At 46.4% G+C, this 55,818-nt stretch carries 68 protein-coding genes and 1 riboswitch (2 of these 69 cut by a window edge); of the genes, 53 read left to right on the top strand and 15 right to left on the bottom strand.

Going from position 1 to position 55,818, the window contains the following annotated elements:
* On the top strand, nt 1-287 hold the 3' portion of the coding sequence (locus Y79_RS0118215; RefSeq protein ID WP_016938961.1) for an STAS domain-containing protein. Its footprint begins 544 nt before the window's first position; only the last 287 of its 831 coding nucleotides appear in the window; its start codon lies off the left edge, out of view; it ends in the stop codon at nt 285-287.
* Between the two features lie 37 nt (nt 288-324).
* Here the strand turns inward: Y79_RS0118215 and Y79_RS0118220 are convergent, their stop codons facing one another.
* Entirely contained in the window at nt 325-1,626 is a 1,302-nt protein-coding gene (locus Y79_RS0118220) for a hemolysin family protein (protein ID WP_016938962.1), read from the bottom strand.
* Nucleotides 1,627-1,773: 147 nt separating this feature from the next.
* Here Y79_RS0118220 and Y79_RS0118225 point away from each other — a divergent pair, with 147 nt between their 5' ends.
* From Y79_RS0118225 to Y79_RS0118265, 9 genes are all read left to right on the top strand, one after another.
* Nucleotides 1,774-2,724 (top strand): magnesium transporter CorA family protein, encoded by a 951-nt coding sequence (locus tag Y79_RS0118225; protein ID WP_016938963.1) that lies wholly within the window; start codon nt 1,774-1,776, stop codon nt 2,722-2,724.
* 192 nt (nt 2,725-2,916) lie between these two features.
* Nucleotides 2,917-3,987, top strand: a complete 1,071-nt coding sequence (gene comGA / locus Y79_RS0118230) for a competence type IV pilus ATPase ComGA (protein WP_016938964.1) — start codon at nt 2,917-2,919, stop codon at nt 3,985-3,987.
* Entirely contained in the window at nt 3,974-5,011 is a 1,038-nt protein-coding gene (comGB, locus tag Y79_RS0118235; protein ID WP_016938965.1) for a competence type IV pilus assembly protein ComGB, read from the top strand. Before comGA ends, comGB begins: the two co-directional genes overlap by 14 nt.
* Nucleotides 5,012-5,015: 4 nt before the next feature.
* Entirely contained in the window at nt 5,016-5,324 is a 309-nt protein-coding gene (gene comGC / locus Y79_RS0118240) for a competence type IV pilus major pilin ComGC (RefSeq protein ID WP_016938966.1), read from the top strand.
* Entirely contained in the window at nt 5,314-5,751 is a 438-nt protein-coding gene (gene comGD, locus Y79_RS0118245; protein ID WP_016938967.1) for a competence type IV pilus minor pilin ComGD, read from the top strand. Before comGC ends, comGD begins: the two co-directional genes overlap by 11 nt.
* Entirely contained in the window at nt 5,735-6,049 is a 315-nt protein-coding gene (gene comGE, locus Y79_RS0118250) for a competence type IV pilus minor pilin ComGE (protein ID WP_016938968.1), read from the top strand. The genes comGD and comGE overlap by 17 nt, the downstream gene beginning before the upstream one ends.
* Nucleotides 5,961-6,458 (top strand): competence type IV pilus minor pilin ComGF, encoded by a 498-nt coding sequence (gene comGF, locus Y79_RS0118255; RefSeq protein WP_235714298.1) that lies wholly within the window; start codon nt 5,961-5,963, stop codon nt 6,456-6,458. The genes comGE and comGF overlap by 89 nt, the downstream gene beginning before the upstream one ends.
* Nucleotides 6,459-6,836, top strand: coding sequence for a competence type IV pilus minor pilin ComGG (gene comGG, locus Y79_RS0118260; RefSeq protein ID WP_016938970.1), 378 nt, complete (start codon nt 6,459-6,461; stop codon nt 6,834-6,836).
* A gap of 56 nt (nt 6,837-6,892) precedes the next feature.
* Nucleotides 6,893-7,072 carry a YqzE family protein gene (locus tag Y79_RS0118265; RefSeq protein WP_016938971.1) on the top strand — a complete coding sequence of 60 codons (180 nt, stop codon included), beginning with the start codon at nt 6,893-6,895 and terminating at the stop codon, nt 7,070-7,072.
* Nucleotides 7,073-7,111: 39 nt separating this feature from the next.
* Here Y79_RS0118265 and Y79_RS0118270 read toward each other — a convergent pair whose 3' ends face one another.
* The gene (locus Y79_RS0118270) at nt 7,112-7,441 is read right to left on the bottom strand and encodes a DUF3889 domain-containing protein (protein WP_016938972.1); all 330 of its coding nucleotides are present in this window, start codon (nt 7,439-7,441) and stop codon (nt 7,112-7,114) included.
* 258 nt (nt 7,442-7,699) lie between these two features.
* On the opposite strand from Y79_RS0118270, the gene tapA reads away from it, so the two are divergent.
* The 3 genes from tapA (at nt 7,700) to tasA (ending at nt 9,776) form a co-directional block, all read left to right on the top strand.
* A complete protein-coding gene (gene tapA, locus Y79_RS0118280; protein WP_029575370.1) occupies nt 7,700-8,371 on the top strand; it encodes an amyloid fiber anchoring/assembly protein TapA in 672 nt (223 codons plus the stop codon).
* Nucleotides 8,343-8,927: a signal peptidase I SipW gene (sipW, locus tag Y79_RS0118285; RefSeq protein WP_016938975.1), complete on the top strand. Its 585-nt coding sequence runs from the start codon at nt 8,343-8,345 to the stop codon at nt 8,925-8,927. Before tapA ends, sipW begins: the two co-directional genes overlap by 29 nt.
* Nucleotides 8,928-8,990: 63 nt before the next feature.
* Nucleotides 8,991-9,776 carry a biofilm matrix protein TasA gene (gene tasA, locus Y79_RS0118290; protein WP_016938976.1) on the top strand — a complete coding sequence of 262 codons (786 nt, stop codon included), beginning with the start codon at nt 8,991-8,993 and terminating at the stop codon, nt 9,774-9,776.
* A gap of 47 nt (nt 9,777-9,823) precedes the next feature.
* Here tasA and sinR read toward each other — a convergent pair whose 3' ends face one another.
* From sinR to Y79_RS0118310, 4 genes are all read right to left on the bottom strand, one after another.
* On the bottom strand, nt 9,824-10,159 hold the full coding sequence (gene sinR, locus Y79_RS0118295) for a transcriptional regulator SinR (RefSeq protein ID WP_003226345.1): 336 nt from the start codon (nt 10,157-10,159) through the stop codon (nt 9,824-9,826).
* 33 nt (nt 10,160-10,192) lie between these two features.
* Nucleotides 10,193-10,366, bottom strand: coding sequence for an anti-repressor SinI (sinI, locus tag Y79_RS0118300; RefSeq protein ID WP_016938977.1), 174 nt, complete (start codon nt 10,364-10,366; stop codon nt 10,193-10,195).
* A gap of 176 nt (nt 10,367-10,542) precedes the next feature.
* Complete coding sequence (locus tag Y79_RS0118305; protein WP_016938978.1) at nt 10,543-11,337, bottom strand: YqhG family protein; 795 nt, start codon at nt 11,335-11,337, stop codon at nt 10,543-10,545.
* A gap of 21 nt (nt 11,338-11,358) precedes the next feature.
* Nucleotides 11,359-13,029, bottom strand: coding sequence for a DEAD/DEAH box helicase (locus tag Y79_RS0118310; protein ID WP_016938979.1), 1,671 nt, complete (start codon nt 13,027-13,029; stop codon nt 11,359-11,361).
* Between the two features lie 145 nt (nt 13,030-13,174).
* A riboswitch (glycine riboswitch) is annotated at nt 13,175-13,275 on the top strand.
* Nucleotides 13,276-13,453: 178 nt separating this feature from the next.
* Here Y79_RS0118310 and gcvT point away from each other — a divergent pair.
* From gcvT to gcvPB, 3 genes are read left to right on the top strand one after another with little or no spacing between them, the layout of a single operon-like run.
* Entirely contained in the window at nt 13,454-14,554 is a 1,101-nt protein-coding gene (gene gcvT / locus Y79_RS0118315) for a glycine cleavage system aminomethyltransferase GcvT (protein WP_016938980.1), read from the top strand.
* A gap of 14 nt (nt 14,555-14,568) precedes the next feature.
* Nucleotides 14,569-15,915 carry an aminomethyl-transferring glycine dehydrogenase subunit GcvPA gene (gene gcvPA, locus Y79_RS0118320; RefSeq protein ID WP_016938981.1) on the top strand — a complete coding sequence of 449 codons (1,347 nt, stop codon included), beginning with the start codon at nt 14,569-14,571 and terminating at the stop codon, nt 15,913-15,915.
* Nucleotides 15,908-17,380, top strand: coding sequence for an aminomethyl-transferring glycine dehydrogenase subunit GcvPB (gcvPB, locus tag Y79_RS0118325; RefSeq protein WP_016938982.1), 1,473 nt, complete (start codon nt 15,908-15,910; stop codon nt 17,378-17,380). Before gcvPA ends, gcvPB begins: the two co-directional genes overlap by 8 nt.
* A 38-nt stretch (nt 17,381-17,418) precedes the next feature.
* Here the strand turns inward: gcvPB and Y79_RS0118330 are convergent, their stop codons facing one another.
* Nucleotides 17,419-17,802, bottom strand: a complete 384-nt coding sequence (locus Y79_RS0118330; protein WP_013352854.1) for a rhodanese-like domain-containing protein — start codon at nt 17,800-17,802, stop codon at nt 17,419-17,421.
* A gap of 193 nt (nt 17,803-17,995) precedes the next feature.
* Here Y79_RS0118330 and Y79_RS0118335 point away from each other — a divergent pair, with 193 nt between their 5' ends.
* The 3 genes from Y79_RS0118335 to Y79_RS0118345 all read left to right on the top strand — a co-directional run bounded on the left by Y79_RS0118335 (nt 17,996) and on the right by Y79_RS0118345 (nt 20,349).
* The gene (locus Y79_RS0118335) at nt 17,996-18,832 is read left to right on the top strand and encodes a lipoate--protein ligase family protein (RefSeq protein ID WP_016938983.1); all 837 of its coding nucleotides are present in this window, start codon (nt 17,996-17,998) and stop codon (nt 18,830-18,832) included.
* A gap of 99 nt (nt 18,833-18,931) precedes the next feature.
* Entirely contained in the window at nt 18,932-19,360 is a 429-nt protein-coding gene (gene mntR, locus Y79_RS0118340) for a transcriptional regulator MntR (RefSeq protein WP_016938984.1), read from the top strand.
* 113 nt (nt 19,361-19,473) lie between these two features.
* Nucleotides 19,474-20,349, top strand: coding sequence for a patatin-like phospholipase family protein (locus Y79_RS0118345; RefSeq protein WP_016938985.1), 876 nt, complete (start codon nt 19,474-19,476; stop codon nt 20,347-20,349).
* On the opposite strand, the gene Y79_RS0118350 is transcribed toward Y79_RS0118345, so the two are convergent.
* A complete protein-coding gene (locus Y79_RS0118350) occupies nt 20,346-20,741 on the bottom strand; it encodes an SA1362 family protein (protein ID WP_016938986.1) in 396 nt (131 codons plus the stop codon). The genes Y79_RS0118345 and Y79_RS0118350 overlap by 4 nt on opposite strands.
* A gap of 36 nt (nt 20,742-20,777) precedes the next feature.
* Nucleotides 20,778-21,734 carry a DUF1385 domain-containing protein gene (locus Y79_RS0118355; RefSeq protein WP_016938987.1) on the bottom strand — a complete coding sequence of 319 codons (957 nt, stop codon included), beginning with the start codon at nt 21,732-21,734 and terminating at the stop codon, nt 20,778-20,780.
* A gap of 221 nt (nt 21,735-21,955) precedes the next feature.
* Here Y79_RS0118355 and Y79_RS0118360 point away from each other — a divergent pair, with 221 nt between their 5' ends.
* The 26 genes from Y79_RS0118360 (at nt 21,956) to spo0A (ending at nt 44,315) form a co-directional block, all read left to right on the top strand.
* Nucleotides 21,956-22,486 (top strand): YqhR family membrane protein, encoded by a 531-nt coding sequence (locus Y79_RS0118360; protein WP_016938988.1) that lies wholly within the window; start codon nt 21,956-21,958, stop codon nt 22,484-22,486.
* Nucleotides 22,487-22,617: 131 nt separating this feature from the next.
* The gene (locus Y79_RS0118365) at nt 22,618-23,679 is read left to right on the top strand and encodes a M24 family metallopeptidase (protein ID WP_016938989.1); all 1,062 of its coding nucleotides are present in this window, start codon (nt 22,618-22,620) and stop codon (nt 23,677-23,679) included.
* Nucleotides 23,680-23,703: 24 nt separating this feature from the next.
* Nucleotides 23,704-24,261: an elongation factor P gene (efp, locus tag Y79_RS0118370; protein WP_003153123.1), complete on the top strand. Its 558-nt coding sequence runs from the start codon at nt 23,704-23,706 to the stop codon at nt 24,259-24,261.
* A 148-nt stretch (nt 24,262-24,409) separates the two neighbouring features.
* Nucleotides 24,410-24,691: a YqhV family protein gene (locus Y79_RS0118375; protein ID WP_016938990.1), complete on the top strand. Its 282-nt coding sequence runs from the start codon at nt 24,410-24,412 to the stop codon at nt 24,689-24,691.
* Nucleotides 24,692-24,767: 76 nt separating this feature from the next.
* Nucleotides 24,768-25,691: a stage III sporulation protein AA gene (spoIIIAA, locus tag Y79_RS0118380; protein WP_016938991.1), complete on the top strand. Its 924-nt coding sequence runs from the start codon at nt 24,768-24,770 to the stop codon at nt 25,689-25,691.
* Nucleotides 25,685-26,200: a stage III sporulation protein SpoIIIAB gene (gene spoIIIAB / locus Y79_RS0118385; RefSeq protein ID WP_016938992.1), complete on the top strand. Its 516-nt coding sequence runs from the start codon at nt 25,685-25,687 to the stop codon at nt 26,198-26,200. The genes spoIIIAA and spoIIIAB overlap by 7 nt, the downstream gene beginning before the upstream one ends.
* Before the next feature lie 22 nt (nt 26,201-26,222).
* Nucleotides 26,223-26,429 carry a stage III sporulation protein AC gene (gene spoIIIAC / locus Y79_RS0118390; protein WP_003153142.1) on the top strand — a complete coding sequence of 69 codons (207 nt, stop codon included), beginning with the start codon at nt 26,223-26,225 and terminating at the stop codon, nt 26,427-26,429.
* Nucleotides 26,430-26,441: 12 nt separating this feature from the next.
* A complete protein-coding gene (gene spoIIIAD / locus Y79_RS0118395) occupies nt 26,442-26,831 on the top strand; it encodes a stage III sporulation protein AD (RefSeq protein ID WP_076982559.1) in 390 nt (129 codons plus the stop codon).
* 26 nt (nt 26,832-26,857) lie between these two features.
* Nucleotides 26,858-28,069, top strand: coding sequence for a stage III sporulation protein AE (gene spoIIIAE, locus Y79_RS0118400; RefSeq protein WP_016938993.1), 1,212 nt, complete (start codon nt 26,858-26,860; stop codon nt 28,067-28,069).
* A 16-nt stretch (nt 28,070-28,085) separates the two neighbouring features.
* Nucleotides 28,086-28,706 carry a stage III sporulation protein AF gene (gene spoIIIAF / locus Y79_RS0118405; RefSeq protein ID WP_016938994.1) on the top strand — a complete coding sequence of 207 codons (621 nt, stop codon included), beginning with the start codon at nt 28,086-28,088 and terminating at the stop codon, nt 28,704-28,706.
* Complete coding sequence (gene spoIIIAG / locus Y79_RS0118410) at nt 28,699-29,391, top strand: stage III sporulation protein AG (RefSeq protein ID WP_016938995.1); 693 nt, start codon at nt 28,699-28,701, stop codon at nt 29,389-29,391. Before spoIIIAF ends, spoIIIAG begins: the two co-directional genes overlap by 8 nt.
* 3 nt (nt 29,392-29,394) lie before the next feature.
* Entirely contained in the window at nt 29,395-30,045 is a 651-nt protein-coding gene (locus tag Y79_RS0118415; RefSeq protein WP_016938996.1) for a SpoIIIAH-like family protein, read from the top strand.
* Between the two features lie 152 nt (nt 30,046-30,197).
* Nucleotides 30,198-30,677, top strand: a complete 480-nt coding sequence (gene accB, locus Y79_RS0118420; protein ID WP_016938997.1) for an acetyl-CoA carboxylase biotin carboxyl carrier protein — start codon at nt 30,198-30,200, stop codon at nt 30,675-30,677.
* A gap of 14 nt (nt 30,678-30,691) precedes the next feature.
* On the top strand, nt 30,692-32,044 hold the full coding sequence (gene accC, locus Y79_RS0118425; RefSeq protein WP_016938998.1) for an acetyl-CoA carboxylase biotin carboxylase subunit: 1,353 nt from the start codon (nt 30,692-30,694) through the stop codon (nt 32,042-32,044).
* A gap of 21 nt (nt 32,045-32,065) precedes the next feature.
* The gene (locus Y79_RS0118430; RefSeq protein WP_016938999.1) at nt 32,066-32,473 is read left to right on the top strand and encodes an Asp23/Gls24 family envelope stress response protein; all 408 of its coding nucleotides are present in this window, start codon (nt 32,066-32,068) and stop codon (nt 32,471-32,473) included.
* 264 nt (nt 32,474-32,737) lie between these two features.
* Complete coding sequence (gene nusB / locus Y79_RS0118440) at nt 32,738-33,130, top strand: transcription antitermination factor NusB (protein ID WP_016939001.1); 393 nt, start codon at nt 32,738-32,740, stop codon at nt 33,128-33,130.
* An 11-nt stretch (nt 33,131-33,141) separates the two neighbouring features.
* Nucleotides 33,142-33,993 carry a bifunctional methylenetetrahydrofolate dehydrogenase/methenyltetrahydrofolate cyclohydrolase FolD gene (gene folD, locus Y79_RS0118445; protein WP_016939002.1) on the top strand — a complete coding sequence of 284 codons (852 nt, stop codon included), beginning with the start codon at nt 33,142-33,144 and terminating at the stop codon, nt 33,991-33,993.
* Nucleotides 33,994-34,119: 126 nt separating this feature from the next.
* The gene (xseA, locus tag Y79_RS0118450; protein ID WP_016939003.1) at nt 34,120-35,463 is read left to right on the top strand and encodes an exodeoxyribonuclease VII large subunit; all 1,344 of its coding nucleotides are present in this window, start codon (nt 34,120-34,122) and stop codon (nt 35,461-35,463) included.
* Nucleotides 35,463-35,717 (top strand): exodeoxyribonuclease VII small subunit, encoded by a 255-nt coding sequence (locus Y79_RS0118455; protein WP_007408352.1) that lies wholly within the window; start codon nt 35,463-35,465, stop codon nt 35,715-35,717. Before xseA ends, Y79_RS0118455 begins: the two co-directional genes overlap by 1 nt.
* Entirely contained in the window at nt 35,707-36,597 is an 891-nt protein-coding gene (locus Y79_RS0118460; RefSeq protein WP_016939004.1) for a polyprenyl synthetase family protein, read from the top strand. The genes Y79_RS0118455 and Y79_RS0118460 overlap by 11 nt, the downstream gene beginning before the upstream one ends.
* A 142-nt stretch (nt 36,598-36,739) precedes the next feature.
* Nucleotides 36,740-38,641 (top strand): 1-deoxy-D-xylulose-5-phosphate synthase, encoded by a 1,902-nt coding sequence (gene dxs, locus Y79_RS0118465; RefSeq protein WP_016939005.1) that lies wholly within the window; start codon nt 36,740-36,742, stop codon nt 38,639-38,641.
* Nucleotides 38,638-39,483, top strand: a complete 846-nt coding sequence (locus Y79_RS0118470) for a TlyA family RNA methyltransferase (RefSeq protein ID WP_016939006.1) — start codon at nt 38,638-38,640, stop codon at nt 39,481-39,483. The genes dxs and Y79_RS0118470 overlap by 4 nt, the downstream gene beginning before the upstream one ends.
* A 96-nt stretch (nt 39,484-39,579) precedes the next feature.
* Nucleotides 39,580-40,029, top strand: coding sequence for a transcriptional regulator AhrC/ArgR (ahrC, locus tag Y79_RS0118475; RefSeq protein WP_003153173.1), 450 nt, complete (start codon nt 39,580-39,582; stop codon nt 40,027-40,029).
* Nucleotides 40,030-40,060: 31 nt separating this feature from the next.
* Nucleotides 40,061-41,791, top strand: coding sequence for a DNA repair protein RecN (gene recN, locus Y79_RS0118480; RefSeq protein ID WP_016939007.1), 1,731 nt, complete (start codon nt 40,061-40,063; stop codon nt 41,789-41,791).
* Nucleotides 41,792-41,954: 163 nt separating this feature from the next.
* The gene (spoIVB, locus tag Y79_RS0118485; RefSeq protein ID WP_016939008.1) at nt 41,955-43,235 is read left to right on the top strand and encodes a SpoIVB peptidase; all 1,281 of its coding nucleotides are present in this window, start codon (nt 41,955-41,957) and stop codon (nt 43,233-43,235) included.
* Between the two features lie 279 nt (nt 43,236-43,514).
* Nucleotides 43,515-44,315: a sporulation transcription factor Spo0A gene (gene spo0A, locus Y79_RS0118490; protein ID WP_003153177.1), complete on the top strand. Its 801-nt coding sequence runs from the start codon at nt 43,515-43,517 to the stop codon at nt 44,313-44,315.
* 141 nt (nt 44,316-44,456) lie between these two features.
* Here spo0A and alr read toward each other — a convergent pair whose 3' ends face one another.
* From alr to Y79_RS0118525, 6 genes are all read right to left on the bottom strand, one after another.
* Nucleotides 44,457-45,638 carry an alanine racemase gene (gene alr, locus Y79_RS0118495; protein WP_016939009.1) on the bottom strand — a complete coding sequence of 394 codons (1,182 nt, stop codon included), beginning with the start codon at nt 45,636-45,638 and terminating at the stop codon, nt 44,457-44,459.
* Between the two features lie 185 nt (nt 45,639-45,823).
* The gene (locus tag Y79_RS0118500; protein WP_016939010.1) at nt 45,824-46,036 is read right to left on the bottom strand and encodes a spore germination protein; all 213 of its coding nucleotides are present in this window, start codon (nt 46,034-46,036) and stop codon (nt 45,824-45,826) included.
* Between the two features lie 124 nt (nt 46,037-46,160).
* Entirely contained in the window at nt 46,161-46,373 is a 213-nt protein-coding gene (locus Y79_RS0118505) for a spore germination protein (RefSeq protein WP_032864884.1), read from the bottom strand.
* 124 nt (nt 46,374-46,497) lie between these two features.
* Nucleotides 46,498-47,616, bottom strand: coding sequence for an NADH-dependent flavin oxidoreductase (locus tag Y79_RS0118510; protein WP_016939012.1), 1,119 nt, complete (start codon nt 47,614-47,616; stop codon nt 46,498-46,500).
* A 93-nt stretch (nt 47,617-47,709) separates the two neighbouring features.
* A complete protein-coding gene (locus Y79_RS1000000121580) occupies nt 47,710-47,847 on the bottom strand; it encodes a hypothetical protein (RefSeq protein ID WP_162829239.1) in 138 nt (45 codons plus the stop codon).
* A 292-nt stretch (nt 47,848-48,139) separates the two neighbouring features.
* A complete protein-coding gene (locus tag Y79_RS0118525; protein WP_016939014.1) occupies nt 48,140-48,772 on the bottom strand; it encodes a helix-turn-helix domain-containing protein in 633 nt (210 codons plus the stop codon).
* Between the two features lie 147 nt (nt 48,773-48,919).
* Between Y79_RS0118525 and ytaF the strand changes: the two genes are divergently transcribed.
* The 8 genes from ytaF to mmgD form a co-directional block, all read left to right on the top strand.
* The gene (gene ytaF / locus Y79_RS0118530; protein ID WP_016939015.1) at nt 48,920-49,552 is read left to right on the top strand and encodes a sporulation membrane protein YtaF; all 633 of its coding nucleotides are present in this window, start codon (nt 48,920-48,922) and stop codon (nt 49,550-49,552) included.
* A gap of 307 nt (nt 49,553-49,859) precedes the next feature.
* Nucleotides 49,860-50,177, top strand: coding sequence for a hypothetical protein (locus Y79_RS0118540; RefSeq protein WP_016939017.1), 318 nt, complete (start codon nt 49,860-49,862; stop codon nt 50,175-50,177).
* A 19-nt stretch (nt 50,178-50,196) separates the two neighbouring features.
* Complete coding sequence (locus Y79_RS0118545) at nt 50,197-50,823, top strand: N-acetylmuramoyl-L-alanine amidase family protein (RefSeq protein ID WP_016939018.1); 627 nt, start codon at nt 50,197-50,199, stop codon at nt 50,821-50,823.
* A gap of 87 nt (nt 50,824-50,910) precedes the next feature.
* Nucleotides 50,911-51,648, top strand: coding sequence for a glycerophosphodiester phosphodiesterase (locus tag Y79_RS0118550; RefSeq protein WP_016939019.1), 738 nt, complete (start codon nt 50,911-50,913; stop codon nt 51,646-51,648).
* 137 nt (nt 51,649-51,785) lie between these two features.
* A complete protein-coding gene (locus tag Y79_RS0118555) occupies nt 51,786-52,967 on the top strand; it encodes an acetyl-CoA C-acetyltransferase (RefSeq protein WP_016939020.1) in 1,182 nt (393 codons plus the stop codon).
* Between the two features lie 20 nt (nt 52,968-52,987).
* Nucleotides 52,988-53,839 carry a 3-hydroxybutyryl-CoA dehydrogenase gene (locus Y79_RS0118560; RefSeq protein ID WP_016939021.1) on the top strand — a complete coding sequence of 284 codons (852 nt, stop codon included), beginning with the start codon at nt 52,988-52,990 and terminating at the stop codon, nt 53,837-53,839.
* Between the two features lie 29 nt (nt 53,840-53,868).
* Entirely contained in the window at nt 53,869-55,002 is a 1,134-nt protein-coding gene (locus tag Y79_RS0118565; protein WP_016939022.1) for an acyl-CoA dehydrogenase, read from the top strand.
* A 24-nt stretch (nt 55,003-55,026) separates the two neighbouring features.
* On the top strand, nt 55,027-55,818 hold the 5' portion of the coding sequence (gene mmgD, locus Y79_RS0118570) for a citrate synthase (protein WP_016939023.1). Its footprint extends 306 nt past the window's final position; 792 of the gene's 1,098 nt are visible here — the first part of the coding sequence; its start codon is at nt 55,027-55,029; its stop codon lies beyond the right edge, outside the window.

Below are 55,818 nucleotides of genomic sequence, written 5' to 3' on the forward strand. Positions count from 1 at the left end.
TGATTTTGGAATCGGTGCTTGACCAATGTTCTTCGCTCCGGCTTTCTTATTTATTTCTAGATATATCAGGTGTGCCGATTGTGGATACGATGGTCGCTTATCAAATTTTTAAAGTGATTGACAGCACAAAACTTCTTGGCATAGAAACGACAATCTCAGGCATTCGGCCGGAAATCGCGCAAACCGTCGTGAAGCTCGGCATCGACTTTTCTCAGGTGAAAACAGAGCAGAGTCTGGCGAAGGCGCTGGCAAAAAACGGTTTTGTCGTAAAAGAATCATTAAGATGATATAAAGCTGAATGGCCGAGAGGGATTCCCCCCTCAGCTATTCAGCTTTGTCAGCTTCAATCGTAATGATATGATGGCTGTCGATTTCTTTTACTGTAAATGTGTACCCTTCAAAATCAATGGTGCTTCCGGGTTTTGCATCAATATGCTGAGTAAGGAACCAGCCCCCGAGTGTATCGACTTGATCGGCCGTAATCTCAGTTCCGAGTACGTCATTGACGTCACTTATCAGCAATTTGGCGTTGAGAAGATAACGGCTGTCTCCAAGCTTTTGAACGGAAGGTGTCTCATCCGTATCAAATTCGTCCCGGATCTCGCCGACGATCTCTTCAATGATGTCTTCCACGGTTACTAACCCCGCGGTTCCGCCGTACTCATCAATGAGAATGGCCATATGGGCGTGTTCTCGCTGCATTTTAACGAACAATTGATAAATCGGGATCGTCTCAATCACGTGGATGGCCGGCTGAATGTAAGGGCTGAGCTCGTGTTTTGTAAACGATGCCCCTTCAGACAGGAATCTGAATAAAACTTCTTTTATATTGATGATGCCGACAACATGATCTTTATCTCCCTTTACGACAGGATACCGGGTATATTTATTTGTTTTGATAATGTCGCGGAGCTTATGTCCTGATCCGCTGTCTAACGGCAGGCTCACCATTTCATTCCGGGGCACCATGATTTCTTTCGCAGTGCGCTTATCAAATGTGAAAATGTTATTTACGTAATGCAGCTCGCTTTTTTTAATCATGCCGCTTCGGTAGCTTTCAGCAAGCAGCACCCGCAATTCTTCTTCCGTATAAGCCATTTCATGTTCTGAAGCCGGCTTCAAGCCGAACAGGGCTGTAATCAGGCGGGCGGAATGGTTAAGCAGCCAGATGAACGGAAACATTAACTTATAAAACAAAATGATCGGTCTGGCAAACAAAAGCGTAATCCGCTCGGCTTTTTGAATGGCAAAACTTTTCGGGGCGAGTTCACCGATGACAACATTCACATATGTAACAAGCAAAAATGCGATAATCAGTGACAGTACATGGGAAACCGCTTCATGAAGCCCGGTTTTTAAAAATAACGGCTGAAGCATTGCTTTGACTGTCGGTTCACCAAGCCAGCCGAGTCCCAAGGCGGTTACGGTGATGCCCAATTGGCACGCCGATAAATATTCATCAAGGTGTGTAATGACATGCTTGGCTGCTTTTGCCCCTTTCACACCTTCCTGAATGAGCTGATTGATGCGGGAGCGCCTTGCTTTAACGATTGAAAACTCGATGGCGACAAAACACGCCGTTAATAAAATAAATAGTACGATGGCAGTCAGTTTGATGATATACAATGTAACGCCTTCCGCGAAGGAAGGCTTGCACCTCCCTTTTTTCGGAATAATACCACTCTGGAAAGCTGCTCAAACATCAAACCTGGTTTAGCCTGCTTCATTTACGGTAATTAAAAACAAGAAAGCGAAACTGGAGGCTGACAAGAGATGAAGATACATTCGGGGACGGACTGGTTTTGGTACCAGCTCGGTCCGCATGAAAAAGCGGAAGCAAAAAAAATGATCCACCACAATCACTGGCCGCAATGCGAAAAGTGGTTTGAACATGAAAACCATATAAACTTTCTGCGCGCAGATACAAATGATCCAAATAATGAAGCAGTTTTCGGATCTTTAATCTATCATCAAGGATTAGATGATGAAAAAAACCATACCGTATTTCACTTTTATATTACGAGAGACTTCTTTTTTACGATTAATTTTGATTTTTCGCTGCTGCGCGGTGTAAAAGAAAAGCATGCCACACAGCAGATTCAAACCTGTGAAAATCCGATTGAAGGCTTTTTTGTTCTGCTGGGAGAGCTGATGAATTCCTACCTGATCGGACTGGATGAATTTGAAGTTAAGCAGCGGACGCTCAAATGGCAGATTCATGATGACAACAGCAAAGGAATCTTGGAAAACGTGCATAAGCTGCGCCATGAGCTGTTCATTTGGAAAGGCCTTACACTGGGGGCTAAAAAAGTGGAAATGGCTTTAAAAGAAGCGTTTCTTCCGAAAAATGACAGGCAGAAAGATTACCTCAGGGCTCATCAAAAGATGGAGAGAGGGATTACATATATCAATGAGTTCGATCAGGAGCTGAGCAATCTGCTGCATGCCGAGGAAGTCATCACCTCTCAAAGAGGAAATGAAATTGTAAAAGCATTGACGATCTTTACAACTCTCTTTACACCGATGACGGCACTTGGCGCTCTCTGGGGGATGAACTTTGATAATATGCCGGAGCTTCATTGGAAATATTCGTATATTTGTTCCATCGTGCTTATTATCGTATCCACCCTGCTGATTTACATTTATCTGCGGCAGAAGGGGTGGACAGGGGATATTCTGCGGGAGAATCAAAAGAAATATTTGCGGAAAGAAAAGAAACGCTAAGGAGAGCAGGCACATGCCTGCTTTTTTGGCGGCCGAAAATGACTGAATGGTTCCGGATTTCATTCAGTAAATCAATATCATGCAGCTGATTTTTGATTTTTTTACGTTTTACACTGTGTAAAAAGCATTATTTCTCTTTTGCCGGCTCTTGTCTATTTGATTTACAATACGTGTCGGAAGGAGGGAAATCTTATGGAGAATATTGAAACATACAGCAGGAACATTATAAACGAGGCCTATACGGCAAGAGCTTCAGATATACACATTGTGCCGCGTGAAAGGGATGCTTTCATTCATTTTCGCATTGGTCATGCTCTTGTGAAAACAAGAGTCTTAAAAAAAGAGGAATGCGTAAGGCTTATTTCTCATTTTAAGTTTTTATCGGCGATGGATATAGGAGAAAGACGAAAGCCGCAAAACGGATCACTGTCTCTGCCGCTTCCATCCGAAACCGTTCATTTAAGGATGTCAACCTTACCGACAATGAATGATGAAAGTCTTGTCATCAGGCTTTTGCCTAAGCGGCAGATTCCCCCTCTGGATAAACTGTCCTTATTCCCGGGGGCAGGCGCCGCACTCTTGTCCTTTCTGAAGCATTCCCACGGCCTGATTCTTTTTACCGGTCCGACCGGATCTGGAAAAACGACCACTCTCTACTCGCTTGTCAATTATGCAAAACGTCATTTTAACCGGCGGATTGTCACGCTTGAAGATCCCGTAGAAACGAGAGATGAAGATGTTTTACAAGTTCAGGTGAATGAAAAAGCCGGAGTCACATACTCCGCCGGTTTAAAAGCGATTTTAAGACATGACCCCGATATGATCATCTTAGGGGAAATCAGGGATGCCGAGACGGCTGAAATCGCAGTCCGCGCGGCTATGACGGGGCATCTTGTTCTTTCAAGCTTGCATACAAGAGATGCTAAAGGCGCTATATACAGGCTGCTGGAGTTTGGGGTGAACATGACGGAAATTGAACAAACCGTTATTGCCATTGCCGCTCAGCGTCTGGTTGATTTAACGTGTCCGTTTTGCAAAGCGGAAAACTGTTCCGTGTACTGCCGGCTGTACAGGCAGACGCGCCGTGCGGGAATCTATGAACTGCTTTACGGGAAAAATCTCACCCAATGCTTTCAGGAAGCAAAAGGAGAGCACGCCAATTTTCAATATCAGACACTCCGCAGGCTGATCCGAAAAGGAATCGCGCTCGGCTATGTCACGACTGACAACTACGATCGGTGGGTGTATCATGAAGCGGATTAAAAGAACCTGGCCGTTGAAGGATCAAGCGGCTTTTTTGAAAAGGCTCGGTGAAATGATCGAAAAAGGGTACAGTCTGATCGAAGGGCTCAGACTGCTGAAACTCCAGCTTCATAAACGCCAGCTTGCAGAGCTGACGGACGGAATCCGCCGGCTGAGGGAAGGCGATGCGTTTTACGAAGTGCTTGAGGCATTGTCTTTTCATAAAGAAGCCGTCTCTATCTGCTATTTCGCGGAAAAACACGGAGAATTGCCCGGGGCGATGAAACAAAGCGGCGAATTGTTACAGAGAAAGCTCATGCAGACGAATCAAGTCAAAAAAATGCTCCGGTATCCGATGTTTTTAATCTGCTCCGTCTGTGTCATGTTTTATATTCTGCAAAGTATGATCATCCCGCAATTTTCAGGGATTTATCAATCAATGAATATGAATACTTCCGGTTGCGTCAGTTTCATTTTTTCGTTTTTTCAGCATTTTCACGAAGCTTGCGCACTGGTGCTGTCAGCCGCTCTCAGCTTGTTTTTGTTCGTTTGGTTTTTATGTAAGAAAAAATCCCCGCAAGACAAAATGCTTATTGTTGTGAAAATCCCCTTAATAGGAAAAGCAGCCGTTCTTTTTAACAGCTATTTTTTCTCTTTACAGCTCAGCAGTCTTCTGAAATCCGGTCTTTCTATCTATGACAGCTTAACGGCTTTTAAGGAACAATCTTTTCTGCCTTTTTATCGTGAAGAAGCGGATATGCTCATTACACGTTTGAAAGCAGGTGAGACAATAGAATCCGCTCTTTCCGGGCATCCGTGTTATGAAAAAGATCTAGCGGCTGCAGTCAGCCACGGACAGGCAAACGGCAGGCTTCATCGCGAGCTTTATACGTACAGTCAGTTTATGATGGAGCGCCTTGAACAAAACGCGGAGAAGTATACAGGCATTCTCCAGCCTGTCATTTACGGCGTTGTGGCCGGTATGATTCTGATTGTCTATATGTCAATGATGATGCCGATGTACCAGATGATGAACCAAATGTAAGGGAGTGCTTCGTCTGAAAAATCAAGATGGATTTACTTTAATTGAAATGCTGATCGTGTTATTTATCGTTTCAATTCTGCTTTTAATAACGATTCCTAACGTTACAAAACATAATCAAAGCATACAGCATAAAGGCTGTGAAGGACTGCAGAATATGGTGAAAGCCCAAGTGACGGCGTACGAAATCGACCATGAAGGAAAAATGCCGGATATGAAAGACTTACAGTCAGAGGGATATATCAAAAAGAATACAGCCTGTCCGAATGGAAAACAGATCTTAATTAGCGGCGGGGAAGTTACAGTTGAACAATAACAGGCTGACAGAAAGCGGATTCACCCTTCTTGAAAGCCTGATTGTGTTAAGCCTGGCATCCGTTCTGCTGACGGTCTTGTTCACGGCGCTTCCGCCGGTTTATACCCATCTGGCCGTTCGGCAAAAAACGGAACAGCTCCAAAAAGATATCCAGCTTGTTCAGGAAACGGCTGTCGCAGAGCATAAAAGAACAAAAATCATTTTTCTCACAAAAGAGCATAAATACAAGTTCCAGTCAGCCGGAAAGGCTGTCGAGCGTTCATTTGATTCGCTTCATATTACACTTATGACCTTGCCGGAGAGTCTTGAATTTAATGAAAAAGGCCATCCGAATTCCGGCGGAAAGATTCAATTGAAGCACGCAGGGGTCACTTATGAAATAACAGTTTACCTAGGGAGCGGAAATGTCCATGCAGAACGGAAATAAAGGGTTCTCTACTATTGAAACACTATCAGCAATGGCCATTTGGCTGTTTCTTATGATTTCTATCGTTCCGGTCTGGACGGACATGCTGACGGATAATTTGAAAACAGAGGAACACCAAAAAGCGCGCCAGCTTCTCCAGGAACGTATCAGCGCTTATATGATGTCCGGAAAAAAGCAGCCGTCTCCCGGTGTGACGTGGAAGGAGGAAGGTGATTATTACAAAGTCTGTGCGGCTGTCCGCGGCGAAAAAGAAATGTGTCTCAGCATTCTCAAAACAGACTGGCTTTACGCTTCTTAATGTTTTGTTTTCCTTGGCAGTCTGTCTCTTTTTATCAAGCACCCTGAGCCCGGTTTTACATTTGTTTTTATCAGGCCAAAACGATAACGGCGGAATAGACAGCCGGGAATATCATATTGCCGTTCAGCAGATCATGAATGAATGTAAACAGGCCGAGACTGTAAAGCCGGAGGACGGCGGACGGGCATTAAGCTGCCGGAAAACAGGAGGCGAAGAAGTGCGTTTTGAAATCTACCATACGATGATAAGGAAAAGAGTAAACGGAAAAGGCCACGTTCCGATCCTGCATCATGCGGCATCTTTAACGGCTGGTGTGAAAAACGGCCTGCTTTTATTAGAGATCTCAAGCGATACAGGTAAAAAGAATCAGGCAGCCATTCCGGTTTACAGCTCTTTAAAAGGTGATTAAATGTACAAATCTGACGGGTTTATATATCCAGCGGTTCTGTTTGTTTCTGCCGCGGTTTTACTTGTCATCAGCTATACTTCAACTGATTTCATCACCCGAAAAACCTTTGCAAAAGAGGCCGGGGAGTACTGGATCGGTGAAAACCTGCTTCAAAACGGCGCGCTGCTGTCAAGCCGTCATGTGATACAGGGACAAAAGGACCGAACCGATACACATCGTTTTCCGTACGGAACCGTTTCCTTTCAGATCACCGAAAGCGATAACCCGGAAGCGGTTCAGGTTACAATTCAGGCGGAAACAGCGTCAGGGACGAGACGGGAGGTTCACCTTTTGTTCAATCAGAAGAAGAAACAGCTGATTCAATGGACAGAAGTATAAAAAAGAGGCGGCGGGACAACACTTCATAGTAAAGACAGCAATATGAGGTGAGAGCCGTGAAAACAAACGATTATGTAAAATATATGACTGAGCAATTCGTTAAATATTTCGATACGCCGAAACAGGAACGGAAAGAGCGAAAAGAAGTGCGGAAAGAAAAGAAAGTGCCGGCTTCCCAGCACTGGTTCGGAATATTGCCGTATGGTTTTAAGCTGTGGATGCAGCGGAAAAAATAAAGTGTAACACACGAAGGTCCTCCTGATACAGGAGGGCCTTTATTGGTATTCCTCAATGACGGCAATTTTATTTACTTTTTGGCTGTAGGGATTAAAAGAAATCGTAACAAACACACCAAATTCTTTAGCGCCTTCCCGCAATGTCAGGTGGTATTGTTTTACCGCTTCATCTGTTCTTTTACGGTCCCACACCTTTTGAATAAATAACGTTTGAGCGAGCGGATATCTTTTTTTAGCTTCTTTTTCCGCGATTTTTTCCCATTTTGATTTATGGTGAACAGCATAGTAAGGCGCCGCTTCCGCCTGATCCATTCCTGAAACCCCGAAAACAAGAAGAGAAAGGCAAATCAGACTTTGTTTGATCATCATTCTTCGTCCTTTCGCTGTATATGATTTCCAATTTGTTCTGAACACTTCATTATTTTCTCACATTTTATTAGAAAAAATTCCAAAAAGGTGTGTAATTTGGAGCAAAACGATGTTTTTAAAAGATTATATTCTTAAAAACGAACAATTTGACCGTTTTTGACATTTTTCAAGACGATAAACCTTGATTATACTTTGTTTGTGCAGTTCTTTAAAAAGAACGATTGTTATATTTATTAACAGTTTTACAGGGGGTAAGGCATGTTCCGATTGTGGCGAATGGAGAAAAGGGGTAAGGGGAGATGGAGGATAATGCTGTTTTTGCGGCTTACGTTCATTTTCTGCCTGTCCGTGACGATATGTGCTCAGTTTACGGGTGACACGAGTTCCTCCTTTAATGATGTGAAAAGCTTCAGTCTTCCGGTTCAAACGTGCGGAGATTTTCGATATTCAGATGACAATTGCCGTTATGACGAACGCTGGGATCAAAGTGATTTACATATAACAAATCAAACTGATACGTCGGGCGCCGTGTGTGCGCCGCTTCGACTCTATGCCGAGCTGGAGAATAGGGGAAAAGAGCGGACTGTTTCTGACTGGAAATGGGAACTCCATAAAATCGCCTCTCAGCAACAGCCTCTGCAAAACGGAAATGTTGTGGATAAAGGGCTTATTACTGATAAAAAAAGCAAAACGATTTATAAAATTGAGTCAAAGCGGGCCCTGCAGCCAGGCATATACGCATTCAAGGTTTACAAGCCTGAAGGGTATCCTGCGAATGATGAAAAGTATGAGTGGTCAAAACCGATGAAGCTTGTCAAATGCCAGGAAAAGGCGACGGCTTCCGATCAGAAGAAAACAGAAAAACAACCGGCTGAGCCGGTAAAAGAAAGCGGGGAAGAACATGAAAAGAACGCTGAAACTGATCAGTAATATTTTGTATGCCGTCATTTTCAGTTTGATTATTGTGCTGACTTTAACGGTGATCTCGACCCGGGCTTCCGGCGGTGAGCCGGCCATCTTCGGCTATACGCTGAAATCCGTGCTGTCGGGTTCAATGGACCCGGAATTTAAGACGGGTTCGCTCATAGCGGTAAAGAAAATTTCTGACGTGAATGATTTAAAAAAAGGCGATGTCATCACTTTTACACAAAATGACGGATCAGCCGTAACACACAGAATTATCGGGATCACAAAAAAGGGCGGGCACCTGATGTTTGAGACAAAAGGAGACCATAATGCCGCTCCGGATGCCGCTCCTGTTCAAGCTGAAAACGTGGCGGCTCAGTATACGGGATATCAGCTTCCGTATGCGGGATATGTCATACATTTGGCAAGCCAGCCGATCGGAACGGCGATTCTGCTAATCGTTCCCGGCGTCATGCTGTTGATTTACTCAATAACAGTTATTGTCAGCGCTCTCCGCGATATCGAGCGGAAGACGAAAGCGCTGGAAGAACATGCGAAAAACGGGACGATGTCCACATGAATACGGTTGCAACCTGGCGACAGGATTTGATAACAAAAAAGAAAAACTAGGGGGAATACAAACATGGGTATGAAAAAGAAATTAAGCTTGGGCGTTGCCTCAGCCGCACTCGGTTTAGCATTAGTGGGAGGAGGCACATGGGCCGCATTTAATGATGTGAAGTCGACGGACGCTACATTTGCGTCAGGAACGCTTGATTTATCGGCTAAAGAACAATCAGCCAATGTCAATTTGTCAAACTTAAAACCAGGTGATAAATTGACGAAAGATTTTGAATTCAGAAATAATGGTTCGCTTGCCATTAAAGAAGTGCTGATGGCTTTGAATTTTACTGACTTCAAAGGAGCGAAAAAAGGAAACGAATCTGCGGAAGATTTCCTCAGTCAGTTTGAAATTACGGTTCTGACAGTCGGCAAAGAAGGCGGCAACGGCTATCCTAAAAATATCATTTTGAAGGCAGCCAGCCTGAAAGACTTATACTTAATGTCAACAAAACAGGATAAAGCAGCTGCCGAAGCGATCAGCAAACACATTGATCCGAAATTCCTGAGCGAGAGCGGAAAAGTCAATGTGGCAACCATTAACGGCAAGACGGCGCCTGAGTATGACGGAGTTCCGAAAACGCCTGTTGATTATGATCAGGTGCGGATGGAAATCCAATTTAAAAATGATACCGCAAAAGGTGCGGACGGACTGAGTGTCCAAAACAAATTCCAAGGCAATGCGATTTCTCTTCAATTCTCTTTTGAAGCGACGCAATGGAACGGCTTGACCATTACAAAAGATCATACGGATAAAGACGGTTACGTGAAGGAAAACGAAAAGGCTCACAGTGAGGATAAAAACTAATCCGAACGTCGGGCAGATAAAAGAGGAGTTGTGCACATATGGCGGCACTACTCCTCTTTTTGCGATTTTCTCCATTTTTGATAATCTAAAAATTCACGAAATTGTTTTTTTGATACCCCGGATGTCATCGCATCACGAACTAATTTCTCCCATTCACTATCTAATTGACCATCGTATTCGGTTTCATGTTTTTCATCAAGTAAAGTATGAACCGAGACGTCCAGAACAGCGGAGACTTTTTCTAGAAATTGAATGGAGGGGTTCGTCTGTAAATTTCGTTCTATTGAGCTTAAATAAGACTTCGCTACCCCAGCTTTTTCAGCTAGTTCTGATAGTGAGTAGCCTTTTTCTTTTCGGTATTGTTTAATACGCTGGCCAATCAATGTCATCACCTTCCTTGTGATATTATAGCACATTCAGAAAGGATTTACGGTATGACTTCTGGCGGCCTGGATATGTTGAGAAGACTTTTTATGCGAATGCAGGTATTTGCGTATTTCTTCCAGGCTGATATTTGCTTTTTGAGCTTCTAATATCAGCTCAACCCATTCCTTATCTAATTGCGAAAATTCCATTTTTGCATTTTTCATGCATTTTCTCCTCCTAAAATACTTGTTTATGTATTTCAGCCAATCCGCCCATGACCTTATCTTTACATGTCTGGAAGTGATTCATCGCATGCGAAACGCCAGAAATTTTTTCTATATACTTTTATTATAATATAGAATTTCCAGAAAAAACGGGAAAGGTGTCGAATGGATAACGCTTATCCAGAAAAATTACTTTGCAGGAAAAATAAACCGCCGTTTTCAATCTGAATATGAATTTTCGGCTGATATAAGGCTTTCAGCGCTTGTTTTTCCAAATGGTATTCCTCAGGTTTTTCTTCTGTCTGCTCATAAAACTGATCGAGCAGCCTGAGGTCCTTTTTCCATCTGGCGATCGCGCTGTCAGCCCAGTCTGACGGCTCTTTGGCGGCAGCGTCTTTTAAGTAATGCTCCATCCTTTTAATTCCGCTTTCCGGCTTAATCATCGGCGATATGGTAAAGCAATAGTCTGATATTTGTGATGTCATCGGCAGAGGTGCAAGCTTCTGCTGAAATCCCTCAACGATTGTTCCAGAAACAAGATGCAGGCCTAAAGACAAAAGTCTGTCTTTTTTCATGTCGGATTGGTATGAAATCACTACATTTAATCCAAGCCAGGGCTGAAGCGGCACTCTGGCTCCGGCTGATACAATTTTCTCATATATTCTTGTAAATCTCCCATTTTGTTTAACTGCTTGAAAGATTTGAAAGAGGCGCGGGGCTCCAAAGTAAATAAACTCGCCGTCCATATCTTCCGGAGCCATTTCTTTATCAGTGATGAACGTGATCTTCATCGGGTTCGGTTCGCCGCCCGTTTTTTCACGCCAATGCCAATAAAACGGGCGGTTCATAATTTGTTTGTCCATCTCGACCGTCAACTGAACCGTCATAAAACCCGGCCCGTGTTCAGTAATCGGGCAGTGGTTCGCTTCAAAAAAGCGCAGTAAAAATTGGTGAACCTCCTGCTGTCTCATGTCGCGCTTCCTCCTTTTAGATTAAGAGCCTTTTTTTCTGGCGGGTTTTTCCGTACCGTACGATAAGAAAGAGGTAAGGTTGTCCATTTTGATCCGCATTTCTTCCTCTGTCAGCGAGTGGCATAAAATATCATGTAAATGATCTTCAAAATTGCTCACTTTGATTTTTGTTAAAATGTCATCTAGTTCTCCGACGACATTTTCAAATAAATGAATTTTGTCATACAAGAGTTTTAAGATATGCTCTTCCACCGTATGTTTTGTCGCCATATTGTAGATGTGGACATCTCTTTCCTGACCGAGTCTGTGAATCCTTCCGATTCTTTGTTCAAGCCGCATCGGGTTCCACGGGAGGTCATAGTTGATAATATGGTTGCAAAATTGCAGGTTGATCCCTTCCCCTCCGGCTTCTGTAGCGATCAGGACCTGCACTTTGCCGCGGAAGAGATCCTTCATCCAGTCTTTTTTCCCGCGTTTAAATCCGCCTCTGAACGGAACGGAGCTTATGCCGTTCTGCTGGAGAAACCATTGCAAGTAGATCTGTGTCGCCCGATACTCAGTAAAAATAATGACCTTGTCATTAATCTTTTTAATCAAGTCAACAACTTGAATCGCTTTTGAGTTTTTCGTGACTTGATTGATGCGGTCCATTAAATTAGCGATTGTCTGTTCATCGAATGCAGGCGCTTGTTTGTCTTTTTGGTCAAGCATTTTTTTGAGCGTCATATACACGGCTTCCCTGCTTGAACAGCACTCTCTTTGCAGCGTCATAATGGAAAATGCGCTTGCGGGCTTTTCCGTGCCGTTTTTCAGTGCGGCAATGTCATCGTAGAGCGCCTGTTCCGTCGGTGAAAAGGTGATCGGCACTGTTTCCACGTGTCGCTTCGTCCATGTAAGCCCCGTGTCGCTCCGTGTGTTGCGGATCATCACCTTATTGACGAGCTCTTTCAAATGCTCATGAGCGTCAATCCCGTCCTTCTGATTGAACGTTTCTTGAAATCCGCTTTCGTTTCCTAAATGGCCGGGTTTTAACAGTGACACTAAATTGAAGATTTCTTCGATCCGGTTTTGAATCGGCGTCGCCGTCAGAAGCAGGCAGTATTTCTTCACAAGACTTCTCGCAAATTCATAATTTTTCGTTTTGCTGTTTTTGAGCTTGTGCGCTTCGTCAATAATGACGAGATCATACGGAATCGAAAGCACAATCTCCTTGTGAGGCGAACGCTTGGCCGTATCAATAGAAGAAACGACGATATCGCACTGTTCCCACACATAGCTTTTCTTCTGTTCAACAGCGGGTATTAAAAACTTCTCCTGAAGCTCTTTCACCCACTGGGAAACGAGTGATGCCGGCACAAGAATCAGGATTTTTTTGGCCAGCCCGCGAATCATGTATTCTTTTAAAATCAGGCCCGCTTCGACCGTTTTTCCGAGCCCCACTTCATCAGCCAAAATCGCTTTGCCGTTCATTTTTTCAACGACTTTCTGCGCGACCTCAAGCTGATGGGGAAGCGGAGTGAAATCGGGAAGGTACAAAGGAGCCCTCAACCCTTCGAATTCTGGAATGGCAAGGGTCTGCTGGACTTCAGCCGACAGTTTGTACATCTCCCAATTTGACCAGGGACCGTCCGTTTTCAGCCGCTCAGAAAACTCTCCCGGCCAGTTTGCATCAAATATGATCTCTGCTGTCATATGTAACAAAACCGCCTTTCTTTTAAAAAACTGATTTATCATCATTTTTGTTGCCGGACGTAAGTGAGGGTGGTAGGATATAAGTAATCATTTCACTAAAAGATATTGCTTTAGTATGTCCATAACAATTGGTAAATATGAGCGAATGACAGCAAGGGGAGAGACTCGGACGAAAAATGTGCATCCGGGCGCCGAAGGAGCAAACTGCGGAGTGAATCTCTCAGGCAAAAGAACTCTTGCTCGACGCAACTCTGGAGAGTGTCTGCGATTTGAAGCAGCAGACCACCAAAGGGGACGTCTTTATGATGTTTTCATAAAGTAAACTTTCAGGTGCCGGGACAGAGAAACCTTCATTTTCATGAGGTGTTTCTCTGTCCTTTTTTATATGTCTTTACAATGCGCCAATGACTGAAGGGGGAAGATGATGCTGAAACGAACACCGCTTTATGACGTGTATAAAGAATACGGCGGAAAAACGATTGATTTTGGAGGATGGGAGCTGCCGGTTCAATTTTCTTCTATTAAAGAGGAGCATGAAGCCGTCCGCACAAAGGCGGGTCTGTTTGATGTATCCCATATGGGAGAAGTCGAAGTCTCCGGTAAAGACGCCCTGTCTTTTCTGCAAAAAATGATGACAAATGACGTTGCCGATTTAAATCCGGGAAGCGCCCTCTATACCGCCATGTGTTATCCTGACGGCGGTACGGTCGATGATTTGCTGATCTATCAGAAAAGCGAGAGCTGCTATCTGCTTGTGATTAACGCGTCCAATATTGAAAAAGACATCGCTTGGCTGACAGAACACGCGGAAGGGGATGTCACGCTGATGAATCAGTCTGACGGGATTTCACTGCTAGCCGTTCAGGGGCCGAATGCTCAGGCGGTTCTTGCGAAGCTGACTGAACGTGATTTGTCTTCCTTAAAACCGTTTACGTTTATTGATGGAGCGGACGTTGCCGGCCGCCAAGTTCTGCTTTCAAGAACAGGCTATACCGGTGAAGACGGGTTTGAACTCTATTGCCGAAATGAAGATGCGGTGCATCTATTTAAGGAGATTCTTACAGCGGGAGAGAATGAAGGAATCGTTCCGTGCGGCCTCGGCGCGCGTGATACGCTGAGATTTGAAGCGAAGCTCGCTTTATACGGTCAGGAATTGACGAAAGACATTACACCGATTGAAGCCGGGATCGGATTTGCCGTAAAACACAAGAAAGATTCTGATTTTTTTGGGAAGTCTGTATTGAGTGAACAGAAAGAAAAAGGAGCTCCGCGTAAGCTGGTCGGGCTTGAGATGATTGAAAAGGGGATTCCGAGACACGGATACGCCGTGAAAAAAGACGGTGCCCTGATCGGGGAAGTCACGACAGGCACACAATCCCCGACGTTAAAGAAAAATATCGGCCTTGCCTTAATCAAAACGGAATTCAGTGGAATTGGAACGGAAGTCGAAGTGGAAATCCGCAAAAAAACGGTAAAAGCAAAGATTGTCCGCACACCGTTTTATAAACGCCCAAAACAGAGCTGAAAAAGGAGAGTCATATGAAGCATCGATATTTGCCCGCGACAGAACAGGATAAAAAAGAAATGCTGAAAGCCATCGGCGCAGATTCAATTGATGAACTGTTTGCCGATATTCCGGAAGATGTGAGGTTTCAAAAAGACTACCAAATTAAAAAAGCAAAATCAGAAACAGAGCTGACAAGAGAGCTGACAAAGCTTGCGGCGAAAAATAAGGACGCTGTTACATATGCATCTTTTCTGGGGGCAGGAGTGTACGATCACTATCAGCCGGTTATCGTCGATCATGTGATTTCCCGGTCAGAGTTCTACACGGCATATACGCCTTACCAGCCTGAAATTTCACAAGGAGAGCTGCAGGCGATTTTTGAATTTCAAACGATGATTTGCGAGTTAACAGGTATGGATATTGCAAACTCCTCCATGTACGACGGGGGAACGGCGCTGGCAGAAGCGGCGATGCTTGCGTCAGGACATACGAAAAAGAAAAAAATCGTCATTTCCGCCGCCGTGCATCCGGAATCACGGGATGTCCTGAAAACATACGCAAAAGGCCAATATATTGAAGTTGTAGAGGTGCCTGCAAAAAACGGCGTCACAGACCTTGACGCATTAGAACATGCCGTCTGTGATGAAACGGCCGCTGTAATCGTCCAGTATCCGAACTTCTTCGGACAAATTGAGTCGTTAAAGGACATTGAGCCGCTCGCACATAAAGGGAACAGCCAGCTGATTGTTTCTTCTAACCCGCTCGCCCTCGGTATTTTGACTCCGCCCGGAGCATACGGAGCTGATATCGTCGTCGGGGACGCGCAGCCTTTCGGCATACCTGCGGCGTTCGGCGGCCCGCACTGCGGCTATTTTGCGGTAACGAAAAAACTGATGAGAAAGGTGCCGGGCCGGCTTGTCGGCCAGACGGAGGATGAAAACGGGCGGAGAGGTTTTGTTCTCACCCTTCAGGCGCGAGAGCAGCATATCAGAAGAGACAAAGCCACCTCTAACATCTGCTCAAACCAGGCGCTGAATGCGTTAGCGGCTTCAGTCGCGATGACGGCGCTCGGAAAAAACGGCGTCAAAGACATGGCCCGCCAAAATATACTGAAAGCCGATTACGCGAGACGCCAAGCGGAAAAAGCCGGCTTGCACGTAGCATTCGACGGCCCGATGTTTAATGAATTTGCCGTCAGGCTGAACCTCCCCGTCAAGGAAGCAAACCGGCGGCTCCTGCAAGACGGCATCATTGGCGGATATGACTTAGGCCTTGCGTATCCGGAATTGAATCAGCATATGCTTATTGCCGTCACAGAGCTGAGAACAAAAGAAGAGATCGATTCGCTTATTGCGGGATTGGGGGATCAACATGAATAATCAAGATCAGGCACTTATTTTTGAAATGTCCCGCGAAGGGCGTATCGGTTACAGCCTTCCGGAGCTTGATGTGCCGGAAACAGAGCTTGAAAGCCTTCTTCCCGGTGACTACATCCGCGATGAAGACGCAAAGCTCCCGGAAGTATCAGAGCTTGATATTATGCGGCATTATACCGCTCTTTCCAGAAGAAACCACGGAGTTGATTCAGGTTTTTATCCGCTCGGCTCCTGTACGATGAAATACAATCCGAAATTAAATGAAAAAATTGCCCGGCTCCCAGGCTTTTCCGCCATCCACCCGCTTCAGGACGAGGACACGGTTCAGGGGGCGCTTGAGCTTTTATACGATTTAAGCGGACATTTGGAGGAAATTACCGGCATGGACGAGGTGACGCTGCAGCCTGCCGCGGGCGCTCACGGCGAATGGACCGGCCTGATGATGATCCGCGCCTATCATGAAGCGCGCGGGGACTTCGGACGGACGAAGGTCATTGTCCCTGATTCAGCTCACGGCACGAATCCGGCATCCGCTACGGTCGCCGGTTTTGAAACGATTACCGTCAAGTCGAATGAACACGGACTGGTTGACATTGAAGATCTGAAAAGAGCGGTAAATGAAGAAACAGCGGCGCTGATGCTGACGAATCCGAACACCCTCGGATTATTTGAGGAAAACATTACGGAAATGGCTGAAATCGTCCATCAGGCCGGCGGAAAACTTTACTATGACGGAGCGAATTTAAATGCCGTTTTAAGTAAAGCAAGACCGGGAGATATGGGGTTTGACGTCGTTCACCTTAATCTGCATAAAACATTTACCGGGCCGCACGGCGGGGGAGGACCGGGTTCGGGGCCGGTCGGAGTAAAAAAAGAATTCATTCCGTATCTGCCGAAACCCGTTCTCACGAAAAAAGAGGGCCGTTTGACTTTTGACGATGACCGCCCGCAATCGATCGGGCGCGTAAAGCCTTATTACGGCAACTTCGGCATTAATGTCAGAGCCTACACGTATATCCGTTCTATGGGGCCTGACGGCTTAAAAGCAGTGACCGAAAACGCGGTTTTAAATGCAAATTATATGATGAGAAGACTCGCGCCTTATTATGATCTCCCGTATGATCGTCATTGCAAGCATGAATTTGTGTTATCGGGAAGAAGGCAGAAAAAGCTCGGCGTAAGAACGCTTGATATCGCTAAACGGCTTTTAGATTTCGGTTATCACCCGCCGACTGTGTATTTCCCGCTAAATGTTGAAGAAAGCATCATGATCGAACCGACGGAAACGGAATCCAAGGAAACGCTTGATGCGTTTATAGATGCGATGATTCAAATTGCGCGGGAGGCGGAGGAATCGCCTGAAATCGTTCAGGAGGCGCCGCATACCACGGTAGTCAAAAGAATGGATGAAACCAAGGCCGCAAGAAAGCCGGTTTTAAAATACGAACATACATCTGAAGGGGTGTAAAAAAAAGAGCTTCCGTATAAACGGAAAGCTCTTTTTCATTATTGGTTCTTTGCTTTAATTTTTCCGCCCCATTTTTTAAATCCGCCTTTCAGGTTGTAAATATCCTTGCAGCCGTGTTTGCGGAGCGTCTGTGCCGCGCGGCCGCTGCGGACATTGTTTTGGCAGTACAGATAAACGGGTTTATCAGGACGGATTTCGCTTTTGCGCTGTTTCAGCTGTGAAAGCGGAATGTTGCGCGCGCCGAGAATATGGCCGCCTTCAAATTCATTCGGTTCACGGACGTCAATCAGCTGCGCTTTTCTGTAGCCCGCGCGGAATTCCTCTTCCGTAAGTGTTTTCATTAAACGCTGTTGGTAAAAATACGACACGATCATATAAACGATAAACGCCGCAACAATAATTAAAGCAATCATATTAGACAATGCGATTCTACTCCTTTAGCTTATAAAATCAAAACCCTGCTTCCTGAAAACAAGGCTCACCGGACGTTTTGGGACAAATACTATTATAGTAAAGCATGGAGCGATTGTCATCCTTAATGAAACGAAATATTTTTCATTTTCACGGCAGTTTGATAAACTGATTTTACTAAAACGATAAAGAAGGGTTCAATGTATGGAAAAAGAAACATGGCGGTTTATTGACTCAGGGAACGAAAGCCCGGCATTTAACATGGCGCTGGATGAAGCGCTTTTATATTGGCACAGCCAAAAGAAAATTCCCCCGGTGATCCGTTTTTACGGGTGGAATCCGGCAACATTGTCTGTCGGATATTTTCAAAATATTAAGAAGGAAATTAACTTTGACGCAGTACATAAACACGGTCTCGGGTTTGTCAGAAGACCGACAGGCGGACGGGGTGTTCTGCATGATAAAGAATTGACATACAGCGTCATCGTTTCAGAGGATCACCCGGAAATGCCGGCCACGGTGACAGAGGCGTACCGGGTCATTTCAGAAGGCATTCTGCAGGGATTCAGAAACCTTGGGCTTGATGCCTACTTTGCGATTCCGCGCACGGAGAAAGAAAAAGAAAGCCTGAAAAATCCGCGCTCGTCCGTTTGCTTTGATGCGCCTTCGTGGTATGAGCTGGTCGTCGAAGGACGCAAAGTTGCGGGAAGCGCCCAGACACGCCAAAAAGGCGTTATTCTTCAGCACGGCTCCATCCTGCTTGACATTGATGAGGACAAGCTGTTTGATCTGTTTTTATATCCGAGCGACAGAGTCCGTGAGCGCATGCAGCGGAATTTCAAAAACAAAGCGGTAGCCATCAACGCCTTAGCCCAAAAACCGGTAACGATGGATGAAGCCAGAACCGCTTTTAAAGCCGGTTTTGAGGAAGGCCTGAACATTCATCTTGAACCTTACACGCTCACTCCTGAAGAGCTTGCGTTTGTCAATGAGCTGGCCGAGACGAAATACGCGTCTGACGAATGGAATTATAAGCGCTGATTAAGGCTTGACAGGCCGGAAGCATCCTTGTTTTTTCATAACCGTTAGTGTAAACTTGTAATGGTTTATTAAGTTAAGGTGCTTTTTGGGAGGGGTACGATGACAACACCAAGTATGGAAGATTATATTGAACAGATTTATATGCTGATAGAAGAAAAAGGATATGCGCGGGTTTCTGATATCGCGGAAGCTTTGGCAGTCCATCCCTCCTCTGTAACGAAAATGGTTCAAAAACTAGATAAAGACGAGTATTTGATTTATGAAAAATATCGCGGGCTCGTATTGACGTCAAAAGGCAAAAAGATCGGCAAACGGCTCGTATACAGACACGAATTGCTTGAGCAGTTTTTACGAATCATTGGTGTTGATGAAGAGAAGATTTACAATGATGTAGAAGGAATCGAACATCATCTGAGCTGGAACAGCATTGACCGCATCGGCGATCTCGTCCAGTATTTTGAAGATGACGACAGCCGGAAAAAAGAATTGAAATCCGTACAGAAAAAAACCGAAACTCCCGGTGAATAAAAGGGCGGCCCAAATAGGGCGCCCTTTTTTTAATGTCTTCATTCTTTGGTCTATTTCCCCAAGCCGTTTCTTAAAATAATAATACACCTTGGATGGAAGGGAGAGGGCGCGCTATGCAGATTGACGGCGTATTTTCGGGCGGGGGAATAAAAGGGGTGGCGCTTGCCGGCGCTTATGAAGCGCTGGAAGAAAAGGGCTTTCGCTTTGAAAGGCTCGCCGGAACAAGCGCCGGCGCGATTATTGCCGCATTGATCGCTGCGGGCTACACGAGCAGAGAGGTTCATGCGATCATCGATGATGTCGACGGAAGGCAATTGCTTGATCAGAGATGCTCATTCCTCCCGCTGAAAATCCTGCAGTGGGTGTCGATATATTGGCGCCTCGGATTATACAGAGGCGATGTGCTGGAAAAGTGGATTGCGGATAAATTAAAAGCGAAGGGCATCATCGCGTTCGGCGATATGAAAAAAGGATCGCTCCGTCTGATCGCTTCAGATCTGACGAACGGAACGATGATCGTGCTTCCCGACGACCTTCCCCGCTACGGATTAAATCCGGAGGTGTTCCCGGTTGCCAGAGCTGTCAGAATGAGCTGCAGCATCCCTTATTTTTTTGAACCGATTAAACTGAAGACCGAAAAAGGCATTTCAACGGTTGTTGACGGCGGCGTGTTAAGCAATTTTCCGATTTGGCTGTTTTCAAAAGAGCGCAAACGGCCGGTCATCGGAATTTCACTTTCCCCTAATGAAAAAGAGCGTCCGAAGAAATCAATCCGGAACGCTTTTGAGCTGTTCGGCGCTTTGTTTGAAACGATGAAAGACGCTCATGATGCCAGACATATCGCGACAAAGTACGAACAGAATATTATTTTTATTCCCGTGGAACATGTGATGGCGACGGAGTTTCACCTCACACCGCAAAAAAAACTAGCTCTCATTGAGCTAGGAAAAAGCAAAACAGAGCAATTTTTGAAGCAATGGAGCTATTAAAAAAGCGCTCTGTTTTTCTTTTTATTCTTTTTACCTTCTATGACGGTAAGCTGGGTCTGGCTTTTTTTCTTAAGAATCATCGGCTTCGGTCTGCTGCTGCTCGGCACGCTCCGCAAATGGCTGACCCGCCCCCTGTGGCCGGCGCGGTGCTTCGCTTTTTGCTCCTTCATTCGGAGCCGCGATTGTTTGGCCGCTTTTCTGAAAGCGGTTCCGTCACGTCCGGCGCGGCGGTTCAGGACCGATCTCACGATAAAATAAATAATGATGCCTGCGATAATGACGGTGATCGCTCTTGAGATCATCTGCCCGGGGTTTGTGACCGCCGCATAAATGAAACCGAATGCGCCAAGCGCTATTAATACAGCAAAAAAAGGTTGTACACGATGATTCATAACTGCCCACCTCCGAAAATAATAACAGGTAACGGTTCAGATTGCGTTGTGAGACGGCTTTTCGCTCTGTTCTGAAATGTCTTCCAGTCTGAGAAGCTCGTTAAAGCTTTCTATGGCAACCTCGACCTGGTCATCTTCCGGTTCCTTTGTCGTTAAAAGCTGCAGCCACAGGCCTGGATAACCGAGCACCTTCAAAACGGGGATATGCCGAACCCTGTTCGTCAGCTGGAGCACTTCAAAGGAGATGCCGAGGACGGCCGGTATAAGCGCAATCCTGTCTAAAATCCGCACCCAAAGCGGATCTGTCGGAACGAGTAAATAGACAAACATGCCGACAATGATCGTAAATAAGATAAAGCTTGAACCGCATCGGTAATGAAGCCGCGACTGTTTCTGAACATTTTCTATCGTAATTGGTAAATTCTGTTCATAACAGTTTATGACCTTATGTTCGGCTCCATGATATTGAAACACTCTTTTAATTAACGGCGTCATTGATAAAAAATAAATGTAGCCGAGAAGCAGGATAAGCTTAAACAGGCTTTCGATGCCGATCTGCGCGGCGTCTGAGGAAAAAACGGGCCTTACAAGCTCAGCTAAAAAGACCGGGACGAGCGTAAAAACGAATTTGCTGAACAAAAACGATAGAACGCCGATCACCGCCAGGCTGAAAAACATCGATAATCCCGAACCCTTCTTATCTTCCTGTTCCAGCTTGGCGTCATCTTGGGGGTCAAGCCCGTAACGTTCGCTGGAGAAGTTTAAATGCTTTGTGCCGTTGGCGCTTGCCTCGATAATTGCGACGATTCCCCGCAAAAAAGGAATCTTTTTTAAAACCGAAAGCTTGGGGTTCGGCACTCTCGGAAGCTTGAAAAAATCAATGCTTCCGTCATTCCTGCGGATGGCGGTAACATAATTTTTTCTGCCGCCGAACATTACCCCTTCAACGACAGCCTGACCGCCGTATGCGGGCGGCGTTTTGTGTTTGGACATTGTTTATCAACCTGCCTGTTTTCTTAGGATTTACTAACCATTTCCTTTCACTCTATTGTACAGGAAACAGCGGTAAACCTCTAGTTTGACAGCCGGAAAATCAATGCTTTTTCTACAAGCAGTATACCCGGTTTCCTTAGAATTTACTCATTAAATGAAAATATGGCGGAACTTTTTATGACTTTTCAATTTTGGGGCATTCTATGACTGGAGGTGCCATGATGACCAGCGAAAAACATTCAGAACAGGAAGAAAAAAAGAAGCAGGGTGATGATCAGCAGCCTGTTTCATTTACCGGCAGAATTTGCGGTATCGGATTTGCCGGCGGTGTATTTTGGAGTTTGATCGGCTATCTCGGATATATCTTTCATTTTTCAGAGATCAGTCCCAACATGATCCTTCAGCCGTTTATGATCGGAGAATGGAAAAAACAATGGCTCGGCACGATGGTCAGCATCGTTGTCATCGGATTCATTTCGATTGCCGGGGCATTTATATATTTCGTCTGTCTGAAGCGTTTTAAAACGATGTGGCCGGGGATGGTATACGGCGTCATTTTATGGTGCGCGGTTTTTTTCTTATTCAATCCGATTTTCGAAGACGTGAAATCTGTCACTGAATTGAAATCAGATACAATCGTGACGACAATTTGCCTTTACATTCTGTATGGTTTGTTTGTCGGCTACTCGATTTCTTTCAACTACAATGAGCTTACGTCAGACAAGCTTGCAAGGGCGCTCGGCAACAAGTGAATAAGTGTATAATCCCTGTCCGGTATGGTAAAATGTTCACGAGAAGTGAACATTTTTTATGCTGAAAACCGGATGGGGATGCTCCCGCGGTGTCAGGCGGCAGTCAAGAATCGGCGAGGAGGAGAAAAGGAATGAAACTTGAGAAATTGCGAAATCTGTTCGGTCAGCTGGATATAGACGGAATGTTGGTGACAAGCTCCGCCAATCTGCAGTATATGACGGGATTTACGGGTTCGTCAGGTCTTGCGGTCATATCGAAAGAACGCGCGGCATTTATCACGGATTTCCGTTACACCGAGCAGGCGAAGGCGCAAGTGAAGGGCTTTGATATTATCGAGCACGGCGGAAGCTTAATCCAAACCGCTGCGGATACGATTCTTGAGTACGGCATTAAAAAACTCGGCTTTGAACAAAACAGCATGACGTACGGAACATATGCATCCTACCAAGCGGTGCTGCAGGAAGCGGAGATGGTTCCCGTCGCGGATTCCGTTGAAAAGTTGCGCTTGATTAAGTCAAGTGAAGAGATTAAGATATTAGAGGAAGCTGCGAAGATTGCGGATGATGCGTTTGAACATATTCTGACGTTTATCAAACCGGGCATCTCAGAGATTTCAGTTGCGAATGAGCTTGAATTTTATATGAGACGTCAGGGAGCAGACGGTTCTTCCTTTGATATGATCGTCGCCTCGGGAGTGAGATCCAGCCTTCCGCACGGAGTGGCAAGCGGCAAATTGATTGAAAAGGGAGACTTGGTCACGCTCGATTTCGGCGCGTATTATAAAGGCTATTGTTCTGATATCACACGCACCGTCGCGGTCGGAGAGCCAAGTGATAAACTGAAAGAAATTTATCAGGTCGTATACGATGCCCAGGCGCTTGGCGTTTTGCATATTAAACCCGGCATGACGGGAAAAGAAGCGGATGCCCTGACGAGGGATCACATCACCGCGAAAGGCTACGGACAGTATTTCGGCCATTCAACAGGACACGGATTCGGAATGGAGGTCCATGAATCACCGGGGCTGTCTTTCAGGTCATCGGCCGTTCTTGAGCCGGGCATGGCGGTAACGGTTGAGCCGGGCATATACATACCGGAAGTTGGGGGCGCAAGAATCGAAGATGATATCATCATCACAGAGGACGGCAACCGGACAATTACGCATTCCCCTAAAGAATTAATTATTTTGTGATTGGAATATAGGAGGACATCAAACATGATTTCAGTTAACGATTTTCGTACAGGATTAACGATTGAAGTAGACGGCGGCATTTGGCGCGTCGTTGACTTCCAGCACGTAAAGCCGGGAAAAGGCGCGGCATTTGTCCGTTCTAAATTGCGCAATCTGCGCACGGGCGCTATTCAGGAGAAAACATTCCGTGCTGGTGAAAAAGTGGCGAAAGCGCAAATCGAAACAAAAACGATGCAGTATCTTTATGCCAACGGAGATCAGCACGTGTTCATGGATACAAGCTCATATGAACAGCTTGAATTGAACGAAAACCAAATCGAAGAAGAATTAAAATATCTTTTGGAAAATATGTCTGTGCACATCATGATGTATCAATCTGAAACGCTCGGTATTGAACTGCCGAACACAGTTGAACTGAAAGTTGTTGAAACAGAGCCGGGAATTAAAGGCGACACGGCGTCAGGCGGCACAAAACCTGCCAAAACGGAAACAGGTCTTGTCGTAAACGTACCGTTCTTCGTGAACGAAGGCGATACGCTTGTTGTAAATACATCAGACGGCTCTTACGTGTCAAGAGCATAGTCAAAGACACACGAAGTCTGCTCCTTTTACGGGGCAGGCTTTTTTTTGCGTTCTGAAACAGAATCTTTCTTCTATATGAAAATAGTGAGACTACTTCCGTCAGCTAGAGCATATAGTGTAACAAAATGCTTGAAGTTGGGGGATTGCAATGAAATTTTTGTTTGGTTCAATCAATTCTACTGTTTTAACGATGGCCGGTTTACGAGTTTTGTCCTCTCTCATTGAATTATCGGCGGCCATTATCATGCTTGTTACAAACGACATCAGAAAAGCGGTTGTGGTGAATAGTATTTTGGCAATCGTCGGCCCGCTGATCTTTATCATCACGATGACGATCGGCATTTATCAGATTGCCGGACAGCTTTCATATGCAAAATTGATTTTGATTTTCGCGGGGGTTGTGCTGATTCTAGCCGGTGTTCACAAATAGGGGTTCGGGTGTCATAAAGTCTGTCCCGGATCATACATTTTAAAGAAGCCAATCGGTAAAAAAGGAGGAGACTCTATTGAATGAAATTACAGAGGTTCTCCCTGAATTATTGAGACATGCCATCTCCGCCGTGTCTGAAGAAGCGTGGCGGGATGCAGAGGAAATCAGAATCCGCGTCGGCAGGCCGGTTGAACTGATCCGAAAAGGACAACCTTTGTTTTTGTCATATATCTGTACGGCCGGCGACGCACAGCTGATCCTCAGCCGGCTCAGCAATTACAGCATGTACACGCTGGAAGAAGAGCTGAAAAAAGGATATATCACAATCAGAGGAGGCCACCGTGTGGGGCTCGCCGGAAGAGTCATCGTCGAAAACGGAGCCGTCAAAGGACTCCGGGATATTACTTCCTTTAATATTCGAATCGCCCGGGAGAAGCTTGGCATCGCAGAACCGCTCATCCCTTTCTTATGGAAAGAAAACTGGCTGAATACGCTGATCATCGGCCCTCCGCAAACAGGGAAAACGACTTTGCTTCGTGATTTGGCCCGGCTTTCAAGCACCGGATCGAAACGCATTCCAGCGAAAAAGACCGCTATCGTAGATGAACGCTCAGAAATTGCCGGCTGCCTGCGGGGCATTCCCCAGCACAGTTTCGGCCGCAGAATGGATGTTCTTGACGCCTGTCCGAAAGCGGAAGGGCTGATGATGATGATCCGCTCTATGAGTCCCGATGTCATGATCGCAGATGAGATCGGGAGAATGGAAGACTCAAAAGCACTGATGGAGGCACTCCATGCAGGCGTAACCGTTATCGTATCCGCGCACGGATGGAATATGAAAGACTTGATCAAGAGGCCGTCGCTGAAAATGCTTTGGGAGGAAAAAGTGTTTGACCGGTATGTTGAGCTGTCACGACGCCGCGGTCCGGGAACGATCAGCAGGATGTACGGAAAGGACGGAGAACCGGTTCCGCATGCTGAAAGCGTGATGACATGCTGAAGCTTTTGGGTGCCGTGTTCATTCTGACGGCGACGACATGGACGGGATTTGAGATCGCCAAAATCTATATTGAAAGGCCGAGACAGATCCGTCAGCTGCGAGCGGCGCTGCAATCGCTTGAAGCGGAAATTATGTTCGGGCATACGCCGCTGCACATTGCTTCGGGACAAATCGCCGCACAGCTTTCCAAGCCTGTATCGTCATTGTTTCAAGCTTTCAGCAGGAGGCTTGAGCAGGGAAGCGATTCCGCCAAAACAGCCTGGGAACAGAGCTTGAAACATAACTGGCCCTCCATGGCGATGAAAAAAAGCGAATACGATGTGCTGAAGCAATTCGGAGAGACGCTCGGGCTCCATGACCGCGTTTCACAGCAGAAACATATCAAGCTTGCGCTTACACATTTGGAAGCGGCGGAAGCGGATGCCGGACGGGCGCAGGCGAAAAATGAAAAAATGGTGAAAAGTTTAGGGTTTTTAGCCGGACTGTTACTCATTCTTCTATTGATGTAAACATGAGGGGAGCAAACATAAAATGGGAGTCGACGTAAATGTCATTTTTCAAATCGCCGGAGTCGGTATCGTGGTTGCGTTTCTGCACACCATACTTGATCAAATGGGAAAAAAAGAATACGCCCAATGGGTGACGCTGCTTGGCTTTATCTATATTTTATTTATGGTGGCGACGATTGTCGATGACCTGTTCAAAAAGATCAAAGCTGTGTTTCTATTCCAAGGATAGGGGGGCTTACAGATTGAGATTGTTCAAATTGTAGGTTTAGGCCTGATCGCCACGTTTCTCTCCCTGATCGTAAAAGAACAGAAACCGACTTTCGCGTTTATGATTGTCGTCTTCAGCGGCTGCGTGATCTTTCTTTATCTCGTCGACCAGATTTACGACATTATCAGAATGATAGAAAAAATAGCCGTCAATGCAAATGTCAATATGGTCTATGTGGAAACCATTTTAAAAATTATCGGCATCGCCTACATCGCTGAATTCGGAGCACAGCTGACAAAAGATGCGGGCCAGGGAGCGATTGCTTCGAAAATAGAGCTGGCCGGGAAGATTTTGATCCTCGTGATGGCCGTGCCGATACTGACCGTTATTATTGAAACGATTCTCGGACTTATTCCTTCTTAATCATAAAGGGAAAGGGGGCGCAAAAAATGAAGCGCTTTCGGTGGGCGGGGGCTTTTTTGTTCATCCTCCTCTTAATTTTTCAGACTGAATGTGTACAAGCTGCCGGAACAGACGGTGCGGCGCAGGAAACCGCAGTTCACCAAGAAACGGCTAATGAAGTGGCGAAAAAGCAGGCCGAAGCGCTGAAAACAGAAGGCATCGGAAAGTTCTGGGACGACATTATGACAGAATACGGCGGCCTTCTGCCGGAAAGCCAAAAGGGAAGCATCATCGACTTTATTAACGGAGAAAAAACGTTCTCGCCTGAGGCGTGGCTGAAGGCCTTATTTTCCTATCTGTTTCATGAAGTGCTCGCAAACGGAAAACTTCTGGGAACTTTGATCCTTCTCACCATTTTTTGCGTCATTCTGCAGCTGCTGCAAAATGCGTTCCAACAGAGCACCGTCAGCAAAGTGGCTTATGCGATTGTTTATATGGTACTGATTATTCTCGCTTTAAACAGCTTTCATGTTGCCGTCAATTATGCCAGTGAAGCGATTCAGACGATGACAAGCTTCATTCTCGCACTGATCCCGCTTTTGCTCGCGCTTTTGGCATCTTCCGGGGGAGCCGTTTCCGCTGCCTTTTTTCACCCCGTTATTTTATTTCTGATGAATACGAGCGGCCTGCTCATTCAAAATATCGTCATGCCGCTTATTTTCCTGTCAGCGATTTTAAGCATCGTCAGCACGATGACAGATCAATATAAAGTCACACAGCTTGCCAATCTCCTCAGAAATATCGCGATCGGCGCGCTTGCCGTATTCCTCACCGTGTTTCTCGGTGTCATCTCCGTCCAGGGGGCTTCGGCTGCCGTGACAGACGGGATCACCCTCAGGACTGCAAAATTTATAACGGGCAATTTTATTCCCGTGCTCGGCCGGATGTTTACGGATGCGACCGATACGGTCATCAGCGCCTCACTCTTATTAAAAAACACTGTGGGAATACTCGGTGTCGGAATTTTGATCTGCATCTCCGCATTTCCGGCGATCAAAGTGCTTTCTCTCGCTTTTATTTATAAGCTCGCGGCCGCCATTCTGCAGCCGCTCGGAGGCGGGCACGTCATTACGTGTCTCGGCGTCATCAGCAGAAGCGTGCTCTATATTTTCGCGGCGCTCGCCATTGTCTCTCTCATGTTTTTCCTCAGCATCACAGTCATTATTACAGCAGGCAATCTCACCATGATGATGAAATAAAGGAGGCCCATTGGATATGAGCTTTTTAACAGAATGGCTGACAAGCATTATTTTGTTTATCTTATTTGCCATCGTCATCGACATGCTGCTGCCCAGCTCCAGTATGCAAAAATACGCAAAGATGGTTGTCAGCCTGCTGTTAATCATTGTCATGCTCAACCCGATATTCAAACTTTTCAAAACAGACCCGGAGATCATCTTCGATTATTTGACAAAACAAGAGCAATCTCAATCCGCGGACATAAAAAATCAAATCAAATCAGAAAAAAAAGAAATACAAGCATCAAACCGCGCATATGTTTTAGAAGAAATGGCTGTCCAACTAAAAAAGAAAGCGGAGGAGATGTTCAGTCATGACGAATACAAAATAGACGACATCCGCCTTACAGCGGAAGGACAGGTTCGTTCAGAAGAAGATGTAAAAACGATCAGCGTGTATATGGCCCCATCTTCTGAAAAAACCGTGCAAACCGTCGCACCGATCGACATCCGCACAGACCGCAAATACGAACCCGAAGGCGCAGCCGGCAAAAAGGAGGCTGCAAACATCAAAGAAAAACTTGCGGATATATGGGAAATCGGCAGTGAGAAAATTACGGTTTATATGGAAGGCGGGGAGAAAAACGGCCATGAATAAAAACGGACTTTGGACCATACTCAAAAAACAGCTGATGATCGGACAGGCGAAAGACGGAGAAAAACCAAAACTGACAAAATATCATTACTTTCTGTTCGTGTTTGTGCTCGGCGTATCTTTTATGCTGGTCAGCCAGATGTTCTCTTCACCGGAAAAAACCGGGAAGGGCGAAACGGCGCAGACCGTCATGTCCGGCCGTACGGACGATAAGAGCGGGCAAAAAAGCGCACCCGTTTTTAAAGCATCAAAAGACAGCAGCGCCAAAAATACGATTGATGATTACGAGAGAGACTATGAAAACCAGCTGAAAGAGATCCTTGAAACAATTATCGGCGTGGAGGATGTATCAATAGTCGTAAACGTAGACGCCACATCTTTAAAAGTGTTTGAGAAAAATAAAACGAAAAAAGACACCACCACTGAAGAAACCGATAAAGAAGGCGGCAAAAGAAGCGTAACCGATCAAACCTCTGAAGAACAAATTGTCATGATTCGAAACGGGGATCAGGAAACCCCGGTCGTCGTTCAGACGAAAAAACCCGATATCCGCGGTGTACTCGTTGTCGCTCAAGGAGTGGACAACGTTCAAATAAAAAAAACCATCATTGATGCCGTCACAAGGGCGCTTGATGTTCCGAGCTACCGTGTAGCGGTTGCCCCTAAAAAAATCAAGGAGGATTCATAAATCATGCTGAAAAAACAAACGGTTTGGCTTTTAACAATGCTCAGTCTCGTCGTGGTATTAAGTGTTTATTATATTATGTCGCCGGAAAGCAAAAATGCCGTGCAGATGAAAACCGAAAAAAGCAGCGGGGAAATCGCCACAGAAAAAACGCCGGCTCCTAAAACGGAAGAGAAGAGCGAAGGCGGCACAGAAAAAGAAGACGGAACAAAAGGAACGAAAGATTCTAAAGGCACAAAAGAGGATAAAGAAACATCAGCCGAAGCATCGGACAAAGACGGATCGGTCGCTACAGAAACAGCTGATGAAAACTTATTTACCGCATACCGCATGGAACTTGAAGACGCGAGAAGCAAAGAAAGAGAACAGTTAAACAGCATCGTTTCAAGCGATGATGCGACAGCAAAAGAAAAAAGCGAAGCCTACGATAAAATGACGGCGCTGAGCAATGCGGAAGGGACAGAAAAACAGCTGGAAACGCTCATTAAAACGCAAGGCTACAAAGATGCGCTCGTGGATGCCGAAGGTGACAAAATCAACATTACGGTCATGTCTGACAAACATTCCAACGCAAAAGCTTCCGCCATCATTGACCTGGTGGAAAAAGAAATCAAGAATATGAAAGACGTCGCCGTAACGTTTGAACCGACAAAATAAGATGCCTGAACCGCCCGCACCCGCTGCGGGCTTTTTTGCTGTCATTTTAGATCAGTGTTGAATTTACACAACCGCTCCTGTAAGATAAACATAGTATGTACTTTTAGTAGCAACCCATAAATTTCTATTTTTTATACATAGGAGTGGAACTGATGTTAAAAATCAACGAAATTCATGAACTGATAAAAAGAATCGATGAATCTTCCATTGACGAATTTGTTTACGAGATGGAAGGCGTAAGTCTGAAGCTGAAAAAAAATGAAGCGCCGGCAGTGAATATAACGGGACAAGCTCCAGCTGTTCCCGCCGCTTACGCACCTGCTCCGCAGGCTGCAAAACCGGAAGCGCGCGAAGCCGATCCTGTTCAGGAAGCGCCGAAACAAGATGAAAACCTGCACAAAATTACGTCTCCGATGGTCGGAACGTTTTATGCTTCTTCATCGCCGGAAGCCGGCCCTTACGTTAACCAAGGTTCAAAAGTGAACGAAAATACAGTGGTTTGTATCGTAGAAGCAATGAAACTCTTTAACGAGATTGAAGCGGAAGTAAAAGGAGAAATCGTTGAAGTGTTAGTTGAAAACGGCCAGCTGGTCGAATACGGACAACCTCTATTTCTTGTAAAAGCTGAGTAAGGAGACCTGCTATTATGATTAAAAAGCTATTGATCGCCAACCGAGGAGAAATTGCCGTCAGAATCATCCGGGCCTGCAAAGAGCTTGGCATTGAAACTGTAGCCGTTTATTCTGAGGCAGATAAAGAGGCCCTGCATGTTCAAATGGCCGATGAGGCTTTTTGTATCGGGCCGAAAACATCAAAAGACAGCTATTTAAATGTAACGAACATCGTCAGCGTCGCAAAGCTGACCGGTACGGATGCGATTCATCCGGGATACGGATTCTTAGCTGAAAACGCCGATTTTGCCGAGCTGTGCGAGGAATTAAACGTGACGTTTGTCGGCCCTTCGGCTGACGCCATTTCGAAGATGGGGACAAAAGATATCGCACGTGACACGATGCAGCAGGCGGGCGTGCCGATTGTGCCCGGTTCAAAAGGAATCATAAAAAATACCGAAGAAGCGGTTTCGCTTGCGGGTGAAATTGGGTATCCTGTGATTATAAAAGCCACTGCGGGCGGAGGCGGAAAAGGCATCCGAGTCGCACGCACAGAAGAAGAGATGATTAAAGGCATCGAAATCACCCAGCAGGAGGCCGCTACGGCATTCGGAAATCCGGGTGTGTACATCGAGAAGTACATAGAAGATTTCCGCCATGTTGAAATTCAGGTGCTTGCCGATAATTACGGAAACACGATCCATCTTGGAGAGCGTGACTGTTCTATCCAAAGACGTCTGCAAAAACTTCTTGAAGAGTCGCCGTCACCTGCGCTTGATTCTGAAATCAGAGAGCAGATGGGTGAAGCAGCGGTAAAAGCAGCGAAGGCCGTCGGTTACACGGGAGCCGGTACAGTAGAGTTCATTTATGACTACAGAGAACAGCGCTATTACTTCATGGAGATGAACACGCGTATTCAAGTAGAGCACCCTGTCACAGAAATGGTGACGGGAACGGATCTGATCAAAGAACAGATCAAAGTGGCATCCGGACAGGAGCTCTCGCTCAGACAGGAAGACGTTGAATTTAACGGCTGGGCGATTGAATGCCGCATCAACGCTGAAAATCCTGCGAAAAACTTCATGCCTTCACCTGGTAAGATTAACATGTACCTGCCGCCGGGCGGACTCGGCGTGCGCGTGGATTCAGCCGCATATCCGGGCTATTCGATCCCGCCGTACTATGACAGCATGATTGCCAAAGTCATCACATACGGAACAACGCGTGATGAGGCGGTCGCACGGATGAAACGCGCGCTGAGCGAATTTGTGATTGAAGGTATTGAAACAACGATTCCGTTCCATCTGAAACTGCTTGAACATGAAACATTTGTCAGCGGAGAGTTTAATACAAAGTTTTTAGAAACATATGATGTAATGGGCTCATAATTTTTGCGGGAGGTGAATTGAATGGAAGACAACAGTGTGCTTAAAATGGATCATGATGAGGGTCATTTAGGCAAAGTTGAAATTGCTCCTGAAGTCATTGAAGTCATTGCCGGCATCGCCGCTTCCGAGGTTGAAGGAATAGCTGAAATGCGCGGCAATTTCGCCACAGGCGTCGTAGAACGCTTCGGCAAAATCAATCACGGCAAAGGCGTAAAGGTCGATTTAGCCGATGACGGGATTACCATTGACGTCTATTGCGTCGTTCAATTCGGGATTTCGATCCCGAAAGTGGCGGCAAGCGTTCAGGAGAATATCCGCCAAACCTTATTAAATATGACGTCTCTGACCATCAATGAAATCAATATTCATATCGTCGGCATTCAATTTGACACGAAAGCCCAAGAAGTCGAAATCGACGAAGAAATGTAATGAGCGTATAAAAACCAAGGGGATGGGCAGCCCTTTGGTTTTTTATACGTTTCCCTTCTTTTCAGGCATGAAGAAAGCCGGCTTACAAACGGCAGCCGAGTTTCTTCATGCTGTGAAATCCGAATGAAATTCGAAGGGTTTGTAAAAACATTCGGTATTAGGGTGAAAAAACCTAAATTTCGACATGCGATTGGGAAAAAAATATGTTATGATCTCTTTAGGCTTAACGACAAGCGGATAAAGAGGATCTGAAGGAGAAAGAAAATGAAAAGAAGAACAGCTAGAGAAAAAGCTTTGCAGGCACTTTTTCAGATTGATGTCAGCGATATTGCACCGAACGAGGCCATCGAGCACGCGCTTGATGGCGGAAAAACAGATGACTTCTTTGAACAGCTGGTGTACGGAGTGCTTGAACATCAGGTGCAGCTTGATGAAATGATTTCCGGCCATCTCGTCAATTGGAAGCTTGACCGGATTGCAAATGTAGACCGCGCGATCCTCCGTCTGGCGGTGTATGAAATGGTTTATACTGACGACATTCCTGCTAACGTGTCATTAAACGAAGCCATCGAGCTGGCAAAACGGTTCGGCGACGATAAAGCTGCAAAATTCGTAAACGGGGTTCTTTCTAACATCAAAACTGATATTGAATCATAGGAGGAAAGAAAATGACTGCAACAATCATCGACGGAAAAGAAACGGCTAAAGAAAAACGCGAACAATTGGCAAAAGAAGTAGAAGAGCTGAAAGCACAAGGCGTAGTGCCGGGCTTGGCGGTCATTTTAATCGGTGACGATCCCGCCTCTGTTTCATATGTGACAGGCAAGAAAAAAGCCGCTGAAACAATGGGAATGAAGTTTAAGCTTGACCGCTTTGACTCAAGCTTAACCGAAGCGGAGCTTTTAACAGTGATTGACGAGTACAATCAAAATCCGGAATTTCACGGCATTCTCGTCCAGCTGCCGCTCCCGGATCATATTTCTGAAAAAGCCGTCATCGAGCGGATCTCCCCTGATAAGGATGTTGATGGTTTCCACCCTCTCAACGTCGGGAAAATGCTGCTTGGAGAAGATACATTTCTTCCTTGCACACCGCACGGAATTGTCGAGTTATTGAAAAAGACGAACGTAGATCTTTCCGGCAAAGAAGTTGTTGTAGTCGGACGAAGCAATATTGTCGGTAAACCGGTCGGCCAGCTGCTGCTGAACGAAAATGCGACCGTCACATATTGCCATTCCCGTACAAAAAATATGTCTGAGCATACGAAAAAAGCAGATATTCTTGTGGTTGCGGTCGGTAAAGCGAACTTCATCACAGCTGATCAAATCAAAGAGGGCGCCATTGTCATTGATGTCGGTGTCAACCGCCTCGAAAGCGGAAAACTCTGCGGAGATGTTCAGTTTGATGAAGCGAAAGAAAAAGCATCTTTCATTACGCCGGTCCCGGGCGGAGTAGGTCCGATGACCATCACGATGCTTGCGCATAATACTGTTAAATCTGCCAGACGTACGTTATCATAGATAACCGGAGACAGTCACAAAAAGTGTGACAATGAGCACGATACCCGCTTCTTAAGGCTCCTTTCAGCCAGAGCGGGTTTTTTTCTTAGTTCAGGGCAAAAAGCCTTTATGAAAGGAGTGCAGGATGTGAGTGAAGCGGCATATGTCACGGTTTCCGCACTGACCAAATATATTAAACGAAAATTCGATGTAGACCCTCATCTTGAAGACATTTGGATTAAAGGTGAGCTGTCCAACGTTAAAATCCATACAAGGGGCCACATCTATTTTACTTTAAAAGATGAACATGCCCGCATGCAGGCCGTCATGTTTCAAAGGCAAAGTTCAAGGCTTGCGTTTAAGCCAGAGGACGGAATGAAGGTCATCGTAAGAGGCGGCATCTCCGTCTATGAACCGAGCGGAAGCTATCAGCTGTACGCGAAAGAAATGCAGCCGGACGGTGTTGGGGCGCTTTACTTAGCCTATGAAGAATTAAAGAAAAAACTTGCCGGCGAAGGGTTGTTTGATGACCGGCATAAGCAGGCCATCCCCGCTTTTCCAGCCACGATCGGGGTTGTCACGTCACCGACGGGAGCGGCCGTCAGAGACGTCATTACCACACTCAAAAGAAGATACCCTCTGGTGAAAGTCATTGTGCTTCCCGCGCTCGTTCAGGGTGAAAACGCCAGCAGATCGATTGTGAAGCGCATTGAAGAAGCCAATTCGCAAAAGATGTGTGACGTTCTGATCGTCGGAAGGGGAGGGGGCTCGATCGAAGAATTGTGGGCGTTTAACGAAGAAATCGTCGCCCGGGCGATTTTTGCTTCCGCCATTCCGGTTATATCGGCCGTCGGACATGAAACAGATTTTACAATCAGTGATTTCGTCGCGGATATCCGGGCTGCAACGCCGACGGGAGCGGCAGAAATCGCCGTTCCTCACACGACGGACTTAATGGAACGGACAAAAACGGCGGAAGTCCGCCTGACAAGAGCGATGCAGCAGCATATCGGCAAGAAAAAAGAACGGGTTCAATCGCTTCAGTCATCTTACGCATTCCGTTTTCCGAAACGATTGTATACCCAAAAAGAACAGCAGTTTGACCTTTTGTATCAGCAATTCCAAGCACAGCTCATAGGGCTTACGGAGCGGAAAGAAAGGCAGCTGGAGCGGAATACGTACAGATTAACGGCGCTTCACCCTGAAACCCAGCTGAAACAGGCGAAAAAACGGTTCGAAGAGCGCTCAAATCAGCTGACGCGGAGCATGAATGTCCAGCTGAAGCAGCTTCATTCGCAGTTTCAGACGGTTCTTGGTAAACTGAATGCATTAAGTCCCCTTCAAGTTATGGAGAGAGGATACAGTCTGGCCTATAAAGACAAAGAGCTGATCAAAAGCGTTGATCAAGTGGAACAACATGATACGCTTGAAGTAAAGATGACAGACGGCGTTTTGACGTGTGAAGTATTGCAAAAGAGAGGCGAACGATAATGACAGAAACCAAAAAAAGTGAAGAGCTGACATTTGAAGAGGCGATGAAAGGCCTTGAAGGCATTGTCGCAAAGCTTGAAGAAGGAGACGTGCCGCTGGAGCAGGCGATTAATTATTTTCAGGAAGGAATGGCCCTTTCAAAAATGTGCCATGAAAAGCTTCAGCATGTCGAAAAACAAATGGACTTTATTTTAAAAGATAACGGAGAACTTGCACCTTTCAGCGTTCAGGAGGAAGACGAAGGTGACAAATAAACTGGACGCATTTTTAGCATCGCGCAAACAACTGATTGAGCGGAATCTTTCCTTGTATACAGAACGGCTCGCCATGCCGGAAACCCTCAAAAAATCTATGCTGTATTCTTTGGAAGCGGGCGGAAAGAGGCTGCGCCCCCTCGTTGTCTTAGCCGTTTTGAATGCTTACGGAAAAGATGAAAAAGACGGGATTCCGGTCGGATGCGCTGTTGAAATGATTCATACGTATTCTTTAATCCATGATGATCTGCCTTGCATGGACGATGATGATTTGCGCCGGGGAAAGCCGACAAACCATAAAGTCTTCGGAGAAGCGGCAGCCGTATTGGCCGGAGACGGGCTTCTGACAGAAAGCTTTAAATTAATCACATCTCACGTGTCTGACGCGGTTTCAGCGGAAAAACGGCTCCGTCTCGTCGAGGAACTGATCCAAGCGGCAGGAACGGAAGGAATGGTCGGCGGGCAGGCTGCCGACATGGAAGCGGAACAAAAGCAGGTAACGCTTGAGGAGCTGGAATCCATCCATGAGCGGAAAACGGCCAAGCTCCTCGGTTTTTCCGTGACGGCAGGCGCTATTTTGGCAGATGCGCCGGAGGATGAAATCGAAAAGCTGCGTCTGTTCAGCAGCCATATCGGCATCGGATTTCAAATCAGAGACGACATCCTTGATATTGAAGGGCATGAGGAGAAGATCGGCAAACCGGTCGGTTCAGACACGACGAATGAAAAGTCAACGTATCCGTCGCTTTTAACGCTTGAAGGTGCGAAAGAGAAACTTTCGTATCATATCAGCGAGGCGAAACGGATCATCAGCGGCCTATCTCTTCAGAAAGAACTGCTGCATGACCTCTGCGATTTAATAGCGGCGAGAGATCATTAAAACGATCCTGATTTGAAGGGGCTGCCGCTCCTATGGTAAAATGTAAGCAGTTTCGATGAAAATAAAAAGAGAGTCTTTTTCTTTTTTCAAAAAGACACTGTTTAATTTGCAGAAATTCATGCTGAAAGTGAGTTGATCCGCTTTGGATCTTTTATCAATACAGGACCCGTCATTTCTTAAAAAGATGTCAATTGAACAGCTGGAAGAGCTGGGTGAGGAAATCCGCAATTTTCTCATCACATCGCTGTCTGCCTCAGGCGGCCATATCGGGCCGAACCTTGGGGTTGTCGAGCTGACGATTGCGCTTCACAAAGAATTTGACAGTCCGAAAGATAAATTTTTATGGGATGTCGGACATCAGTCCTATGTTCATAAACTGTTAACCGGACGCGGCAAGGAGTTTGAAACCTTGCGCCAATATAAAGGGCTTTGCGGTTTCCCGAAACGCAGCGAAAGCGAACATGACGTATGGGAAACAGGCCACAGCTCAACATCGCTCTCAGGCGCGATGGGAATGGCTGCCGCCCGCGATATTAAAGGGACGAAAGAATATATCATCCCGATTATCGGGGATGGCGCTTTAACCGGAGGAATGGCGCTTGAAGCACTGAACCATATCGGCGACGAGAAAAAAGATATGATCGTCATCCTGAATGATAATGAGATGAGCATTGCGCCGAATGTCGGGGCGATTCATTCTATGCTCGGCCGGCTTCGCACGGCCGGCAAATATCAATGGGTAAAAGACGAGCTGGAATATTTATTTAAGCGCATCCCGGCCGTCGGCGGAAAATTGGCCGCCACGGCTGAGCGGATAAAAGACAGCTTAAAATATATGCTTGTGTCAGGCATGTTTTTTGAAGAGCTGGGCTTTACGTATTTAGGCCCGGTAGACGGTCATTCCTACCACGAGCTGTTTGAAAACCTGCAATACGCCAAAAAAACAAAAGGCCCTGTCCTTTTACATGTCATCACGAAAAAGGGCAAAGGCTATAAACCGGCAGAGACCGACACAATCGGGACATGGCACGGGACTGGCCCGTACAAAATCAATACGGGTGATTTCGTCAAGCCGAAAGCCGCGGCGCCTTCATGGAGCGGACTCGTCAGCGGGACCGTGCAGGAGCTGGCGCGCGAGGATGACAGAATTGTCGCGATTACACCGGCCATGCCGGTCGGTTCTAAGCTGGAAGGGTTTGCGAAAGAATTTCCGGAGCGCATGTTTGATGTCGGAATCGCAGAACAGCATGCGGCGACGATGGCCGCGGGAATGGCGCTTCAAGGCATGAAGCCGTTTCTCGCGATCTATTCGACCTTTTTGCAGCGGGCGTATGATCAGGTCGTCCATGACATCTGCCGTCAAAACGCGAATGTATTTATCGGCATTGACCGCGCGGGTTTGGTCGGCGCTGACGGGGAGACGCATCAAGGCGTCTTTGACATTGCCTTTTTGCGTCATATACCGAACCTCGTTTTAATGATGCCGAAGGATGAAAATGAAGGCCGCCATATGGTCAATACAGCTCTTGCTTATGAGGAGGGTCCGATCGCGATGCGCTTCCCGCGCGGAAACGGGCTCGGCGTAAAGATGGATAAAGAGCTGAAAACCATCCCGATCGGAACATGGGAAGTGCTCCGTCCCGGAAAAGACGCGGTGATTTTAACGTTTGGAACGACCATTGAAATGGCGCTGGAAGCGGCTGAAGAACTGCAAAAAGAAGGCCTGTCCGTGCGTGTCGTCAATGCGCGGTTCATAAAACCGATTGATAAACAAATGATGAAGGCGATTCTTAATGAAGGTCTGCCGATTTTAACGATTGAAGAAGCCGTGCTTGAAGGCGGATTCGGAAGCACGATTCTTGAATTCGCTCATGACCTCGGCATGTATCATACGCCGATTGACAGAATGGGCATTCCTGACCGGTTCATTGAGCACGGAAGCGTAACCGCCCTGCTTGAAGAAATCGGTCTCACAAAGGCTGAGGTTATGAACCGGATTAAACTGCTGATGCCGCCGAAGACACATAAAGGAATTGGATCATGACAGCAAAAAAAGAACGATTAGATGTACTTCTTGTAGAAAAAGGCCTTGCGGAAACGCGGGAAAAAGCGAAACGCGCCATTATGGCGGGCATCGTATACTCAAATGAAAACCGATTGGACAAACCGGGTGAAAAAATCGCCCGGGATCTTCCGTTAACGGTAAAAGGAAACCCTCTTAAATACGTCAGCAGAGGCGGATTAAAGCTTGAGAAAGCTCTTGAGGTGTTTCCCGTCTCAGTAAAAGGCAAAACGATGATTGATATCGGCTCGTCTACTGGAGGATTTACAGATTGCGCCCTCCAAAACGGCGCCGAACGGTCCTATGCAGTAGACGTCGGCTATAATCAGCTCGCTTGGAAGCTGAGACAGGACGAGAGGGTCGTCGTCATGGAACGGACGAATTTCCGCTATTCCGAGCCTTCCGATTTCACAGAGGGTCTGCCGGAATTCGCGACGATCGATGTTTCTTTCATCTCACTCCGTCTTATTCTGCCGGTTTTAAAAACGCTGCTTGTGCCGGGAAGCGATTGTATCGCACTGGTGAAGCCGCAATTTGAAGCCGGACGTGAATCAGTCGGAAAAAAAGGCATTGTCAGAGATCCCGGCGTTCATGCTGACGTTCTCCGCCGTATGAATCAGTTTGCCGCTTCTGAAGGATATACAGTGAAAGGACTGTCCTTCTCACCGATTACAGGGGGAGACGGCAATATCGAGTTTCTGCTTCATTTGAAGTGGGAGGGAGAAGACGGAAACGGCGCTGAACTGCCGGAAGAAGATATTCTCCGTACCGTCCGCGAAGCACATGAAACATTAAAAGCCAAAAAGACAGATGTACCGGAATAATAGGGGGCTATTATTCCTTTTTTCTGCCATCATGTACTTTTTATCAAGAAGCGGTTAACATAATGACAAGAACAGCTTGAAAACAGAGGTGCTTACATGACAAAAGGCCAAAGGCATATAAAAATCAGAGAGCTTATTACAAGCCATGAGATTGAAACGCAGGATGACTTAGTTGACATGCTGAGAGAAGAAGGGTATAAGGTAACCCAGGCGACTGTTTCCAGGGACATTAAAGAACTGCATCTCGTAAAGGTGCCGACCAATAACGGTTCCTACAAATACAGCCTGCCGGCGGATCAGCGGTTCAACCCGCTGTCAAAACTGAAGCGTTCATTAATGGATGCGTTCGTAAAAATTGACTCAGCAAGCCACATGATTGTATTAAAAACGATGCCGGGGAATGCGCAGGCAATCGGCGCTTTGATGGATAATCTCGAATGGGAAGAAATCATGGGCACGATCTGCGGAGATGACACAATTTTAATCATCTGCAGGACGCCTGAAGATACGGAGGGCGTTCAAAGCCGTCTTTTGGAGCTGCTGTAGCGTAATTATCAGATAAAAGGTGGAATGCTGTTTGTTAGCTGAACTATCAATAAAAAACTTTGCCATTATAGAGGAACTGACGATTTCGTTTGAACGGGGGCTCACCGTCCTGACGGGAGAAACAGGGGCCGGCAAGTCAATTATTATAGACGCCGTTTCCCTGTTAGTCGGCGGCCGCGGGTCGTCTGAATTTGTCCGTTACGGTGAAACAAAGGCCGAGCTTGAAGGACTGTTTCTTTTGGACAGCGGCCATCCCGTTTTTGAGGTGTGCCGAGAGCAGGGAATAGACGTATCTGACGACATGATTGTCATGAGAAGAGACATTAATGCCGGGGGAAAAAGCGTCTGCCGTGTCAACGGAAAATTAGTAACGATTGCGGCTTTGAGGGAGATCGGCAGACTTTTATTAGATATTCACGGGCAGCATGACAACCAGCTTTTAATGGAAGATGACAAACATTTAGAGCTTTTGGATAAATTTGCGGGCGCTGAGGCCGAATCAGCGCTTCAGGCATACCAAGAAGGCTACGACCGTTATATGAAGCTGCTCAAAAAAGTGAAGAAGCTGTCGGAAAGCGAACAGGAAATGGCGCATCGGTTAGATCTGATCCAATTTCAGCTTGAAGAAATCGAATCAGCGAAGCTTGAATTGAATGAAGACGAACTTCTTCAAGAAGAGCGGAAGCAGATATCCAACTTTGAAAAAATTTATGAATCATTGCAAAACGCCTATAATGCGCTTCGCAGCGAACAGGGGGGGCTTGACTGGGTAGGAATGGCCTCTGCCCAGCTTGAAGACATTTCGGATATCAATGAACCGCTGCAAAAGCTGTCAGAAAGTGTGTCAAGTTCCTATTATCTGCTGGAGGATGCAACCTTTCAAATGCGCAATCTGCTAGATGATCTGGAGTATGACCCGGAACGGCTGAATTTTATTGAAACCCGTTTAAACGAGATTAAACAGCTGAAGCGTAAATACGGAGCGACGGTCGAAGACATTCTGGAATACGGCTCCAAAATAGAAGAGGAAATTGATCAAATCGAAAACCGCGACAGCCACCTTGAAGCGCTGAAGAAGGAACTGGAGTCCGTCGGCAAAGATGTGGCCGTAGAAGCCGCCAATTTATCAAAAATCAGAAAAGCCTGGGCGAAAAAACTGGCGGAAGCAATTCATCAGGAATTAAAGAGCCTGTATATGGGCAAATCAACGTTTGATACGGAATTCCTCGTGAAAACCGATCCGTCTGCCAGTGAAGCGCCGGTTGTCAACGGCCAGCCCGTGCAGCTTACCCAAAAGGGAATTGACCTTGTGAAATTTTTAATTTCAACGAACACAGGTGAGCCGTTAAAACCGCTGTCAAAGGTCGCATCCGGCGGCGAACTTTCAAGGGTGATGCTGGCGCTGAAGAGTATTTTTTCTTCCCAGCAGGATGTCACCTCCATCATCTTTGATGAAGTGGACACTGGCGTAAGCGGGCGGGTTGCCCAAGCCATCGCGGAAAAAATCCATAAAGTATCGACCGGTTCACAGGTGCTCTGCATTACACACCTGCCGCAGGTTGCCGCTATGGCGGATACGCACCTTTTGATCGCAAAAGAATTCAAAGACGGACGGACGACAACGCATGTCACGCCGCTTTCAAAGCAGGATAAGGTAGCGGAAATCGGCCGTATGATTGCGGGTGTTGAAGTGACCGACCTGACAAAACGGCATGCGCAAGAGCTTTTAAAACAGGCCGGACAGGTAAAAACGACAGGATAAGCTGCTGATACAGGCAGCTTATTTTTTTGTTCCATTTCTCTAACAGTGTATCCAATGTTTTTCTTCGTATGCCGGTTATAAATCAAGCGCAGGAAGGCAAAAGTATAGAGGTAGCAGAAAAAGAAAGTGGTGTGGGATAGGAGCGAGGAGAGTGAAGGAATGAATGCACGATAACATGAGGAAAGCAATAGGTGTAATTCTCCTTGTTTCTTTACTAAGTGTAGGCTTTTTTAAGCCATTTAAAGAATATTTACTGATACCGTCAGAAATGAGCGTCTTTGAAAACCAGACACAAGCCGTTCCGGTCAATGCATCAATAAGCGCTGAAAAGGGCGAATTATCAGAAGCCTTTACGCTGAAAGAAGAGCACGGTCATGCAAGCATAACAGGGCAAAAACAAGGCCGGTCAGAAGTAGTATATGATCTTGCCGGGTTTCCCATTAAAAAAACGAAAGTGCGTGTCCTTCCTGAATTGAAGGTCATTCCGGGCGGACAGTCCATCGGTGTAAAACTGCATTCAGTCGGTGTTTTGGTCGTCGGCTTTCACCAGGTGATGACAAAGGATGGGAAAAAGTCTCCGGGAGAACAAGCGGGAATTGAATCTGGCGACATCATTATTAAAATGAACGGACATAAAATTGAAAAAATGAGCGACATCGCCCCGTTTATTCAAAAAGCGGGTAAGACCGGGGAATCTTTGGATTTATTGGTGAAACGCGATAAGCAAAAAATCAAGACAAAGCTGATTCCGACAAAGGACGAAGCTGAGGGAAAATATCGAATCGGACTTTATATCCGTGATTCGGCAGCCGGCATCGGCACGATGACATTTTTTGAACCGAAAACAAAAAAATACGGCGCATTGGGCCACGTCATTTCTGATATGGATACGAAAAAACCGATTGTTGTGGAAGACGGCGAAATCGTCCGTTCAACTGTAACATCAATTGAAAAAGGAAAAGGCGGCAATCCCGGCGAAAAACTGGCAAGGTTTTCGTCAGAACGGAAAACGATCGGCGATATTAACCGCAACAGTCCGTTCGGCATTTTCGGGAAACTGCATCAGCCGATTAAAAACAACATCTCAGACAAAGCGCTTCCGATTGCTTTGTCAAATGAAGTGAAAAAAGGACCGGCGCAAATGCTGACGGTTATTGAAAACGATAAAGTAGAGAAATTTGATATTGAAATCGTCAGCACTACTCCGCAAAAATTCCCGGCAACTAAAGGAATGGTGTTAAAAGTGACCGATCCGAAACTGCTGAAAAAAACCGGCGGAATCGTTCAGGGAATGAGCGGAAGCCCGATCATCCAAAACGGGAAGGTCGTCGGGGCCGTAACCCACGTGTTTGTCAATGATCCGACAAGCGGCTACGGCGTTCATATCGAATGGATGCTTTCTGAAGCGGGTGTTGATGTTTATGGAAAAGACAAAGCAAGCTGACTGCCGGATCATCCGGCAGTTTTTTTATGTGCGCGTTCTTCACTTCTTTCCAGGATTCATGTAAAATAAGACATGAAGATTTTTCGACAAATTCACGTTTCCTGATTTGTCAAACTTAATTTTTAGTCGAAAAACCTAGAAAATGCTAGAAAAACAAAGATATTCCACTATTATTGGTAAATATGGATTTTTTAAAAGGGGAAGTAGTGGTTTTGTCGAATGTAACATGTAGCAGTCAAATAGGTTGTGTCCTGTTAATACATTGGGGGAGGAAGAAACGTGGAGAAAATTAAAGTTTGTGTTGCTGATGATAATCGAGAGCTTGTAAGCCTGTTGAGTGAATATATAGAGGGACAGGATGATATGGAAGTAATCGGCGTTGCTTATAACGGGCAGGAATGTCTTTCTTTGTTTAAAGATAAAAATCCCGATGTGCTCGTTTTAGATATTATTATGCCGCATCTGGACGGACTGGCGGTTTTGGAGCGGCTCCGTGAATCAGAGCTTGAGAAACAGCCGAACGTTATCATGCTGACGGCATTCGGTCAGGAAGACGTTACGAAAAAAGCCGTCGATTTAGGAGCGTCCTATTTCATCCTGAAGCCGTTTGATATGGAAAACCTTGTCGGCCATATCCGCCAGGTAAGCGGAAATGTCAGCAGCGTCACACACCGTGCGCCGTCTGCACAAAGCAGCATCATTCGCAGCCAGCCGGAGCCGAAACGGAAAAATCTCGATGCCAGCATTACAAGCATTATCCATGAGATCGGTGTGCCTGCCCATATTAAAGGCTATCTTTATTTGCGGGAAGCCATTTCCATGGTGTACAACGATATTGAACTCCTCGGCAGCATCACAAAAGTCCTTTATCCCGACATCGCCAAAAAATTCAACACGACCGCAAGCCGTGTAGAACGGGCCATCCGCCACGCGATTGAAGTCGCTTGGAGCAGGGGAAATATTGATTCCATTTCTTCGCTGTTCGGGTATACCGTAAGCATGACAAAAGCAAAACCAACCAACTCAGAATTCATCGCGATGGTTGCTGACAAGCTGAGATTGGAGCATAAAGCTTCGTAACGCAAGCTTTATTGCAAGATGACGTTTTACGCCTTCTTTTCCGTGCATGAATGCGGAAGAGAAGGCGTTTTGAGTTTTTCTGACGAAGATCCCTCCGGCCCGAGGAATCTTAATGCTGCATAAAAGCGGGATTTACGGCATCTACACATATAACACGGGAGCTGATACTTTGATGATTTCGCCGTCTCTGATATAAAAGCGGGGGACGCGGCGGCTTAACGCAGATACGACTTCGTAGTTAATCGTACCGAGCATTTCGGCAATTTCATCAACGGAAATCTCGGCTCCTTTTTGTTTGCCGTAAATGACGACTTCTTCTCCTTGTTTGCCCTCACTATCACCCAAACTGACCATAATCATATCCATCGTCACTCTCCCCGCCACCGGCACTCTTCTGCCGCGGTGAAGAATAAACCCGCGGTTGGAAAGGGCGCGCGAGTAGCCGTCAGCATAGCCGATCGGAATTGTCGCGATGATTTCACCCGGTTCGGCGATATATGTGGCGCCATAACTGACGGTCCGGGGCTCTGTCACCATAGCTTTCACATAAGCGATACGCGCCTTTAAGCTGAGTGCGGGCGTGAGATCTACGAGGTTCAGCTCCTTTATATAAGCGGACGGGTATAGTCCATATAAACCGATGCCTAAACGGATCATATCGGCGCTGAATTCGGGAAAAGCGATAGCGGCGGCTGTGTTGCACATATGAACAGTAGGCAGCGGGATGTCTTGATTTTTTAAAAAGCGGAGAAAGCTGATAAACTTTTCATGCTGCAGCATTGTCAATTCAGTATCAGGTTCATCCGCTGTTGAAAAATGGGTAAAGATCCCGTCCCACGACAGGTATGTACTCGACTTTAGCGCTTTTACAACTGCTAAAAGGTCTTCTTCTGTGCGTACACCGAGCCGGCCCATTCCGGTATCCACATTGATATGAATGGACAGCCGTTTCGAATCAGCTTCTTTTTCCAATATCTGATTTGCTTTTTTGACCCAGCTGACTTGAAACGCTGATAATGTTATATTCCACAAGGCAGATTTTTTTACACAGCTGAGGGCTGTAAAGCCGAGCACAAGGATAGGTGCCTTAATTCCCGCTCTCCGTAACACAATTCCCTCTTCAACGCTGGCAACTGCGAGCTCGCTCGCGCCGCTTTCCAGTGCCTGCCGCGCTACTTCCACAGAGCCGTGGCCATAAGCATTTGCTTTTACGACGGCCATAATCTTCGACTTCTTCGGAATATGGCGGCGGATCGCCCGTACATTCTTTTTTATCGCATCAAGGTCAACTTCAATCCAAACTTCCCGGCAAAGTTTTTTCATCGCGATTCCTTCTTTCCTTAATGAGATTCAGTACTGACGTGTTTTCATGCTTTCAATCTGCATTTTATTCACACTGAACTGAAATCATTCAAAACATGAGAAGGTGACCGCTGATGTTTAAAATCAAGTTTTTGGGAAATCAGTGCGCCTGCTTTATTTATGCAGTAAGGGCTGCATGGCAGCCCTTAAATTGACTTCACAATATTCTGATCTGAAAATTGGTGTTCAAACATTTTGGACTGGCTTACAGCATTGTTTTGAATGACAATGCCGATATTTCCCCCTCCGGAACCGAAAACGGTTTTTGATGCAGTCAGCGGACTGATGGATATGGCGCCGCCAACATTGACAACTCCGTTTCCTGATACGTTGTTTATCGTAATCGGGCAACCGCTCATTCTATTTTTTCTCCTTTCTCTCACAGTCTACTATCTATATGTACGCTGTAATATGAAATAAGATTAAACAAAACGGCAAAAAAAACCGGCTGCTGTGAGCCGGAAAGGGAGGGAAATACAGATATCATAGTGTTTTCGTTACATTTTGATCAGAGAATTGCGAGTTTAGAGATTGAGACGTGCTGAATTGGTTTAATTGCAGAACAATACCTATATTTCCTCCTCCTGAGCCGTAGACGGTTTTTGATACGGTTAAAGGGCTTATCGAAAACGCCCCGCCGACATTGACAACTCCGTTTCCGGAAAGACTGTTAATCGTAATAGGAAAACCAGCCATCATATACGGTCTCCTTTCTATTAATCTATTTACTATATGTACGCTGCAAATCAGAAATAGGAGTAAACAAAGCGGTAAAAAGTTATGAAACAAAAAAACTGCCGGACGTCCGGCAGTTTTTTGATTACTTTTCAAACGGCACCCAGCCGCCTGTATTCTGGATCATTTCCCATAACGGTTCAGGAAGTCGGTATTTCTCAATTTCAGATGCTTTAATGGCTTTTTCGATTTCCTGTTCGCGGCCTTCTTTGACCAGCACCGCCCATTCAGGGTTAATTAAAATGACACGTCCCAGAGCCACCAGCGGAATCCCGCTTTCTAATACGGCGAGCGCTTCGTCCGCGGTATAGATGGAACCGACCGCCATCAGCGGCACTTTGTGGCCGACGCGTTCGTTTAATAAATCCATCCGTGTCCGTGAAGTATCTGCGCCGCGGCGGGCTTTGGAATTGACATCCATCAGTGAAATATGCAGATAATCCAAGTTTTCTTCCGCAAGTGCATCAGCGAGCATGAATGTTTCTTTCATTGTAAGCCCCGGCGTTTCCGGCTCTTCAGGTGACAGACGGTAGCCGAGAACAAATGGATGTTCAGCGTGTGCATCAATCGCCTGTTTGACAGCGTCAACGACTGCAAGCGGGAACGCAAGGCGCTTTTCATCGCTTCCGCCCCAGCGGTCTGTGCGCTGATTTGTTTTCGGAGAATAAAATTGTTGAATCAAGTATCCGTTTGCCCCGTGAATTTCTACACCGTCAAAGCCGGCTTCAATCGCTCTGCGTGTCGCTTCGCCGAATGCTTTTACAATGTGCTCAATCTCTTGTTCAGTGAGAGCCCGGGAAGTTTGTCTGCCGTCTTCTTCTGAACCGCTTGGGCTGACGACGTCGTTATTCGGCACGAGTTCAGGAGGGCATTCCAATCCGCCATGGTGAATCTGCACAACGGCTTTCGCTCCTTGAGACTGGATCGCTTGAGCGAGTTTTTTCAAGCCGGGAATGTGAGAATCATCATAGATGCCGGGCTGGCCGGGAAACGCTTTGCCGTCAGGTGTTACGTTTGCACATGCCGTAATGACCATGCCCATTTCTTTTGAACGGGGAGTAATGTAGCTCAATTCACGTTCAGAAATCGTTCCGTCATCGTTTGAGGAATAGTGGGTCATCGGTGCAACGGAAATACGGTTTGGTATGGTAACGCCGCTTTCGAACGTAAAAGGTTCAAACAGCGGTTTATATGTTTGCTTCATTATTTCGCCTTCTTCCTTAAAAGTTTAACTCGTCCGTATTCTAGCTTATGTTTTAATTGTGTGCAATTATTTTGCTTGTTCTTCTTCCTGAGGTTATGACCGGCCGAACCATTTAAACGACTGGAACGGTTTTCTCCGTTCCTTTTCAGGGTCTTTATACCCGCCTGAAATTTGATGGCCGATCGAGCTGAATATGACAGCGGCGGCGAATAGGAGAATGATTTTTTTCATATGCATATCTTCTTTCTTATCTTTTACAAGGTTATTTATAAGCATACGCTTGTGTGAAAAAACCGTCAAATTTGTTTTTTATTCTTTTTTCCACTTTCCTGCGGCGAATATCGTTCCGATCTGAATCACAACACTTAACAGAGCGCACACTGCCACAACTGTGTTGCTGTCCATAGAAGACACCCTCCTTTTTGTTAGGTTAATGTATCATATGACAGCTGTCTCTGTTTTGACAAAACCGTAATGCGGTGTTTCATATTTTTCAACAAAAAAGGGCGCTTTTTAGGCGCCTTTACTTTTTTTTCAGCCGATGCAAAGCGATTTGAACGGCGATGGCGTCATCCAGATAGCCGATCGGAAACATGTAATCCGGAATCACGTCTGTCGCTAAAATATAATACAGGAGCGCACTCCCTAGAATCGGGCGGTCTTCAGCCGGTGTTGATTCATCCATATATTGATGATGCATGTTTTTCAAGTGATCAATAAAAGGGCCGACACTTTCTTCATTATTCATTTTCTTTTGAAACTCATCACAAATCAGGCGATGGCCCTGCTGGGTTTTGGCATATTGTTCATATCTGGTCAGCTCGCGTTCAATTTGTTCACGGGAAAAAGGCTGATCAAACATCTCCGCCATGTTCAGCATATCCTGAATCGCGTGCATCGGATCTTGCGGCGCAGTCTCTTTTTCATGGCCGATGTCTATTCCTGACGCTTCAAGCAATTCCTCCAGCGGGGTGCGGAGGTGCTTTGAAAATTCCTGAAGATGCTTTAAATTGGCCTTCTGCTTGCCGTTTATAATCCGGGAGATGGTGGCCGTATCAATGTTGGCTAATGCGCCGAGTTTTCTCATGGAGAGAGAGTGCTTATCAAGCAGTGATTTTAAAAGGGGGCCCAATGTCTTATGTTCATTTTCTGCCAAGGGTGTCACCTCGTTTCCGCCGGAATGATGATAATCAGTCAATAATTTTTGCAGAAAAGGTACCTTTTCTGTGCTGATGAATAGGATAGTGTAGATTGGAACAGCACAACATGTTGAAAAGACATCAAAGAATGGGGAGAACATAACATGGCTTGGTTATTGATTTTAGGTTTGGCAGTGTCCTCGAGCATTGATAATTTAGGAGTGGGGATGTCATACGGCATCAGAAAGATCAAAATATCGCACGCATCAAATATAATGATCGCTTTTATCTGTTTTTTATTCAGTTATATCGGAATTTATTTCGGCAAATGGATTTCAGCCGTTTTCCCGGGCTTTTTTCCCGTTTTGCTGGCGGCTTTTATTTTATCTGTGATCGGCATTCGCATCATCCTGCTGGCCGTGCCGAGAAAAAAAGAAAATACAGCGCCTGCTGACACATCTGGAAAAAAAGGCCGTTTCGCCGGTCTGCTGCAGAATCCGGAGACAGCGGATGCTGACGGTTCGGGAGAAATCGGTATATTGGAATCCATGGTTCTCGGGGTGGCCGTATCCGCAAATGCGCTGACCAACGGATTAAGCGCGGGCCTGATCGGGCTTTCTCCCGCTGCCATTTCCATCACTGCGGCGATCGGAAGCTTTCTGACCATATGGATCGGCTGCATGCTTGGGAAAAAAGCTGCGTCACTGCGCATCGGTTCTTTCCATGTCGGACAGTTCAGCACGGTGCTGAGCGGAGTGATTATTCTCATCATTGCCGTCAATACGCTGCTCTTTTAAGTTGTCCCGTTCATTTTATGAAAAGCTCAAAATAAATATGAATCATTCTGTTCGGGAGAGCGCATGACGGGCTCTCTTTTTTTGCCGATCTGTCATTTTTTCAAAATGAATAGAAAGTCGTCCGTTTCCGTTAAATTTTGCATATCCGGCCATAAGACAGAACCTTTTTCATGGACGGATCAGCTCGCTTTCTTTCTAAGTTCAGGTAATCAGCGGGTCAGAAAGCCTTTATTCCAAATATGGAAAAACGCTGGAGGGACGAAGGCGCCCTTTACAAATCCGCCATTCTGTACAAAGATAAAGCCGAATGAGAAAACGTGAGGTGATCTGTGTGAAGTCTGTCATCCTTCTGATCTTCACTGCATGGCTGCTGTCAGGCTGCGAGTATACCGCGGAGGCGGATTCGGCGCCGTCATTTACACAGGAAGGAACATTTATAAAAGCGGCCGGAAACGATATGATCGCACTGGAAATTGACGGAGAGCGGCACGAGGTGAAGGTGCCTTTTGCTAAGCGGCTTGAATGTCAGTTTCTGCCTGAACATACGGCGGTGCAAATCACCTATAAAAAAGAGAGCAATGGACAATTACGGCTTGAAGAACTGAAAAAAGAAACAGATATGTGAAAAACGGGGAGGAAAAAACGTGGGCCTACTGACAAAAAGCGCTGCTGCATTCGGTGCCGCCCTTCTTCTGCTTGCGCCGTCCGCTTATGCAGCCGAACCTTTGCAAGGGAAGACCATCTATATTGATGCCGGCCATGGCGGAGAAGACAGCGGGGCCGGGGGAAATGGACTGCTGGAGAAAAACATCAATTTAGCGGTGTCAAACAAGGTAGCTGCCAAATTGGAAGCAGAAGGTGCAACACCTGTTGCGTCAAGGACTGACGATACTTTTTTGAGTTTGGACGAGCGGGTGGCGAAAGCAAGCGCCAGCCAATCCGATTTATTCGTCAGCCTTCATACGAACTCAGCCGTATCGACGGCATCGGGTACAGAAACGTATTTTAATTCAACATATGAAGGAGCAGACAGCGAAAGGCTTGCTTCTGATATCCAACAGCAGCTTGTCTCGTCTCTAGAGATGAGGGACAGAGGTGTAAAAGAAGCCCCTTTTTATGTCATTACATATTCAAAAATGCCTAGTGTGCTGGCTGAATTAGGCTTTATCACAAATCCTCAAGATGCGGACAAGCTGAAAAATGCTGACGGGCAAGAACACGCTGCCGACGCCATTGTAAATGGAATCGAAACCTATTACAGCGGCCGATAATCGTAAAATATGTGTAAATAGCGCCCTCCTTACGTGCATAACGATTATAATAGAGAAAACCGATGACAAACACCTGAGGTGACACATATGACGACTATTTTTGCCCACCGGGGGGCGTCGGGCGACTATCCCGAAAATACGATGCCCGCGTTCACAAAAGCGATTGAGGACGGGGCGGACGGAATCGAACTTGACGTACAGCTGACAAAAGACGGCCGTATCGTGGTCATTCACGATGAAACCCTTGACCGAACGACGTCTTTACAAGGATTTGTGAAAGATACGGCGTATGACAAAATCAGAACCGCCGAGGCCGCCGGAAAATGGAAAGATTCTTTTAAAGGAGTCAGAATTCCGCTTTTGTCAGACGTGCTGCGTTTTGCGGAGCGCGCCGATTTTCTGATCAATATTGAGCTGAAAAACAGTGTATTCCGCTACGAGGGTATGGAAAAAGAAGTGATCAAAAAAGTCAGGTATTACGGATTGGAAAAGCGCGTTATTTTTTCTTCATTTAATCATGAGAGCCTTGCGCTTTGCCATGCCTTGGCGCCTGAGATTGAACGGGCGGTGCTGACGATGGATGTGCTGTACCGGCCTGAACAGTATCTCGCTTCAATCCCGGCTTCAGGTTATCATCCTAAGCTTGGTACGCCGGCGGTCAGCCCTGAAGCGGTCAGACATCTAATAAAACACCAAGTGAAGCTCCGTCCGTTCACCGTTAATCGTCCGGAAGATATGAAGCAGCTGATGAAAGCGGGAGCAGACGCATTTTTTACCGATTATCCAAAGCTGGCTGTTTCTTTAAAAGAAGAATGCCGCCATTAAGAAGACTGTTCAGACAGTCTTTTTTTTATGAGCAGAAACCGGAGGGGCGATCATAACGTGATCAGGAGGTTCATATAGTGTAACAGGGCGTTTTATGTAAGCGTTATCTTTTATTTTACTGAAAGTGAGGCAAAAGTGTGGGGAAAACGGTTATCGTCAGTGCGGCAAGAACACCGTTCGGAAAATTCGGCGGTGCATTAAAAGAGGTAAAAGCAGCCGAGCTTGGCGGCATTGCCATAAAAGAAGCAATCAAGCGCGCCGGCATCGGTGAAAGCGAAGCAGAAGGAGCGGTGATGGGAATGGTTGTCCAAGCGGGTGCGGGGCAGATTCCGGCACGGCAGGCTGCAAGGTATGCCGGGCTTCCATGGTCCGTTCCGGCTGAAACCATTAATAAGGTTTGTGCATCGGGGCTTAGAGCCGTTACCTTCTGTGATCAAATCATCCGGGCAAATGATGCCGACGTGCTGATTGCAGGCGGAATGGAAAGCATGAGCAACATCCCGTACGCCATTCCGGCCGGCCGCTGGGGTATAAGAATGGGAGACGGGGTTTTTCAGGATTTAATGGTCCATGACGGGCTGACCTGTGCGTTCGATCAGGTGCATATGGCTGTCCACGGAAGCGCTGCGGCCGAAAAGTACGGCATTTCCCGAGATGAACAGGATAATTACGCTCTTAAAAGCCAAAAACGCGCGGCTGAGGCGGCTGAGACGGGCAAATTGCAAGAAGAAATCGTTCCGGTTACCTGGACCGATAAAAAGGGCAAACAGCATACTGTTACGCAGGATGAGGGGCTGCGCCCTGATACAAGCCTTGAGCAGCTCGCAAAGCTTAAGCCTATTTTTACAGCCGGCGGAACGGTTACAGCGGGAAACGCTCCCGGTGTAAATGACGGCGCCGGAGCATTTGTGCTGATGTCAGAGGAAAAGGCCGCGAAGCAGCATGTCAGACCGCTCGCTGCGATACTTGGCTTTGCGTCTGTCGGACTGGAAGCGTCTGAGCTTGCCAGCGCACCGGGAGAAGCGATCAGCCGGCTTCTGAAAAAAACCGGACTGTCCGTTGACGATATTGATTTGTTTGAAGTAAACGAAGCATTTGCGTCCGTCGTGCTCGTCAGCGAAAAGATTGCCGGATTCAGCCGGGAGAAAGTGAATGTAAACGGAGGGGCGATCGCGTTCGGCCATCCGATCGGCGCAAGCGGCGCCAGAATCATCATGAGTTTGATATACGAATTAAAGCGGCGCGGAGGAGGTTTAGGCATAGCGGCGATATGCAGCGGAGCGGCCCAAGGAGACGCCGTCCTGCTGGAGGTGTACTGATATAACGAGGGGAGCGTCAGATGAAGATGAAAACAATCATGGTCGCAGGTGCCGGTCAGATGGGAGCAGGCATCGCGCAGACGGCTGCAGAAGCTGGGTTTTCCGTCATGTTATACGATGTGGAGCCGGAATCGGTGACAAAAGGCCTTAACCGCATAAAGACAAATCTGGAGAAAGATCAGGCGAAAGGACGCAAGACACGGCATGAAACAGAATCCGTTTTCAGCCGCATCTCCCCGGCAGCGCTCACAGAAGCGGGAGATGCTGATTTTGTAATAGAAGCCATTGCCGAAAACAAAACAGCAAAAACTGAATTACTCGGCACACTTGACAAAATGTGTCCCCCTCATACCGTATTGGCAAGCAATACGTCTTCTCTTCCCATTACGGAGCTTGCCGCTGTCACAAAAAGGCCTGACAAAGTAATCGGCATGCATTTTATGAATCCGGTTCCTGTCATGGAGCTTGTCGAGGTCATCAGAGGGCTTGCTACGTCGGAAGACACGGCTGAAACAGTAAAGAAGCTTGCCGTCCGGATGAAAAAAACGCCTGTCGAAGTCAATGATTTTCCCGGCTTTATATCTAACCGTATATTAATGCCGATGATTAACGAGGCCGTTTATTGCCTTTACGAAGGGGCGGCTTCAAAGGAAGCGATTGATGAAGTGATGAAGCTCGGCATGCGTCATCCGATGGGGCCTTTAACATTAGCCGACTTCATCGGATTGGATACTTGCCTTTCCATAATGGAGGTTCTCTATGCGGGGTTCGGAGATTCGAAATACCGCCCATGCCCGCTGCTCAGAAAATATGTCAGCGCCGGCTGGCTCGGCAAAAAAAGCGGGCGCGGTTTTTATGAGTACAACAGATGACATAAAAATCATGGGGGAGGCCTGCAGCCGTGCATTTTACAGAAGAGCACATCATGATGAGAAAAATGGTGCGCGATTTTGCACGCAAGGAAATCGCACCGATGGTTGAAATCATGGAAACAACCGATGAATTTCCGGACCGGCTGATTAAAAAAATGGGAGAAGCGGGTTTAATGGGCATCCCCGTCCCGGAAGCATACGGCGGAGCGGGGGCTGATACAACATCTTACATTTTAGCGATTCATGAAATATCAAAAGTCAGCGCGGCTGTCGGCGTCATTTTATCCGTCCACACATCGGTAGGGACAAACCCGATTCTGCATTTCGGGACAGAAGCCCAAAAACAAAGGTATATTCCAAAGCTGGCAGCGGGCGAATACGTCGGGGCTTTTGCGCTTACTGAGCCTCAATCCGGATCTGATGCGGGAAGCCTGAAAACAACGGCTGTGCGAAAAGGCGGTTCATATATTCTGAACGGTTCAAAAATCTTTATTACAAACGGCGGAGCGGCAGATCTGTATCTGACATTTGCCTTAACGGACCCGGGAAAAGGGAGAAAGGGGATTTCCGCTTTTATCGTTGAAAAAAACACACCCGGCTTTTCTGTCGGAAAGAAAGAAAAAAAGCTCGGATTGTTAGGTTCCAATACCGTCGAATTGCAATTTGACCAAGCGGAAATTCCAATTGAAAACCGGCTCGGCGAAGAGGGCGAGGGTTTTTCAATCGCCATGAAAAACCTAGATGTCGGACGGATCGGCATAGCGGCTCAGGCGCTCGGAATTATCGAAGCGGCGCTCGGCTGCTCGGCGGAATACGCCAAAACCCGCAGCCAGTTCGGCAGGCCCATTGCCTCGAATCAGGCTGTCTCTTTTAAACTTTCTGACATGGCGACGAATGCGGAAGCTGCCAAACTATTGGTCTATCATGCCGCTGATCTGTATCAGCGCGGGCTTCCGTGCGGAAAAGAAGCATCGATGGCAAAGCAATTCGCGTCTGATGCGGCGATGAAAGCGGCAGTGGAGGCTGTGCAGATTCACGGCGGCTACGGCTATATGAAAGAGTATCCCGCGGAGCGTTTATTTCGGGATGCGAAGGTCACGCAAATCTATGAGGGCACCAATGAGATTCAAAGGCTGATTATTTCTAAGTATCTTCTTCAATAAAAAGCGCGGAAAAGGAGCGAAACCATGGAATCTTATTCTCCCGGTTTAGATGGCGTCATTGCGGTGGAAACGGGGATTTCTTTTCTTGATACACAGCAGGGCAGGATTTTAATCAAAGGCCATGATCTGATCGAGCTTTCTAAAACGGCCGGCTATATGGATATTGTCCATCTCTTATTGGAAGACAGACTTCCTGATGCGAAAGAGAAGGCGGCGCTTGAAGATGACATCCGGCGCGGCGGAGACCTTCCCGAGGAAATCTTGCATATATGCCGTCTGCTGCCTGAACATACTCATCCGATGGACGGTCTGAGGACAGGCTTGTCCGCACTTGGCGGCTTTGACAAGAATATTGATGACCGCACCTCTTCTGTAAATCGGCACCGTGTACGCGGGCTGATAGGCAAAATGCCCAATCTGACCGTCAACAGCTATCGTGTCATAAACGGTCAGGAACCTTTAGCGCCTGTCGGAACCTTATCGTACAGCGCAAACTTTTTATATATGATTACCGGAAAAACGCCGTCCTCCTTGGAAGAAGAAATATTCGACAGGTCGCTTCTTTTATACAGTGAGCATGAATTGCCGAACTCAACATTTACAGCCCGTGTCATCGCTTCGACGCAATCGGATATTTACGGCGCTCTCACCGGAGCCGTCGCCTCGCTTAAGGGAAACCTTCACGGCGGAGCGAACGAAGCGGTGATGTACATGCTTGAAGAAGCGAAGGATACAGACGGGTTTATTCAATTGTTAACTCAGAAACTCGCAAACAAAGAAAAAATCATGGGCTTCGGACATCGTGTCTACATGAAA

Source organism: Bacillus siamensis KCTC 13613 (assembly GCF_000262045.1).
In the GTDB taxonomy this organism is placed as follows: Bacteria; Bacillota; Bacilli; order Bacillales; family Bacillaceae; genus Bacillus; species Bacillus siamensis.

Coding starts and splice junctions, on each gene's coding strand:
- Y79_RS0118510 (WP_016939012.1), bottom strand. CDS start 47,616: ATGAAGCAAACATATAAACCGCTGTTTGAACCTTTTACGTTCGAAAGC.
- Y79_RS0118505 (WP_032864884.1), bottom strand. CDS start 46,373: ATGGCTGGTTTTCCTATTACGATTAACAGTCTTTCCGGAAACGGAGTT.
- tapA (WP_029575370.1), top strand. CDS start 7,700: ATGTTCCGATTGTGGCGAATGGAGAAAAGGGGTAAGGGGAGATGGAGG.
- spoIIIAG (WP_016938995.1), top strand. CDS start 28,699: ATGAATAAAAACGGACTTTGGACCATACTCAAAAAACAGCTGATGATC.
- sinI (WP_016938977.1), bottom strand. CDS start 10,366: ATGAAAAATGCAAAAATGGAATTTTCGCAATTAGATAAGGAATGGGTT.
- comGA (WP_016938964.1), top strand. CDS start 2,917: ATGGAGAATATTGAAACATACAGCAGGAACATTATAAACGAGGCCTAT.
- spoIIIAE (WP_016938993.1), top strand. CDS start 26,858: ATGAAGCGCTTTCGGTGGGCGGGGGCTTTTTTGTTCATCCTCCTCTTA.
- Y79_RS0118335 (WP_016938983.1), top strand. CDS start 17,996: ATGGAAAAAGAAACATGGCGGTTTATTGACTCAGGGAACGAAAGCCCG.
- spoIIIAB (WP_016938992.1), top strand. CDS start 25,685: ATGCTGAAGCTTTTGGGTGCCGTGTTCATTCTGACGGCGACGACATGG.
- comGG (WP_016938970.1), top strand. CDS start 6,459: ATGTACAAATCTGACGGGTTTATATATCCAGCGGTTCTGTTTGTTTCT.
- Y79_RS0118500 (WP_016939010.1), bottom strand. CDS start 46,036: ATGAGCGGTTGCCCGATTACGATAAACAACGTATCAGGAAACGGAGTT.
- comGE (WP_016938968.1), top strand. CDS start 5,735: ATGCAGAACGGAAATAAAGGGTTCTCTACTATTGAAACACTATCAGCA.
- Y79_RS0118345 (WP_016938985.1), top strand. CDS start 19,474: ATGCAGATTGACGGCGTATTTTCGGGCGGGGGAATAAAAGGGGTGGCG.
- ahrC (WP_003153173.1), top strand. CDS start 39,580: ATGACAAAAGGCCAAAGGCATATAAAAATCAGAGAGCTTATTACAAGC.
- Y79_RS0118305 (WP_016938978.1), bottom strand. CDS start 11,337: ATGAGACAGCAGGAGGTTCACCAATTTTTACTGCGCTTTTTTGAAGCG.
- mntR (WP_016938984.1), top strand. CDS start 18,932: ATGACAACACCAAGTATGGAAGATTATATTGAACAGATTTATATGCTG.
- gcvPA (WP_016938981.1), top strand. CDS start 14,569: ATGAAGCATCGATATTTGCCCGCGACAGAACAGGATAAAAAAGAAATG.
- Y79_RS0118375 (WP_016938990.1), top strand. CDS start 24,410: ATGAAATTTTTGTTTGGTTCAATCAATTCTACTGTTTTAACGATGGCC.
- Y79_RS0118470 (WP_016939006.1), top strand. CDS start 38,638: ATGACAGCAAAAAAAGAACGATTAGATGTACTTCTTGTAGAAAAAGGC.
- spoIIIAF (WP_016938994.1), top strand. CDS start 28,086: ATGAGCTTTTTAACAGAATGGCTGACAAGCATTATTTTGTTTATCTTA.
- Y79_RS0118550 (WP_016939019.1), top strand. CDS start 50,911: ATGACGACTATTTTTGCCCACCGGGGGGCGTCGGGCGACTATCCCGAA.
- accC (WP_016938998.1), top strand. CDS start 30,692: ATGATTAAAAAGCTATTGATCGCCAACCGAGGAGAAATTGCCGTCAGA.
- Y79_RS0118560 (WP_016939021.1), top strand. CDS start 52,988: ATGAAGATGAAAACAATCATGGTCGCAGGTGCCGGTCAGATGGGAGCA.
- accB (WP_016938997.1), top strand. CDS start 30,198: ATGTTAAAAATCAACGAAATTCATGAACTGATAAAAAGAATCGATGAA.
- spoIIIAC (WP_003153142.1), top strand. CDS start 26,223: ATGGGAGTCGACGTAAATGTCATTTTTCAAATCGCCGGAGTCGGTATC.
- spoIVB (WP_016939008.1), top strand. CDS start 41,955: ATGCACGATAACATGAGGAAAGCAATAGGTGTAATTCTCCTTGTTTCT.
- Y79_RS0118355 (WP_016938987.1), bottom strand. CDS start 21,734: ATGTCCAAACACAAAACGCCGCCCGCATACGGCGGTCAGGCTGTCGTT.
- nusB (WP_016939001.1), top strand. CDS start 32,738: ATGAAAAGAAGAACAGCTAGAGAAAAAGCTTTGCAGGCACTTTTTCAG.
- alr (WP_016939009.1), bottom strand. CDS start 45,638: ATGAAAAAACTTTGCCGGGAAGTTTGGATTGAAGTTGACCTTGATGCG.
- folD (WP_016939002.1), top strand. CDS start 33,142: ATGACTGCAACAATCATCGACGGAAAAGAAACGGCTAAAGAAAAACGC.
- Y79_RS0118360 (WP_016938988.1), top strand. CDS start 21,956: ATGACCAGCGAAAAACATTCAGAACAGGAAGAAAAAAAGAAGCAGGGT.
- Y79_RS0118270 (WP_016938972.1), bottom strand. CDS start 7,441: ATGATGATCAAACAAAGTCTGATTTGCCTTTCTCTTCTTGTTTTCGGG.
- comGB (WP_016938965.1), top strand. CDS start 3,974: ATGAAGCGGATTAAAAGAACCTGGCCGTTGAAGGATCAAGCGGCTTTT.
- Y79_RS0118225 (WP_016938963.1), top strand. CDS start 1,774: ATGAAGATACATTCGGGGACGGACTGGTTTTGGTACCAGCTCGGTCCG.
- Y79_RS0118365 (WP_016938989.1), top strand. CDS start 22,618: ATGAAACTTGAGAAATTGCGAAATCTGTTCGGTCAGCTGGATATAGAC.
- gcvPB (WP_016938982.1), top strand. CDS start 15,908: ATGAATAATCAAGATCAGGCACTTATTTTTGAAATGTCCCGCGAAGGG.
- sipW (WP_016938975.1), top strand. CDS start 8,343: ATGAAAAGAACGCTGAAACTGATCAGTAATATTTTGTATGCCGTCATT.
- efp (WP_003153123.1), top strand. CDS start 23,704: ATGATTTCAGTTAACGATTTTCGTACAGGATTAACGATTGAAGTAGAC.
- Y79_RS0118310 (WP_016938979.1), bottom strand. CDS start 13,029: ATGACAGCAGAGATCATATTTGATGCAAACTGGCCGGGAGAGTTTTCT.
- ytaF (WP_016939015.1), top strand. CDS start 48,920: ATGGCTTGGTTATTGATTTTAGGTTTGGCAGTGTCCTCGAGCATTGAT.
- tasA (WP_016938976.1), top strand. CDS start 8,991: ATGGGTATGAAAAAGAAATTAAGCTTGGGCGTTGCCTCAGCCGCACTC.
- Y79_RS0118540 (WP_016939017.1), top strand. CDS start 49,860: ATGAGAAAACGTGAGGTGATCTGTGTGAAGTCTGTCATCCTTCTGATC.
- Y79_RS0118455 (WP_007408352.1), top strand. CDS start 35,463: ATGACAGAAACCAAAAAAAGTGAAGAGCTGACATTTGAAGAGGCGATG.
- Y79_RS0118350 (WP_016938986.1), bottom strand. CDS start 20,741: ATGAATCATCGTGTACAACCTTTTTTTGCTGTATTAATAGCGCTTGGC.
- Y79_RS0118430 (WP_016938999.1), top strand. CDS start 32,066: ATGGAAGACAACAGTGTGCTTAAAATGGATCATGATGAGGGTCATTTA.
- Y79_RS0118415 (WP_016938996.1), top strand. CDS start 29,395: ATGCTGAAAAAACAAACGGTTTGGCTTTTAACAATGCTCAGTCTCGTC.
- Y79_RS1000000121580 (WP_162829239.1), bottom strand. CDS start 47,847: ATGAAAAAAATCATTCTCCTATTCGCCGCCGCTGTCATATTCAGCTCG.
- gcvT (WP_016938980.1), top strand. CDS start 13,454: ATGCTGAAACGAACACCGCTTTATGACGTGTATAAAGAATACGGCGGA.